Source organism: Stenotrophomonas sp. LM091 (assembly GCF_001806305.1).
Taxonomy (GTDB): Bacteria; Pseudomonadota; Gammaproteobacteria; order Xanthomonadales; family Xanthomonadaceae; genus Stenotrophomonas; species Stenotrophomonas bentonitica_A.
Genome location: NZ_CP017483.1, coordinates 1,490,333 through 1,548,003 on the forward strand (window position 1 = coordinate 1,490,333; position 57,671 = coordinate 1,548,003).

48 protein-coding genes (2 of these 48 running past the window's edge) are annotated in these 57,671 nt (G+C 67.6%); 21 read left to right on the top strand and 27 right to left on the bottom strand.

What is annotated here, in order from left to right; all coding sequences use genetic code 11:
• Positions 1–1,403, bottom strand: the 5' portion of a protein-coding gene (locus tag BIZ42_RS06515) for an MFS transporter (RefSeq protein WP_156785805.1). The gene continues 112 nt to the left of window position 1, outside the view; the window shows 1,403 of its 1,515 coding nt (coding positions 1–1,403); its start codon is at positions 1,401–1,403; its stop codon lies beyond the left edge, outside the window.
• A 207-nt stretch (positions 1,404–1,610) separates the two neighbouring features.
• On the bottom strand, positions 1,611–2,525 hold the full coding sequence (locus tag BIZ42_RS06520) for a LysR family transcriptional regulator (protein WP_046273490.1): 915 nt from the start codon (positions 2,523–2,525) through the stop codon (positions 1,611–1,613).
• 148 nt (positions 2,526–2,673) lie between these two features.
• On the opposite strand from BIZ42_RS06520, the gene BIZ42_RS06525 reads away from it, so the two are divergent.
• Positions 2,674–3,120: a universal stress protein gene (locus BIZ42_RS06525; protein WP_070425921.1), complete on the top strand. Its 447-nt coding sequence runs from the start codon at positions 2,674–2,676 to the stop codon at positions 3,118–3,120.
• A 120-nt stretch (positions 3,121–3,240) separates the two neighbouring features.
• Here BIZ42_RS06525 and fghA read toward each other — a convergent pair whose 3' ends face one another.
• The 5 genes from fghA to BIZ42_RS06550 all read right to left on the bottom strand — a co-directional run bounded on the left by fghA (position 3,241) and on the right by BIZ42_RS06550 (position 7,050).
• Entirely contained in the window at positions 3,241–4,071 is an 831-nt protein-coding gene (gene fghA / locus BIZ42_RS06530; protein ID WP_070425922.1) for an S-formylglutathione hydrolase, read from the bottom strand.
• 48 nt (positions 4,072–4,119) lie between these two features.
• Positions 4,120–5,229, bottom strand: a complete 1,110-nt coding sequence (locus BIZ42_RS06535; protein ID WP_019183748.1) for an S-(hydroxymethyl)glutathione dehydrogenase/class III alcohol dehydrogenase — start codon at positions 5,227–5,229, stop codon at positions 4,120–4,122.
• A 55-nt stretch (positions 5,230–5,284) separates the two neighbouring features.
• Positions 5,285–5,560, bottom strand: a complete 276-nt coding sequence (locus BIZ42_RS06540; protein ID WP_019183747.1) for a metal/formaldehyde-sensitive transcriptional repressor — start codon at positions 5,558–5,560, stop codon at positions 5,285–5,287.
• 85 nt (positions 5,561–5,645) lie between these two features.
• Complete coding sequence (locus BIZ42_RS06545; protein ID WP_156785699.1) at positions 5,646–6,062, bottom strand: hypothetical protein; 417 nt, start codon at positions 6,060–6,062, stop codon at positions 5,646–5,648.
• Between the two features lie 103 nt (positions 6,063–6,165).
• Positions 6,166–7,050 (bottom strand): LysR family transcriptional regulator, encoded by an 885-nt coding sequence (locus BIZ42_RS06550; protein ID WP_019183745.1) that lies wholly within the window; start codon positions 7,048–7,050, stop codon positions 6,166–6,168.
• 106 nt (positions 7,051–7,156) lie between these two features.
• Between BIZ42_RS06550 and BIZ42_RS06555 the strand changes: the two genes are divergently transcribed.
• A complete protein-coding gene (locus BIZ42_RS06555; RefSeq protein ID WP_019183744.1) occupies positions 7,157–8,215 on the top strand; it encodes an NAD(P)-dependent alcohol dehydrogenase in 1,059 nt (352 codons plus the stop codon).
• A gap of 63 nt (positions 8,216–8,278) precedes the next feature.
• On the opposite strand, the gene BIZ42_RS06560 is transcribed toward BIZ42_RS06555, so the two are convergent.
• Complete coding sequence (locus BIZ42_RS06560; RefSeq protein ID WP_046273486.1) at positions 8,279–9,643, bottom strand: glutamate--cysteine ligase; 1,365 nt, start codon at positions 9,641–9,643, stop codon at positions 8,279–8,281.
• A 207-nt stretch (positions 9,644–9,850) separates the two neighbouring features.
• Here BIZ42_RS06560 and BIZ42_RS06565 point away from each other — a divergent pair, with 207 nt between their 5' ends.
• The 3 genes from BIZ42_RS06565 to BIZ42_RS06575 all read left to right on the top strand — a co-directional run bounded on the left by BIZ42_RS06565 (position 9,851) and on the right by BIZ42_RS06575 (position 12,459).
• Positions 9,851–10,549: a VIT family protein gene (locus BIZ42_RS06565; RefSeq protein ID WP_070425924.1), complete on the top strand. Its 699-nt coding sequence runs from the start codon at positions 9,851–9,853 to the stop codon at positions 10,547–10,549.
• Between the two features lie 3 nt (positions 10,550–10,552).
• Positions 10,553–11,386 carry a helix-turn-helix transcriptional regulator gene (locus BIZ42_RS06570; protein ID WP_019183741.1) on the top strand — a complete coding sequence of 278 codons (834 nt, stop codon included), beginning with the start codon at positions 10,553–10,555 and terminating at the stop codon, positions 11,384–11,386.
• A 95-nt stretch (positions 11,387–11,481) separates the two neighbouring features.
• Positions 11,482–12,459, top strand: coding sequence for an MBL fold metallo-hydrolase (locus tag BIZ42_RS06575; RefSeq protein WP_070425925.1), 978 nt, complete (start codon positions 11,482–11,484; stop codon positions 12,457–12,459).
• Positions 12,460–12,614: 155 nt separating this feature from the next.
• Here BIZ42_RS06575 and yihA read toward each other — a convergent pair whose 3' ends face one another.
• Positions 12,615–13,238: a ribosome biogenesis GTP-binding protein YihA/YsxC gene (yihA, locus tag BIZ42_RS06580; protein WP_019183739.1), complete on the bottom strand. Its 624-nt coding sequence runs from the start codon at positions 13,236–13,238 to the stop codon at positions 12,615–12,617.
• Between the two features lie 155 nt (positions 13,239–13,393).
• On the opposite strand from yihA, the gene BIZ42_RS06585 reads away from it, so the two are divergent.
• From BIZ42_RS06585 to betA, 7 genes are all read left to right on the top strand, one after another.
• Positions 13,394–14,191, top strand: coding sequence for a c-type cytochrome (locus tag BIZ42_RS06585; RefSeq protein ID WP_070425926.1), 798 nt, complete (start codon positions 13,394–13,396; stop codon positions 14,189–14,191).
• A gap of 129 nt (positions 14,192–14,320) precedes the next feature.
• On the top strand, positions 14,321–14,965 hold the full coding sequence (locus tag BIZ42_RS06590) for a thiol:disulfide interchange protein DsbA/DsbL (protein WP_019183737.1): 645 nt from the start codon (positions 14,321–14,323) through the stop codon (positions 14,963–14,965).
• Between the two features lie 122 nt (positions 14,966–15,087).
• Complete coding sequence (locus BIZ42_RS06595) at positions 15,088–15,915, top strand: thiol:disulfide interchange protein DsbA/DsbL (RefSeq protein ID WP_070425927.1); 828 nt, start codon at positions 15,088–15,090, stop codon at positions 15,913–15,915.
• A 50-nt stretch (positions 15,916–15,965) separates the two neighbouring features.
• Positions 15,966–16,703: an endonuclease/exonuclease/phosphatase family protein gene (locus BIZ42_RS06600; protein WP_172838073.1), complete on the top strand. Its 738-nt coding sequence runs from the start codon at positions 15,966–15,968 to the stop codon at positions 16,701–16,703.
• Positions 16,704–16,825: 122 nt separating this feature from the next.
• Positions 16,826–18,805: a choline BCCT transporter BetT gene (betT, locus tag BIZ42_RS06605; RefSeq protein WP_019183734.1), complete on the top strand. Its 1,980-nt coding sequence runs from the start codon at positions 16,826–16,828 to the stop codon at positions 18,803–18,805.
• Positions 18,806–18,839: 34 nt separating this feature from the next.
• Positions 18,840–20,312 (top strand): betaine-aldehyde dehydrogenase, encoded by a 1,473-nt coding sequence (gene betB, locus BIZ42_RS06610; RefSeq protein WP_070425929.1) that lies wholly within the window; start codon positions 18,840–18,842, stop codon positions 20,310–20,312.
• A gap of 25 nt (positions 20,313–20,337) precedes the next feature.
• Complete coding sequence (gene betA / locus BIZ42_RS06615) at positions 20,338–22,008, top strand: choline dehydrogenase (RefSeq protein WP_019183732.1); 1,671 nt, start codon at positions 20,338–20,340, stop codon at positions 22,006–22,008.
• 82 nt (positions 22,009–22,090) lie between these two features.
• Here betA and BIZ42_RS06620 read toward each other — a convergent pair whose 3' ends face one another.
• Positions 22,091–22,969 (bottom strand): EamA family transporter, encoded by an 879-nt coding sequence (locus BIZ42_RS06620; RefSeq protein WP_070427468.1) that lies wholly within the window; start codon positions 22,967–22,969, stop codon positions 22,091–22,093.
• A 72-nt stretch (positions 22,970–23,041) separates the two neighbouring features.
• Here BIZ42_RS06620 and BIZ42_RS06625 point away from each other — a divergent pair, with 72 nt between their 5' ends.
• Positions 23,042–23,521, top strand: a complete 480-nt coding sequence (locus BIZ42_RS06625) for an Lrp/AsnC family transcriptional regulator (RefSeq protein ID WP_070425930.1) — start codon at positions 23,042–23,044, stop codon at positions 23,519–23,521.
• Positions 23,522–23,527: 6 nt separating this feature from the next.
• Here BIZ42_RS06625 and BIZ42_RS06630 read toward each other — a convergent pair whose 3' ends face one another.
• The 3 genes from BIZ42_RS06630 to BIZ42_RS06640 all read right to left on the bottom strand — a co-directional run bounded on the left by BIZ42_RS06630 (position 23,528) and on the right by BIZ42_RS06640 (position 26,034).
• Positions 23,528–24,565: an alpha/beta fold hydrolase gene (locus BIZ42_RS06630; RefSeq protein WP_237393588.1), complete on the bottom strand. Its 1,038-nt coding sequence runs from the start codon at positions 24,563–24,565 to the stop codon at positions 23,528–23,530.
• Positions 24,566–24,606: 41 nt separating this feature from the next.
• Positions 24,607–25,458, bottom strand: a complete 852-nt coding sequence (locus tag BIZ42_RS06635) for an AraC family transcriptional regulator (RefSeq protein WP_070425932.1) — start codon at positions 25,456–25,458, stop codon at positions 24,607–24,609.
• Between the two features lie 96 nt (positions 25,459–25,554).
• Positions 25,555–26,034 (bottom strand): VOC family protein, encoded by a 480-nt coding sequence (locus tag BIZ42_RS06640; protein WP_070425933.1) that lies wholly within the window; start codon positions 26,032–26,034, stop codon positions 25,555–25,557.
• Between the two features lie 374 nt (positions 26,035–26,408).
• On the opposite strand from BIZ42_RS06640, the gene fhuE reads away from it, so the two are divergent.
• Positions 26,409–28,595, top strand: a complete 2,187-nt coding sequence (fhuE, locus tag BIZ42_RS06645; protein WP_070425934.1) for a ferric-rhodotorulic acid/ferric-coprogen receptor FhuE — start codon at positions 26,409–26,411, stop codon at positions 28,593–28,595.
• Between the two features lie 359 nt (positions 28,596–28,954).
• On the opposite strand, the gene BIZ42_RS06650 is transcribed toward fhuE, so the two are convergent.
• From BIZ42_RS06650 to BIZ42_RS06660, 3 genes are all read right to left on the bottom strand, one after another.
• Positions 28,955–29,581 carry a LysE family translocator gene (locus BIZ42_RS06650; RefSeq protein WP_070425935.1) on the bottom strand — a complete coding sequence of 209 codons (627 nt, stop codon included), beginning with the start codon at positions 29,579–29,581 and terminating at the stop codon, positions 28,955–28,957.
• A gap of 214 nt (positions 29,582–29,795) precedes the next feature.
• On the bottom strand, positions 29,796–32,669 hold the full coding sequence (locus BIZ42_RS06655) for a TonB-dependent receptor (protein ID WP_070425936.1): 2,874 nt from the start codon (positions 32,667–32,669) through the stop codon (positions 29,796–29,798).
• Between the two features lie 112 nt (positions 32,670–32,781).
• Positions 32,782–33,018, bottom strand: coding sequence for a hypothetical protein (locus BIZ42_RS06660; RefSeq protein WP_156785700.1), 237 nt, complete (start codon positions 33,016–33,018; stop codon positions 32,782–32,784).
• A 66-nt stretch (positions 33,019–33,084) separates the two neighbouring features.
• On the opposite strand from BIZ42_RS06660, the gene BIZ42_RS06665 reads away from it, so the two are divergent.
• Together BIZ42_RS06665 and BIZ42_RS06670 are read left to right on the top strand one after the other, a co-directional pair.
• Complete coding sequence (locus BIZ42_RS06665) at positions 33,085–35,061, top strand: transglycosylase SLT domain-containing protein (RefSeq protein ID WP_070425938.1); 1,977 nt, start codon at positions 33,085–33,087, stop codon at positions 35,059–35,061.
• A 59-nt stretch (positions 35,062–35,120) separates the two neighbouring features.
• Positions 35,121–36,341 carry a multifunctional CCA addition/repair protein gene (locus tag BIZ42_RS06670; protein WP_070425939.1) on the top strand — a complete coding sequence of 407 codons (1,221 nt, stop codon included), beginning with the start codon at positions 35,121–35,123 and terminating at the stop codon, positions 36,339–36,341.
• A 55-nt stretch (positions 36,342–36,396) separates the two neighbouring features.
• Here BIZ42_RS06670 and BIZ42_RS06675 read toward each other — a convergent pair whose 3' ends face one another.
• From BIZ42_RS06675 to BIZ42_RS06705, 7 genes are all read right to left on the bottom strand, one after another.
• Positions 36,397–37,440, bottom strand: a complete 1,044-nt coding sequence (locus BIZ42_RS06675; protein ID WP_070425940.1) for a S41 family peptidase — start codon at positions 37,438–37,440, stop codon at positions 36,397–36,399.
• A gap of 159 nt (positions 37,441–37,599) precedes the next feature.
• Positions 37,600–40,431, bottom strand: a complete 2,832-nt coding sequence (locus tag BIZ42_RS06680) for an autotransporter domain-containing protein (protein ID WP_237393567.1) — start codon at positions 40,429–40,431, stop codon at positions 37,600–37,602.
• Between the two features lie 279 nt (positions 40,432–40,710).
• Complete coding sequence (locus tag BIZ42_RS06685) at positions 40,711–41,778, bottom strand: heparan-alpha-glucosaminide N-acetyltransferase domain-containing protein (RefSeq protein ID WP_070425942.1); 1,068 nt, start codon at positions 41,776–41,778, stop codon at positions 40,711–40,713.
• Positions 41,775–42,923, bottom strand: coding sequence for an N-acetylglucosamine-6-phosphate deacetylase (nagA, locus tag BIZ42_RS06690; RefSeq protein WP_046274269.1), 1,149 nt, complete (start codon positions 42,921–42,923; stop codon positions 41,775–41,777). Before nagA ends, BIZ42_RS06685 begins: the two co-directional genes overlap by 4 nt.
• Complete coding sequence (locus BIZ42_RS06695; RefSeq protein ID WP_070425943.1) at positions 42,923–43,951, bottom strand: SIS domain-containing protein; 1,029 nt, start codon at positions 43,949–43,951, stop codon at positions 42,923–42,925. Before BIZ42_RS06695 ends, nagA begins: the two co-directional genes overlap by 1 nt.
• Before the next feature lie 6 nt (positions 43,952–43,957).
• Positions 43,958–45,025, bottom strand: a complete 1,068-nt coding sequence (locus BIZ42_RS06700; RefSeq protein WP_019186013.1) for a LacI family DNA-binding transcriptional regulator — start codon at positions 45,023–45,025, stop codon at positions 43,958–43,960.
• Positions 45,026–45,067: 42 nt separating this feature from the next.
• The gene (locus tag BIZ42_RS06705; RefSeq protein ID WP_019186014.1) at positions 45,068–46,360 is read right to left on the bottom strand and encodes a sugar MFS transporter; all 1,293 of its coding nucleotides are present in this window, start codon (positions 46,358–46,360) and stop codon (positions 45,068–45,070) included.
• A gap of 414 nt (positions 46,361–46,774) precedes the next feature.
• On the opposite strand from BIZ42_RS06705, the gene BIZ42_RS06710 reads away from it, so the two are divergent.
• The 3 genes from BIZ42_RS06710 to BIZ42_RS06720 all read left to right on the top strand — a co-directional run bounded on the left by BIZ42_RS06710 (position 46,775) and on the right by BIZ42_RS06720 (position 53,037).
• A complete protein-coding gene (locus BIZ42_RS06710) occupies positions 46,775–47,746 on the top strand; it encodes a glucokinase family protein (RefSeq protein WP_019186015.1) in 972 nt (323 codons plus the stop codon).
• Between the two features lie 155 nt (positions 47,747–47,901).
• The gene (locus BIZ42_RS06715; RefSeq protein ID WP_070425944.1) at positions 47,902–50,607 is read left to right on the top strand and encodes a TonB-dependent receptor; all 2,706 of its coding nucleotides are present in this window, start codon (positions 47,902–47,904) and stop codon (positions 50,605–50,607) included.
• 93 nt (positions 50,608–50,700) lie between these two features.
• Entirely contained in the window at positions 50,701–53,037 is a 2,337-nt protein-coding gene (locus BIZ42_RS06720) for a family 20 glycosylhydrolase (RefSeq protein ID WP_070425945.1), read from the top strand.
• A gap of 138 nt (positions 53,038–53,175) precedes the next feature.
• Here BIZ42_RS06720 and BIZ42_RS06725 read toward each other — a convergent pair whose 3' ends face one another.
• On the bottom strand, positions 53,176–53,565 hold the full coding sequence (locus tag BIZ42_RS06725) for a hypothetical protein (RefSeq protein WP_070425946.1): 390 nt from the start codon (positions 53,563–53,565) through the stop codon (positions 53,176–53,178).
• 1 nt (position 53,566) lies between these two features.
• A complete protein-coding gene (locus tag BIZ42_RS06730) occupies positions 53,567–54,751 on the bottom strand; it encodes a class I SAM-dependent methyltransferase (protein WP_070427469.1) in 1,185 nt (394 codons plus the stop codon).
• Between the two features lie 56 nt (positions 54,752–54,807).
• On the opposite strand from BIZ42_RS06730, the gene BIZ42_RS06735 reads away from it, so the two are divergent.
• The gene (locus tag BIZ42_RS06735) at positions 54,808–55,545 is read left to right on the top strand and encodes a pteridine reductase (protein WP_019186020.1); all 738 of its coding nucleotides are present in this window, start codon (positions 54,808–54,810) and stop codon (positions 55,543–55,545) included.
• Positions 55,546–55,576: 31 nt separating this feature from the next.
• Here BIZ42_RS06735 and folK read toward each other — a convergent pair whose 3' ends face one another.
• A complete protein-coding gene (gene folK, locus BIZ42_RS06740; RefSeq protein ID WP_070425947.1) occupies positions 55,577–56,068 on the bottom strand; it encodes a 2-amino-4-hydroxy-6-hydroxymethyldihydropteridine diphosphokinase in 492 nt (163 codons plus the stop codon).
• A gap of 84 nt (positions 56,069–56,152) precedes the next feature.
• On the opposite strand from folK, the gene BIZ42_RS06745 reads away from it, so the two are divergent.
• Positions 56,153–56,887 (top strand): 20S proteasome subunits A/B, encoded by a 735-nt coding sequence (locus tag BIZ42_RS06745; protein ID WP_046274261.1) that lies wholly within the window; start codon positions 56,153–56,155, stop codon positions 56,885–56,887.
• Here the strand turns inward: BIZ42_RS06745 and BIZ42_RS06750 are convergent, their stop codons facing one another.
• On the bottom strand, positions 56,888–57,671 hold the 3' portion of the coding sequence (locus BIZ42_RS06750; protein ID WP_019186023.1) for an ATP-binding protein. The gene runs 731 nt beyond the window's last position; 784 of the gene's 1,515 nt are visible here — the last part of the coding sequence; the start codon falls outside the window, past its right edge — the gene reads right to left on this strand; the stop codon is at positions 56,888–56,890.

Here is a 57,671-nt window from a genome sequence, read left to right on the forward strand (position 1 = left end):
ACCACCTGCGCGTGCAGGCGAGCACCCAGCCCTGGCGCGGTGCTGGCGTCGAGCCAGGGCGCGTTGCCGATCCGGTCGACCAGCGCGGTCGAATGCAGGTGGCTGCGCACGGTGGTGACCGCCTCGAGTACGCCACCGGCAAGCACCGCGGCAAACCCTTTGACCGTGTTGAACCACGCCGAGGCGAACGGGCCATCGGTCGGCGCCAGGCTGCCGGTGGCCAGCAGCAGCAACGGCAGCACCGCCATCGGCTGGGCGATGATCTGGATCACCTGCAGCCATGCGAAGTTGTCGCGGTGCCACTCGGTGGTCAGCTGCGCACCGAGGCCGCAGGCCAGTGCCAGCAGGCCCAGGCCGATCGCCTGCACCCAGCGGCTGTCCACCCGGCGCTGGTTGAGCAGGGTGGCCACCAGCGGCAATGCAATCAGCTGCGGCAGCGCGACCCACAGCAGCATCGGCGCGGTCTGCAGCGGTCGGTACCCCTGCACTTTGGCAAGGAAGCTGGAGGGAATCATGATCACCGCCAGCAGCACGAACAGCACGCCACCCAGCGTGATCAGGGCGTAGCTCAGATTGCGGTTGGCCAGCAACTGCAGCTTGAAGAACGGCAGCGGGTGCGACCATTCGTTGTAGAGGAACAACGCCAGCAGTGCGCTGCCGCCACCGAGCAGCAGGCAGATCAACGGCGAGGCGAACCACTCCAGGCGCGGGCCCTGCACCAGCCCGATCACCAGCATCACAAGCGCCGGAAACCCGAGTGCCAGGCCGACACCGTTGAACTGCGCGAACCGTTCAAGACGCAGTGGATCCTGTGGCAGCCCCCAGGCCACCATGCCCAGCGCGGCTAGGCACCACGGCACGATCTGCCAGAACGCCCACTGCCAGCCCACGTACTCCACCCACAGGGCCGCCATCGGCGTGCCCAGGCTCGGCCCGAAGGTCGCGGTCAGTGCGTAACCGGCCAGGCCGTACAACTTGATGCCCGGCGGCAGGAAACGCAGCGCCACGCTCATCAGCAGCGGCGGCAGCGCCCCACCGGCCAGGCCCTGCAGCGCACGCAGGATCAGGAACGAGGGCAGGTCCGGCGCGAACGGGCACACCACGCCCAGCACCATGAAGGCGCCGATCATCACCATCGCAAAGCGGCGCAGCGAGAAGGTCACCGCACACCACGGTGCGAACGCCATCGCACTGACCGACATCGCCGTGTACAGCGCGATGATCCAGCTGCCGTCATCGACGCTGAAGCCCATCGCACCCCGGATGTCGGCCAGCGCTACCTTGGTGACGTTTTCGTTGATGCCCGAGATCAGCACGGCCAACAACACACCGCACAGGCCGACCACCAGGCGCAGGCCGAACGCCGTCTGCGCCGGCGGTGCAGCCGGTGCAGCAGGCGCCATCGGCAGCGGCGCGGGCACGGCAGTCATCGTGCACCGCCGGCGGGCGGATGGGGCAGTGGGAACAACAGGGACATGGGGCCACTCCACGACGGGGAGCGGCAGTCTAGGCAGGGCCGATGTTGCGAAAAATGCTGCGTCGGCCATCGCTGGCGTGCGTCACGCGCACGCCTCGCCGGTCGCCTTGCGGGTGGACCTGGCCGTTGCCGGTCAGGCCTGCGTGGGCTCCGCGTCGCACATCGCCTTGATGCTGCGGCGCAGCCAGCGATGCGCCAGGTCGCTGTCCAGGCGGGGATGCCATGCCTGCACGACAATCGCGCTACGCACCGGAATAGGCAGCTCGAACAGGCGCAGCGGAACCCCGAGGCGTTCCAGCCGGGCCAGCATCACGCTGGGCATCTGCGGCAGGATCAGGTCCGAATCGGCTGCGGCGAAGATCGCCGAGTGGAAGGTCGGCATGATCTGCGCGACCCGCCGGCTAAGGCCCAGCGCCTCCAGATCCTCATCGATCGGGCCATACCAACGGCCACGACGCGATACCGCAATGTGGTCGAAGGCCACGAAGCGCTCGGCGGTGATCTCCCCGGCGAAGATCGGGTGGGCCTCGTGCGCGGCACCGAAGAACGAGGTGCTGAACAGGTTCTGCACCTTGGTATCGGCACTGAGTTTGCCGGCGGCGCTGATGTGCAGATCGATCCGGCCCTGCTCCATTGCGTCGTCATCGCCATCGCCTTCGGGGACGAAGCGCAGCACCGAACACGGCGCCTGCGCCTTGAACAGTTCGCGCATCCGCCCACCGTAGGTGCCGACGAACACATCATTGGCGCGAATGCTGAAGGTGCGTTCCAGCGTCATCATGTCGACCTCGCGGCCGGCGTTGAACACCAGGTGTGCCTGCTCGATCACCCCGCGCACCTGCTCGCGCAGCTGCAGCGCGCGCGGGGTCGGGGCCAGGCCGCGGCCGGCACGGACCAGCACCGGATCGCCGAGCGCCTCGCGGATGCGGCCCAGGGTGCGGCTCATCGCCGGGGCACTGAGGTTCATCCGCCGCGCCGCACCCACGACGCTGCCCTCCTCGATCAGGGCATCCAGGGCGATGAGCAGGTTCAGATCGGGCATGGTCACGGCAGTATCACCTTCAACGTGTGGCGGTGACTTTACTGCAATCCAAAACCCCTATTCGTGCGTTGCACGCACTACTCGCCTGCGGCACACGGCATGGGTCCAGTGCGGGCAGTAGGCGACCCTAGCGGCCCCTCTTCCGAGAATGCCGATGTTCACCAAGATCCTCGTTGCCCTGGATGGCGGCCCCCAGCATGCGCAGGTACTGGAGCTGGCGGCCTCATTGGCCGGCCCTGCCTCGCGCCTGCACCTGTTGTGCGTGCTGGGCCCGGCCTTCGCGCTGGCCGACGACGCGCCCCGTGCCGAGCACGCCGAGTATCCGGCCGCCGACGCCCAGGTCCACCAGGCCGAACAGCTCCTTGCCACCGCGCTGGGCCGCCTGCGCGAGCGCGGCATCGATGGCCTCGGGCATCACCCGGCCGGCGAACCGGCGCAGGTGATCTGCGACCATGCCCGCCAGCACGGCTGCGACCTGATCGTCATCGGCCACCGCCACCTGTCGCGGCTGGAGCGCCTGCTGGACCGCTCGGTCGGGCAATGGACGGTGGACCATGCGCCCTGCCCGGTGCTGGTGGAAGTGCGCGGCGGCGAGGCCTGAGCGGGGCACGCCGAGTGAGGTGCCAGGCCCAGGCGCGCACTCCCGGGCCGTGCCGGGCCCCTTGCCCGGCCCGGTTCGGCGCGCGTTGCCGCCGCCCAGCGGCGGGTCCACCGCTGTGCCTCAGGCGTACAGCGCCTTGGCGTGGTGCGCGATGTGCTCGCCGATGAAGCTGCTGATGAAGTAGTAGCTGTGGTCGTAACCGGGCTGCAGGCGCAACGTCAGCGGATGACCGGTGGCGGTGCAGGCGGCCTGCAGCCATTGCGGCTGCAGCTGGTTGTCGAGGAACTCATCGCCACCGCCCTGGTCGACCAGCAATGGCAGGCGCTCGGTGGCTGTGGCCACCAGTTCGCTGGCATCCCAGGCCGCCCAGCTGGCGCGGTCCTCGCCCAGGTAGGCCGTGAACGCTTTCTGGCCCCACGGCACGCGCGTCGGCGCGACGATCGGCGAAAACGCCGACACGCTCTTGTAGCGACCCGGGTTCTTCAATGCGATCACCAGCGCACCGTGGCCCCCCATCGAGTGGCCGCTGATGCTGCGCGCGCCAGTGGTCGGGAAATGCGCGTCGATCAGGGCCGGCAGTTCCTCCACCACGTAGTCGTACATGCGGTAGTGCGCCGCCCACGGCTGCTCGGTGGCGTTCAGATAGAAACCAGCGCCCTTGCCCAGGTCGTAGCCTTCGGCATCGGCGACGTCATCGCCGCGCGGGCTGGTGTCCGGCGCGACCAGGATCACGCCGTGCTCGGCGGCATAGCGCTGCGCGCCGGCCTTGGTGATGAAATTCTGTTCGTTGCAGGTCAGCCCGCTCAGCCAGTACAGCACCGGCAGCTTCTGCGTGGCCGCCTGCGGCGGCAGGTAGACGGCGACATTCATCTCGCAGCCCAGCACCTGCGAGGCATGGCGGTACACGTCCTGCCAACCGCCGGACGCGGCGCGGTGTTCGATGCGTTCCATGGGGATTCTCCGTAGGGGCGGCGCGGATCGCGCGCCGCCCGTGGTAGCTCAGAAATGCACGACCGAGCGGATCGACTTGCCTTCGTGCATCAGGTCGAACGCATCGTTGATCTCGTCCAGGCCCATCGTGTGGGTCACGAACGGCGCCAGTTCGATATCGCCCTTCATGGCGTCTTCGACCATGCCCGGCAGCTGGCTGCGGCCCTTGACGCCACCGAAGGCGGTGCCCTTCCACGAGCGGCCGGTGACGAGCTGGAACGGACGGGTCGAGATTTCCTGGCCCGAGCCGGCCACACCGATCACCACCGACTGGCCCCAGCCACGGTGCGCGCATTCCAGCGCCGCGCGCATCACGTTGACGTTGCCGATGCATTCAAAGGTATGGTCCACGCCCCACGTGGTCATCTCCACGATGACCTGCTGGATCGGCTTGTCATGGTCCTTCGGGTTGATGCAATCGGTCGCGCCGAACTGCTTGGCCAGTTCGAACTTGGAGGGGTTGGTATCGATCGCGAAGATGCGGCCGGCCTTGGCCTGGCGCGCGCCCTGGATCACCGCCAGGCCGATGCCGCCCAGCCCGAACACCGCCACCGAATCGCCTTCCTGCACCTTGGCGGTGTTGTGCACCGCGCCGATGCCGGTGGTCACGCCGCAGCCGAGCAGGCAGACGTGTTCCGGGTTGGCTTCCGGATTGATCTTGGCCAGCGAGACTTCGGCCACCACGGTGTACTCACTGAAGGTGGAGCAGCCCATGTAGTGGTAGATCGGCTCGCCGTTGTAGCTGAAGCGGGTAGTGCCATCGGGCATCACGCCCTTGCCCTGGGTGGCGCGCACGGCCACGCACAGGTTGGTCTTTCCGCTCTGGCAGAACAGGCACTCACCACACTCGGCGGTGTACAGCGGGATCACGTGGTCACCCGGCTTGACGCTGGTGACGCCCTCGCCCACTTCCACCACGATGCCCGCGCCTTCATGGCCGAGCACCGCCGGGAACAGACCTTCCGGATCATCGCCGGACAGCGTGAACGCATCGGTGTGGCAGACACCGGTGTGGGTGATCTTGACCAGCACTTCGCCCTTCTGCGGCGGCGCGACATCGATCTCGACGATCTTCAACGGTTCGCCAGCGGCGAAGGCAACGGCAGCACGGGATTTCATGGGAAGCACTCCAAGGCAGGGAACAAAGATGGGCAGTACGCGGGCACCCGCGCACTCATTTCAGATAGGAACGGATCAGCATGCTCATCTCGCGCACGCGCTCATCGCGCTGCGCATCGGATTGGGCCGGTTGCCCGAACTCTTCGCGCAGATGCGCCTCCATCACTTCGGACATCAGCCCGTTGACGGCACCACGGATCGCGGCGATCTGCTGCAGCACCGGCCCGCACTCGGCCCCGGCTTCCAGCGCGCGGTCGAGTGCATCGCACTGGCCGCGGATTCGACGGACCCGGGCGAGAACGCGCTTTTTTTCCTGCGGTGAATGGGGCATGGAGGCAAGGCCGGTTAACTATACTGGGGGTGAGTATACAGCATCCACGGAATTCCCTTCGCGGTGGGTTCGGCAGCAGGGCTGATCAGGGCTGATGACCCGAGGGTCGGCGGCGGCGTACCAGATAGATGCGACCGGCAACCAACACCGCAAACGCCACTACCGCCGTCCGAACGAGCGGATCAGGCGAGATGGTCGGCTGGGGCCAGAACGCGAGCCAGCCCGCGAGCACTGCGAAACTGACCAACGCCAGCAGCGCGAGCGCCCTTGCTAAACGCGGGAAGAATGGCAGGGCCAGCAACGGCGCCGCGACAAGCAGCAGCCCTGCCCCGCCACACGCCAGTGCTGCGCGACCCTGCGTAACATTTCCCGTCGTTGCGATCGTCAGGATCAGCACCGCGTACAGCGCAAGGACGCCACCGCCGACCATCGCCAGAATGTTCACGAATCGCCGGTTACGCATCCATTTCACCGTTGATGAGGACAGGCCGTGGGTCTGCACTACTCGACGCCAGATACGTCCCAGCAGATGCGAGGTGCATGCGCAGAATGCAGGATCTGCCTTTGAAGAACGAGCATCCAGGGCAGATGCCGCCCGCGCCCCGCTACCCCCGCAGCAGATCAATGAACGCCCGCAGCGCAGACGACATCTGCCGCTGCCGTGGGTAATACACCGCAAAGCCTGCGAACGGCTCGCTCCAGTCCTCCAGCACGGCAACCAGCCGGCCATCGTCCAGGTACGGGCGTGCGGAATCTTCCAGCACGTAGGCCAGCCCCAACCCGTCCACCACCGCCTGCAGGATCGTGTTCTGATCACCCAACGTGAGGCGCCCGGGCACGTCGATCTCCAGTGCCTGGCCATCGCGTTCGAACTGCCACTTGTAGAGATGGCCGCTGGCGAAGCGGAACCGCACACACTCGTGCCGATGCAGATCACGGGGGTGCTGCGGTATCTCCCGCCCCGCCAGATAGGAGGGCGCACCCACGATCAGGCCGCGCAGCGCCGGCCCCAGTGGCACGGCCACCATGTCTTCCGGCACCGATTCGTGCAGGCGCACGCCAGCGTCGTAACCGCCGGCGACGATATCCACCAGGCCATCGTCCTGGGCCAACTCCAAACGCACATCCGGGTGCGCAAGCAGGAACTTCGCCAGGCGTGGGCCGAGCTGGGTCTGGACGGCGGCGCGGGTGGCGTTGATGCGCAGCAGGCCGGCCGGTGCCGCGCGGAAGTGGTTCATCTCTTCCAATGCGTCATGCACCTGCCCCAGCGCGGGCTGCAGGCGCTCGAGCAGGCGCTGGCCGGCTTCGGTGAGGGCGACGCTGCGGGTCGTGCGATGGAACAGACCCACGCCCAGGCGTTCTTCCAGCGCGCGGATCGCGTAGCTGACCGCCGAGGTGGACAGCGCCAGCTCCGCCCCGGCCTTGCGGAAGCTGCGGTGGCGGGCCACGGCGGCGAAGGCGGCGAGGTGGGTCAGGTTGTCAGTGGCCATGATTATCCCGTTTCACTTGATGAATCATGCCGATATCCTGACTTTTTGTGCACGGGATCGGGGCGTATTGTAAAGCGCCTTTCTACAAACCTGCCAAGGATTCCCCATGTCCCTCGCCCATGGTTATGCGGTGCACGACCAGACCGCGCCGCTGGTGCCGTTCTCCTTCGAACGTCGCCCGGCCGGTCCCGATGACGTCCGCATCGAGATTCTCTTCAGCGGCATCTGCCACTCCGACCTGCACCAGGCCCGCGACGATTGGGGTGGTTCCAAGTTCCCGATGGTGCCCGGCCACGAGATCATCGGCCGCGTGACCGAGGTCGGTGCCAACGTCACCCGCTTCAAGGTCGGTGACTTCGCCGGCGTCGGCTGCATGGTCGATTCCTGCCGCCACTGCGCCGCCTGCGACGAAGATCTGGAGCAGTACTGCGAGAAGGGCGCCACCTTCACCTACAACAGCACCGAGCGCGAGAGCGGCCAGCCGACCTTCGGCGGATATTCGGACCACATCGTGGTCGAGCAGCGCTTCGTGGTGAAGGTGTCCGAGACGCTCGACCTCAAGGCCGCCGCACCGCTGCTGTGCGCCGGCATCACCACCTACTCCCCGCTGCGCCACTGGAAGGTCGGCCCCGGCCAGAAGGTCGGCGTCATCGGCCTGGGCGGCCTGGGCCACATGGGCGTGAAGTTCGCCAAGGCGATGGGCGCCACCGTGGTGATGATCACCACCACTCCGGAGAAGGGTGCCGATGCCAAGCGCCTCGGCGCCGATGAAGTACTGGTCTCGCGTGATCCGGCGCAGATGAAGGCCCACGCCGGCAGCTTCGATTTCCTGCTCAACACCATCCCGGTCAGCCACGACACCAACCCGTACATGGGCCTGCTCAAGCGCGATGCGACGATGTGCCTGGTCGGCGTGTTGACCGAGCTGGATCCGCCGCTGATGGGCGCTGCGATGATGTTCGGCCGCAAGCACATCACCGGCTCGGCGATCGGCGGCATGGCCGAAACGCAGGAGATGATGGACTTCTGTGCCGAGCACAACATCGTCAGCGATGTGGAAGTGATCGACATCAAGACCGTCAACGAGGCCTGGGAGCGCATGGCGAAGAACGACGTTCGCTACCGCTTCGTGATCGACATGGGCACGCTGGAAAAGGCCGCCTGATCTTTACGCACAGGCATGAAAAAACCCCGGCAATGCCGGGGTTTTTTGTTGATCGATGCGAACTCAGTACGCAAATTCCTTGAACACCGGATCGATGTTGCCGCCCCACTCGCCGTGGAAGAGCGCCAGCTTGCGGTCGGCCGGAGTCAACCCGGAATCGACGATCTCCTGCAGCACTTCCAGGAACTTGCTTTCGTCCTGGCCATCGGCGTTGCGCGCAGCGCGGCGCTTGAGGCCGGCCACGGCGATCTTCAGGGCCTCGCGCGACAGGTCCAGCACGGTGCCGTTGCGGAACGGCAGCTTCAGCCCATGGCGCGGCACGCCATCACGCAGGACGTTGCGTTCGACCAGGCTGAAATCACGCACCAGATCCCAGGCGGCATCCAGCGCGGCGTCGTCGTACAGCAGGCCCACCCAGAACGCGGGCAGCGCGCACAGGCGGCTCCACGGGCCGGCATCGGCGCCGCGCATTTCCAGGTACTTCTTCAACCGCACCTCGGGGAAGGCGGTGGTCATGTGGTCGGACCAGTCGCGCAGCGTGGGCAGCTGGCCCGGCAGCACCGGCAGCTTGCCGACCATGAAATCGCGGAAGCTCTGGCCGCTGGCATCGTGGTACCTGCCATCGCGGTAGGAGAAGTACATCGGCACATCAAGCAGATAATCCACGTAACGCTCGTAACCGAAGCCGTCTTCGAATACGAAGTCGAGCATGCCGGTGCGATCGTTGTCGGTGTCGGTCCAGATGTGCGAGCGGTAGCTCTGGTAGCCGTTCGGCGCGCCTTCGGTGAACGGCGAATCGGCGAACAGCGCGGTGGCGATCGGCTGCAGCGCCAGCGACACCCGGAACTTCTTCACCATGTCCGCTTCGGTGGCGTAGTCCAGGTTGACCTGCACCGTGCAGGTGCGGGTCATCATGTCCAGGCCGAGCGTGCCCACCTTGGGCATGTACTCGCGCATGATCTTGTAGCGCCCCTTGGGCATCCACGGCATCTCATCGCGCGTCCACTTCGGCTGGAAGCCCATGCCGAGGAAGCCCAGCTGCAGTTCGCCGGCGACCTGCGCCACCTCGTTGAGGTGGGTGCCGGTTTCCACGCAGGTCTGGTGGATGGTTTCCAGCGCCGCGCCGGAGAGCTCCAGCTGGCCCGCCGGTTCCAGCGTCACCGAGGCGTTGTCGCGCAGCAGTGCGATGGTGCGTCCGTCTTCCTGCACCGGGTCCCAGCCGAAGCGGGTCAGGCCGTTGAGCAGCGCTTCGATGCCGCGGTCGCCGTCGAAGGTGGGCGGGCGCAGATCGTCCAGGCGGAAGCCGAACTTCTCGTGCTCGGTGCCGATGCGCCACTGCGCCTGGGGCTTTTCGCCGGAGGCCAACGTGGCGACCAGTTCATTACGGTCGGTGATCGGCGTCTCGGCGACGTGGCTGGGGCTCGACAAGGGGAGGCTCGCAGAATTCTGGTCAGGGCGGGGATGTGGGGTTCGCGCCCCCGCATCGCAAGGGCGCACTATATCGTGGCGTCCCCTGCCGTCGTGTCACCGTGACGGTTTTCAGCATCCTACTGGCATGGGCTTGACGCTGCGTCGCCCCCGCCGCGGCTGCGAGTCATTCCGCCGCGGGCCGTCGCGACCCCCTAAACTGATCCAATGAGTCGATCCCGACATCCGGAAGTCCATCGCTCCGACCGCGTCGGCTGGCTGCGTGCCGCCGTGCTTGGCGCCAATGACGGCATCGTCTCGGTGGCCGGGCTGGTGGTCGGCATCGCGGCCAGTGGTGCCACGGCGTCGACCATCCTGGCCACCGGCATCGCCGGGACCGTGGCCGGTGCGATGTCGATGGCGGCTGGCGAGTATGTTTCGGTGCAGTCGCAGGCCGATACCGAGCTGGCCGACCTGGCGGTGGAAAAGCGCGAGCTGCACGAAGACCCGCACAGCGAGCTGGAAGAGCTGGCGGCCATCTACCGGCAGCGTGGGCTGAGCCCCGCGCTGGCGCACGAGGTAGCCACCCAGCTGACGGCGCACGACGCGCTGGGCGCCCACGCCCGCGATGAGCTGGGCATCACCGAAGAGCTGCGCGCGCGCCCGATGCAGGCAGCGATGGCCTCGGCCGGCGCCTTCGTCAGCGGCGCGGCGTTGCCGGTGCTGACCGCCCTGCTCGCCCCGCATGCCTACGTCGGCCAGGCAACCACCATGGTGACGCTGCTGGGGCTGTGCCTGACCGGCACGCTGGCCGCGCACGCCGGCGGTGCCCCGCGCCTGCGCGGTGCGTTGCGCGTGACGTTCTGGGGCGCCATTGCGATGGCTGCGGCGGCGCTGGTCGGACACCTGTTCAACGTGGCAGGCTGAGCCATGTCCATCCCGATCGACACCACCGCTTCGCTGCTGGCGAGACTGGCCAGCCTGGCCGACTGCCAGCGCGCCGATGGCTACGCCTGCATCACCGCACGCCGCGAGCATGGCGCCTCCTCGGTGGACATCCCGCAGCCACAGTTCGCCATCCTCCTGCAGGGACGCAAGCAGGTTCGCACCGCGCAGCAATCCCTGGAATTCGCCCCGGGCGATCTATTCCTGATCACCCGTCGCTGCCGCATCGATGTGGTCAACATTCCCGATCCGCACAGCGGCCTGTACCTCAGCGCGATCGTGCCGCTGTGCGCCGAAGCGCTCACGGCCGCCCGGGCGCTGTGGAACGAGCCCCTGCCCGACGCCGGCGACGCGCTGGCACGGCTGCCGCTGGCCGAGCATGGCGCGACGCTGCTGCAATGGCGGCAGGCGCTGGAGCAGGGCCACTACACCGAAGCGCGGTTGGCGCTGGCCGGGCTGGCCGTGGCGTTCTGCCGGCGCGGACATGGCAGCCTGCTGATTCCACCCGAGCCCAGCGTGGCTGATCGCATCCGCGATCTGATCGCGGCCCAGCCCGAGCGCGACTGGCAGTCACGCGATTTCGAAGCGCAGCTCGGGCTCAGCGGTGCGACCCTGCGGCGGCGCTTGGCCAGCGAGCAGTCCAGCGTGCGCGAGCTGATCACCGACGCGCGGCTGGCGCATGCCATGAGCCTGCTCTACACCACCCGGTTGCCGCTGAAAACGGTGGCCGCGCGCGTGGGCTACCGCTCGCTGGGCAGCTTCAACAAGCGCTTCGCCGAACGTTACGGGTTGGAACCGGCGGCGATCGGCAACAGCTGAGGCGAGCGGATCGCGCGGCATTCTGAGCGGAACGCAGCAGGCGGCACGCGCAGCATGGAGACACCGCGGCACTGCCGCTCCGTTCGGATCCTGACATGTCGTTTCCCCGCATTCGCACGCTCGCCACGGCGCTGCTGCTGGCCGTTGCCGCCAGCCCGGCACTGGCCACCACCACACACACCCCGCGCGGGCAGGTGCCCGGCGTCTACCACCAGCAGATCGGCACGTTGCAGGTCACTGCCCTGTTCGACGGCACGGTCGCACTGGGCCGACAGGAACTCGTCGGGATCGCTCCCGGCGCGGTCACCCGCCTGCTCGATCACCGCTACGTGCCCGAGGATGGCAAAGGCCTGCAGACCGCGGTCAACGCCTACCTGGTGCAGCAGGACGATCACCTGACGTTGGTCGATACCGGCACCGCGCAGTGCTTCGGCCCCGGGCTGGGCCAGGTGCTGGGCAACCTGCGCAAGGCCGGCTATGACCCGGCCGAGGTGGATGATGTCGTGCTCACCCACGCCCACCCCGACCACCTGTGTGGCCTGCTGGATGCGCAGGACACGCTGGCCTACCCGAATGCCACGGTGTGGCTGTCCGCCGCCGATGCGGCGTTCTGGCTGGATCCGGCCAGTGAAGCCACCGCGCCGCAGGGCGTCCGGTTTGCCTTCGCATTGGCACGCAAGGCGGTGGCACCGTATGAAGCGAGCGGGAAATTGAAGCGCTTTGCCCCTGGCGACACGTTGCCGACCGGGATCACCGCATTGGACAGCCACGGCCACACGGTCGGGCATGTGTCTTACCGGATCGATGGTGGCGCCGGCCAGCAGCTGCTGGTGTGGGGCGACATCGTGCATTTCCATGCCGTGCAGTTCGCCCAGCCGCAGGCCTCCTATGAAGCCGACAGCGACCGCACGGCTGCTATCGCCAGTCGGCGCCGGATGATGGCGCAGGCTGCGGATCAGGGCTGGTGGGTGGCCGGCGCGCACCTGCCGTTCCCAGGGCTGGGCCATGTCCGGCGCGAAGGAGAGGCGTTCGCCTGGGTGCCGGGCGAATTCGCGCCGTTACCGGCGAAATGAGGGGACACGACCGCGCCGTACACGGGGCGTCAGACGCGTTCGGGTAGTGCCGGCCACTGGCCGGCTCCCGATACATCTGATGGAGAAAGAGCAGCCGGCCAGCGGCCGGCACTACCCGGCGCCGCGCGGCCCGTTGGACCGCGGCAACGCCCGGATCAGGCCGCTTCGGGCGCCGGCTTGTTCAGGCCCAGCCAGCCGCCGATGATCCCGCGGGCTTCATCCACGCCCTGGCGGGCGGGGCCGGAGAAGGTCTGCACGCTGACGGTGTCGCCGAACGAGGAATGCAGTTCCTTGCGCACCTTCTGCAGGGCGATGCCCTGCTGGCCACGGCCAAGCTTGTCGGCCTTGGTCAGCAGCGCGTGCGCGGGCAGGCCGCGCTGCACGGCATAGGCCAGCATCTGGCGATCGTAGTCCTTCAGCGGGTGACGGATGTCCATCACCACCACCAGGCCACGCAGGGCCTCGCGGGTGCGGAAGTACTGGTCGATGAAGGCCTGCCAGTGCGCCTGCAGGTCCAGCGGGACCTTGGCGTAGCCGTAACCGGGCAGATCGACCAGCTTGGCCTCCGGGGTGACCTCGAAGAACACCAGCTGCTGGGTGCGGCCGGGGGTCTTGGAGACCCGGGCCAGGCTGTTCTGGCGGGTGAGGGCGTTGAGGGCACTGGATTTGCCGGCGTTGGAGCGACCGGCAAAGGCGACTTCCGCGCCCACGTCTTCCGGCAATTGCCGGGTGTTGTGGGCCGAAAGCAGGTATTGGGCGCGTTCGAGGAGCAATGACATGGGCATAGGATCGCATGTCCGGGGCTGCTCCGCGCTGTCTGCCCCCGGTTTTGCTGCACCCTGCGTTGACCGTGGCGTGAAACGGCGTTGATAATCGGGCGATCCCCGTGGTTGCGGTCCCGCAACCGCCAGGCCGGTCCACACGGAGCTTCCGCATGCGCCATGCTCGCGTTCTTGCCGTTTCCGCACTTGCTGTCTCGCTGCTCGCCGCCGTTGCCGTTGCCCAGACCTCGATCACCCCGTTGCCGGACAACGGGCCGATCAAGACCGCCTCGCTGGAGGTCGATTTCAGCAAAACCACCTGGGGCGATTCCAAGGCCGGGCAGACCAAGGCCGCGGCCTGCGCAGCCTGCCACTCGGCCGATGGCAACTCCACGGTGGAGATGTACCCGAGCATCGCCGGCCAGAGCGAGCGCTACAGCGCCCAGCAGATGGCCCTGATCGCCAATGGCCAGCGCACCTCCGGCGCCTCGGCGGCCATGGTGCCGTTCGTGCAGGACCTTACCCCGCAGGACATGCGCGACATCGGCGCCTATTTCGCCACGCAGAAGGCCACGGCCGGCATCGCCGACGATGGCGCGGTCACCGAAGGCCCGTATGCCGGCAAGAAATTCTATGAGATCGGCCAGCAGCTGTATCGCGGCGGCGATGCCGAGCGTGGCATCCCGGCCTGCATGGCCTGCCATGGCCCCACCGGCGCCGGCAACCCGGGCCCGGCCTACCCGCATATCAGTGGCCAGCACGCGGCCTATGTCGCGCGTCGCCTGCAGGAGTACCAGGCCGGGACCACCCAGGAGACCGACAAGGCCCACTTCCAGATCATGGCCACGATCGCCAAGTCGTTGACCGAGCAGGAAATCCAGGCCTTGGCCAGTTACCTGCAGGGCCTGCACAACCGCGCCGATGACGTGGCCGCGGCAACGCCGGTCGCGGGGGGCGCGCAGGCACCCTGACCACCGCCCACACCGCAGCGCATCCCCTTGGTCGGATGACAGATGCGGCCGCCTTGGCTGGCGGGGTATGTTCACTGCCACGCCGGCGACTGGGCCGGCGTCGTTTTTTCTGTATGGAGATGGATGTAGATGACGTTGATGCCCCGCCTGATGCTGTTGCTGCTGGCCCTGAGCCCGTTGAGCACCCTCGCTGCCCCCCCGGCCCCGCTGGTGGAGGGCAAGGATTACGACCGCATCGCCGACGCCGGACCGTTCGCGCCGCTGGCCGGCAAGATCGAAGTCGTGGAGATGTTCGGCTACACCTGCCCGCACTGCGCGCATTTCGAGCCGCAGTTGGAAGCCTGGGCCGCCAAGCTGCCCAAGGACGTCCGTTTCACCCCGGTGCCGGCCGCCTTCGGCGGTGTGTGGGATTCGTTTGCCCGCGCCTACTACGCTGCCGATCAGCTGGGCGTGGCCAAGCGCAGCCACCGCGCGATGTTCGATGCCCTGCATGAGAAGGGCTCGCTGCCGATGCAGAACGTCTCGCCGGACGAACTGGCCGCGTTCTACCAGGGCTTCGGCGTGGCGCCGCCGCAGTACATCGCCGCGCTCAGGAGCGATGCGGTGGATGCCAAGGTCAAGGCCGCCCGCGCCTTCGCCCTGCGCACCAAGGTGCCGGGTACGCCGACGCTGATCGTCAACGGCGTGTACCTGGTCAAAGGCGACTCGTTCGAGTCCATGCTGCGCAATGCAGATGCCCTGATCGCCCGCGCGCGCAGCGGCAAGGCGCTCTGACAGCGCTCGCTGAACCATCACGCACCGTGCACGCGGGACGCTCGTTTCCGCGTGTCATCATGCTTCCCTGGCCGACGCTCCCAGCGTCGGCCCCAACATGCTCATCCGCTGGAGATGCTTCGATGAAGACCCGTTTCGCCATTACGCTCATGGCCCTGCTGCCGATCCTGGCCGCCTGCAAGGCCCAGGACGGTACCGCCAACACCACCGCCCCGGCCGAACCGGCCGCCCCGAGCAGCACCCCGGCTACCGAAACGGCCACGCCGACCGAGCAGGCCCCGGCCGCCAGCGGTGAAACCGCCGCCGCCGAGACCGCCGCTGCCGAAGCCACCACCCCGGCGCCCGCCCCGGCCTCCTCGCGCCCGACCGGCCCGGAACCGGTCGCCGGCACCGACTACGTGGTGATCGAAAACGGCCAGCCCTTCCAGCCGGCCACCGGCAAGATCGAAGTCGCCGAGATCTTCGGTTACGTGTGCCCGGCCTGCGCCGCGTTCCAGCCGCTGATCGGACCGTGGAAGGCCGGCCTGCCGAGCGACGTCAGCTTCGTCTACGTGCCGGCCATGTTCGGCGGTACGTGGGATGACTACGGCCGTGCGTTCTATGCCGCGCAGGCCATGGGCCTGCAGGAAAAGACCCACGAAGCCATGTACGCGGCGATCCACGCCGAGCAGAGCCTGAAGGGCGAGCGCGGCCGTGATTCGGTCGAAGACATCGCCAACTTCTACGGCAAGCACGGCGCCGACCCGAAGCAGTTCGCCGCGATGATGGGCAGCTTCGCCATCAACGCCAAGACCAACTCGGCCAAGCAGTTCGCCCAGCGCAGCAAGATCAGCGGCACCCCGTCGGTGATCGTCAATGGCAAGTACCTGGTCAAGGGCAAGGGCTTCCCGGACATGCTGCGCATCGCCGATCACCTGATCGCGCGCGAACGCGCGGCCAAGGCCAACTGATCCTGCGATAGCCAACCGTCGTGACCTCCCCCCACACGCGGACCCTGCGCCTGCTGACGGCCAACATCCAGGCCGGTTCGAGCACCCGCCGTTACAGTGATTACGTGACCCGCAGCTGGTCGCACGCACTGCCGGCCGGGCGCAAGCGAACCAGCCTGGATGCCATCGCGCAGATGGCCCGCGAACACGACATCGTCGGCCTGCAGGAGGCCGACCCCGGCAGTCTGCGCTCGGGCTTCACCAACCAGACCCACTATCTGGCCGAGCGTGCCGGCTTCAATTACTGGAGCCACCAGCCCAACCGCCGCATGGGCGGGGTGGCCTCCAGCGCCAACGGCCTGCTCAGCAAGCTGGAGCCGGTCGAGGTGCAGGACCACGCCCTGCCCGGCCGGATCGGTGGGCGCGGCGTGTTGCTGGCCAAGTTCGGTGAAGGCAGCCAGGGCCTGGCGGTGGCGGTGGCGCATCTGTCCCTGGGGACCAATTCGCGAATGTCGCAATTGGCCTTCATTGCCGATCTGCTGTCCGACCACCCCAACGCCGTGCTGATGGGCGATTTCAACTGCCTGGCCGAGCGACCGGAAATGCAGGTGCTGTACCAGAAGACGACGCTGCAGCCGCCGGGCTGCGTGGTGCCGACCTTCCCCAGCTGGCGCCCGGACCGGGCGATCGACCACATCCTGCTCAGCGACGGCCTGCAGCAACGCAGTGCCGAAGCCGTGCCGGCCGCGTTCTCCGATCACCTCGCGCTGGCGATGTCGATCGATGTACCGAGCAGCGCGCTGCGCTGACCCCCTGGTCACCCGCCGCCCTTGCGCGGCGGGCATCGTGAGCGTGTAAACAGGCCGTCCACAGCGCCTGTGCGATAAATCCCGCCGTCTGCCGCTCCGGCACCGGGAGTATCCCCCACCCCATGAGTACCGTGGAGCCGCCTCTGTCCGAGGTGCGCACGCTTCGACCCGTGTTCCTGCTTGCCGCCACGATCGTGGCGGCATTCGCCATTCTGGTCACCGTGTTTCCCATCGATGCCGGCGTGATGCTGCTCGATGCCCAGACCTGGGCCTCGCGCAATGTCGGCTGGTATTACCTGTTGGCGATGACCGTGTACCTGGTGTTCGTGGTCGGCGTGGCGTTGTCCGGCTATGGCAGCGTCAAGCTGGGCGCGGACCATGACGAACCGGAGTTCAGCTATCTGTCCTGGGCCGGCATGCTGTTCGCCGCCGGCATCAGCATCACCCTGTTCTTCTTCTGCGTCTCCGAGCCGCTCACCCATTACCTGCTGCCGCCGCAGGGCGGCACCGGCAGTGGCGAGGCCAGCGCGCGCCAGGCGATGCAGCTGCTGTTCCTGCACTGGGGCCTGCATGGCTGGGGCGTGTTCGCGCTGGCGGCGATGGCGCTGGCCTACTTCGCCTACCGCCACAACCTGCCGCTGGCACTGCGCTCGGCGCTGTATCCGCTGATCGGCAAGCGCATCAACGGGCCGATCGGCTACACCGTGGATGCGCTGGGGATCGTGGCCACCGTATTCGGCCTCGGCGCGGACATGGGCTTTGGCGTGCTGCATCTCAACGCGGGCTTGAACACCCTGTTCCCGGTGCCGCATGCGGCCTGGGTGCAGGTCGGGCTGATCGTCCTGATGATGGGCGCGGCCATCACGGTGGCCGTCTCCGGGGTGGAGAAAGGCGTGCGCTGGATGTCCAACATCAACATGCTGCTGGCGATCTCGCTGCTGCTGTTCATGCTGTTCGCCGGACCCACCCAGTACCTGCTCAACGCCTTCATCCAGAACATGGGCGACTACCTGGGCAACGTGGTCGGCAAGAGTTTCGATGTGTACGCCTACGGCGGGCGCCCGGACTGGCTGGGCAACTGGACGGTGTTCTACTGGGCCTGGTGGATCGGCTGGGCGCCGTTCGTGGGATTGTTCATCGCGCGCATCTCGCGCGGGCGCACCATCCGTGAGTTCGTGCTGGGCGTGCTGCTGATCCCGCTGGGGTTCACCCTGGCCTGGCTGTCGATCTTCGGCAACAGCGCGCTGGACCAGATCCTGCACCATGACCAGGTGCACCTGGCGCAGATGGCGGTGGAGAACCCACCGACCGTGCTGTACGCGCTGCTGGAAAGCTACCCGTGGAGCCGCGCCGTCATCGCCGTCACGGTGATCGTCAGCTTCATCTTCTTCGTCACCTCGGCCGATTCCGGCACGGTCGTGCTGTCCACGCTGTCCTCGCAGGGCGGCAATCCCGAAGACGACGGCCCGCGCTGGCTGCGCGTGTTCTGGGGCGTGATGACCGGTCTGGTCACCGCCGGGCTGCTGCTGGCCGGCAGCATGGACGCGCTCAAATCCGCCGTGGTGCTGGCTTCGCTGCCGTTCTCGGTGGTGCTGCTGCTGATGCTGTGGGGGCTGACCCGTGCGCTGGGCGAGGAGTCGCAGCGCAAGAAGGCCTCGCAGTACTCCCCGATCCCGTTGATCGGGCAATCGCGGCATCAGCGCGGCTGGCGCCAGCGCATCACCCAGGCGGTGCATTTCCCGGTACGCGACGAGGTGTACCGGTTCATGGATACCGATGTGAAGCCGGCGATCGAAGCGGTTGCCGCGCAGCTGCTCGAACAGGGCCTGGACGTGCAGACGAAGTTCGAGCCAGGCCACATGGAACTGCTGGTGGACCATGGCGAACAGCAGGTGTTCACCTACCAGGTGATCATGCGCGGCTACCTCACGCCTTCGTTCGCCGCGCAGCGCTTCCGCAACCAGCGTTACTACCGCGCCGAAGTGCACCTCTATGAAGGTGGACAGGACTACGAGCTGTTCGGCTACAGCCGCCAGCAGATCATCAACGACATCATCGATCAGTACGAGCGTCACCTGCAGTTCCTGCATCTCACGCGTTGACGCACTGATCTCCCGCTGCAAAGGAGTCATCGACATGCCTACCCTCCCCGACCAGCTGCTGTACATCGGCGGCCGCTACGTCCCCTCCCGGGGCAGCAAGACCTTCGAGGTCATCAACCCGGCCAATGGCGAGCTGCTCGCCAACGTCCACAGCGCCAACAGCGACGATCTCGACGCTGCCGTGGAGAGCGCCCAGGCCGGCCAGAAAGTGTGGGCCGCGCTGACCACGGTGGAGCGCTCACGCGTCCTGCTGCGTGCGGTGGCGCTGCTGCGCGAGCGCAACGATGCGCTGGCCGAGCTGGAATCGCGCAACACCGGCAAGGCCCTGAGCGAGACGCTCAGCGTGGACGTGGTCACCGGCGCGGACGTGCTGGAGTACTACGCCGGCGTCATGCACGCGCTGGAAGGCAGCCAGGTGCCGCTGCGCGAGAGCAGCTTCTTCTACACCCGCCAGGAGCCGCTGGGCGTGGTCGGTGCGATCGGCGCCTGGAACTATCCGATCCAGATCGCACTGTGGAAGGCCGCCCCCGCGCTGGCCGCCGGCAACGCCATGATCTTCAAGCCCAGCGAAGTCACGCCGTTGACCGCGCTGAAGCTGGCAGAGATCTTCACCGAGGCCGGCCTGCCCGACGGCGTGTTCAACGTGTTGCCGGGCGATGGCGCCGGCGTCGGCTCGGCGCTGACCGAGCATCCCCTGATCGAGAAGATCTCCTTCACCGGCGGCACCGCCACCGGCCGCAAGGTCATGGCCAGTGCCTCCAGCTCCACGCTCAAGGACGTCACCATGGAGCTGGGGGGCAAGTCGCCGCTGATCATCTGCGCCGACGCCGATCTGGACCTGGCCGCCGACGTGGCGATGATGGCCAACTTCTACAGCTCCGGCCAGGTGTGCACCAACGGCACCCGCGTGTTCGTGCCGCGCAGCACCCTGGCCGCGTTCGAAGCCAAGCTGTTGGAACGGGTCAAGCGCATCCGCATCGGCGACCCACTGGCCAAGGACACCAACTTCGGCCCGCTGGTCAGCGCCGCGCACATGCAGCGCGTGCTTGAGCACATCGCCAGCGGCAAGGCCGAGGGTGCACGGCTGGTCTGCGGCGGCGAACGGCTGACCGACGGCGCGCTGGGCAAGGGCTGCTATGTGGCACCGACGATCTTCAGCGATTGCCGCGATGACATGCGCATCGTGCGCGAAGAGATTTTCGGACCGGTGATGAGCCTGTTGGCGTACGACGACGAAGACGAGGCCGTGCGCCGCGCCAACGACACCGATTACGGTTTGGCCGCCGGTGTGGTGACGCCGGATCTGGCCCGTGCGCATCGGGTGATCCATCAGCTCGAGGCCGGCATCTGCTGGGTCAACAGCTGGGGCGAATCGCCTGCACAGATGCCGGTGGGCGGCTACAAGCAGTCCGGTGTCGGCCGCGAAAACGGGCTGGCCACGCTGCGTGCCTACACCCGCACCAAATCCATCCAGATCGAACTGGACCGCTACGCGTCGGTGTTCTGAACCGGCCTTACCAGGAGACACCGCGATGAAGCGCGAGTACGACTACATCATCATCGGCGCCGGGTCGGCCGGCAACACGCTGGCCGCGCGCCTGACCGAAGACGCCGGCGTCAGCGTGCTGCTGCTGGAAGCCGGTGGGCCGGATTACCGGATGGATTTCCGCACCCAGATGCCGGCCGCACTGGCTTATCCGCTGCAGGGCCGGCGCTACAACTGGGCGTATGAAACCGAGCCGGAACCCTACATGGACAACCGGCGCATGGAGTGCGGCCGCGGCAAGGGCCTGGGCGGTTCCTCGCTGATCAACGGCATGTGCTACATCCGCGGCAACGCGATGGACTTCGACCAGTGGGCCAGCTTCGACGGCCTGGAAGACTGGAGCTACCACGACGTGCTGCCCTACTTCCGCAAGGCGGAAACGCGCGACATCGGCGCCAACGATTATCACGGCGGCGACGGCCCGGTCAGCGTGGCCACGCCGAAGAACGGCAACAACGTGCTGTTCCACGCGATGGTCGAGGCCGGGGTGCAGGCGGGCTACCCGCGCACCGACGACCTCAACGGCTACCAGCAGGAAGGCTTCGGCCCGATGGACCGTACCGTGACCCCGCGCGGGCGCCGCTCAAGTACCGCACGCGGTTACCTGGACATGGCCAAGGACCGCGAGGGGCTGGAGATCGTGGTGCATGCCACCACCGACCGCATCCTGTTCGCCGGCAAGCGCGCGGTCGGTGTGCGCTACCTGGCCGGCAACAGCGCCGAGCCGATCGACGCCACCGCCCGCCGCGAGGTGCTGCTGTGCGCCGGTGCGATCGCCTCGCCGCAGATCCTGCAGCGCTCCGGCGTGGGCGCACCGGCGTTGCTGGCCGCCCTCGGCGTACCGCTGGTGCACGACCTGCCCGGCGTGGGCGAGAACCTGCAGGATCACCTCGAGGTGTACATGCAGTACGCCTGCAAGAAGCCGGTCTCGCTGTACCCGGCTTTGCAGTGGTGGAACCAGCCGGCGATCGGTGCGGAGTGGTTGTTCGCCGGCACCGGGATCGGTGCCAGCAACCAGTTCGAAGCCGGCGGCTTCATCCGTACCCGGGAGGAGTTCGACTGGCCGAACATCCAGTACCACTTCCTGCCGGTGGCGATCAATTACAACGGCACCAACGCGGTCAAGGAGCACGGCTTCCAGGCGCACGTCGGTTCGATGCGCACGCCCAGCCGCGGCCGCGTGCATGCGAAGTCGCTGGACCCGCGCGAGCACCCTTCCATCCTGTTCAACTACCAGTCCACCGACCAGGACTGGCAGGAGTTCCGCGACGCGATCCGCATCACCCGCGAGATCATCGCCCAGCCCGCGCTGGACGAATACCGTGGCCGCGAGATCAGCCCGAGCGCCGCGTGCCAGACCGATGCGGAACTCGACGCGTTCGTGCGCGCGCATGCCGAAACCGCCTACCACCCCTCCTGTTCGTGCGCGATGGGCACCGATGCGATGAGCGTGGTCGATGGCCAGGGCCGCGTGCATGGCATGGAAAGCCTGCGCGTGGTGGATGCTTCGATCATGCCGCGCATCATCACCGGCAACCTCAACGCCACCACGATCATGATCGCCGAGAAGATCGCCGACCGGATCCGCGGGCGTGCCCCGCTGCCGCGCAGCACCGCGGCGTATTACGTCGCCGGGGATGCACCGGCACGGCGCTGAGGGCGCGGCGATCCATGGGTAGCGCCGACCGTTGGTCGGCGCGCGATTCCCGGCAATGCCGGCACTACACCATCGCGCGCGATTAGGCCGGCGCACCGGGCAACGGCACCACCGCCCGTTTCGCGGTCAACGTACTGCCCACCGACGCCACCACCGTGCAGCCGATCGCCGCCCATTGCAGCGGGGTCAGATGTTCGGCCAGCAGCCCCATCGCCAGCAGCGCGGCGACCGCCGGTTCCATGCTGATCAGGATGCCGAAGGTCTCTTTCGGCAGCCGCTTGAGCGCCATCATCTCCAGCGACATCGGGATCGCGCTGGAGACGATCGCCACTCCCAGGCCGAACAGCAGGATCCTCGGCTCCAGCAGCGCCATGCCCGCGTGCGCCATGCCGACCGGCACCACCACCAGCGCGGCCGCGCACAGCCCCAGCGAGACCGTATGCCCGGCCGGCAGATGCCCGGCGCGCTTGCCGAAGATGATGTACAGCGCCCAGCACACTGCCGCGCCCAGCGCGAACATCACCCCCACCGGGTCCAGCGGCTCGCCATGGCCCAGCGGCAGCAGCAGCAACAGACCGACCAGCGCGCAGCCGACCCACACAAAATCGACCGGCCGCCGCGACGACCACATCGCCACCGCCAGCGGCCCGCAGAATTCGATCGCCACGGCGATACCGAACGGGATCGTGCGCAGCGCCATGTAGAACAGCAGGTTCATCACCCCCAGCGTGATGCCATAGCGGAAGATCGCCCCCGCATCCGCTCGCGAGGTGGTCCAGCGCCACGGCCGGAACACCATCAGCAGCACCAGCGCTGAAAAGCCCACGCGCAACGCGCTGGTGCCCTGCGCGCCGATCAGCGGAAACAGCTGTTTGGCATACGAGGTGCCCACGGCCAGCGAGGTGACCGAGCCGAGCACGGCCAGGGCGGGAAAGAAGCTGGAGAGGCGGGAAGTCGACATCCGCACAGGATATTGCGCAACGACCGAAGGAGATGCTCAATTGCGGGGACCTTCCTGCATGTTTCACTCGCCATGTCCGCCACGCTTTACCTCCCCGACAGCTTCGACCGCGCGATCCTGGCGATCCTGCAGCGCGACAACGCCACCCCGCAGCGCGAGATTGCCGAGGCGGTCAGCCTGTCCGCCCCGGCCGTTCAACGGCGGATCAAGCGTCTGGAAGACACGGGCGTGATCCGCGCCAACGTCGCCGTGCTGGACCAGGCACGGCTGGGACGGCCACTGACGATCATGGTCGAGGTCCGGGTCGCCAGCGAGCAGCCGCACCGGGTCGCGCCGTTCCGCCGGCGCGTGCAGGAAGACCCGGCCGTGCAGCAGTGCTACGCGATTACCGGCGACGCCGATTTCCTGTTGATCCTCACCGCCGCCTCGATGGAGGAATACGAGGCGATCAGCGAGCGGCTGTTCGGCAACGACGACAACATCGAGCGTTTCCGCACCGCGGTGGCGCTGAGCACGCTCAAGCGCGGGCTGGACGTTCCTCTCGCGCAGTAATCCGCATCAGCGCGTGGCCGACAACGCCGCGTCGAACAGCGCTTTCGCTTCCGTGATCGCAGCGCCGTGCGTGGCCTGCTGGTCTGCCGCCACCTGGCACAGTGCACCGATGCGCTTGCGGCCCAGCGCGGTACAGCTGGACAGGAAGTCGTAGTGGCCGACGGCCGGCAGGGTGGTCAACGTCGCCTTGGGCAGGGCCGCCGCCGCGATGTCGCTGTTGGTGGCCGGCGAGGCCACCGTGTCGGCCGCACCAACGATGATCGATACCGGCTGCGCCACCTTCTCCAGCGCCTCCGGCGCGAAGGCCTGGATCATGGCCGGCGCGATCAGGAAGACGGCGCGCACCCCGGCAATGGCGCGGTCGTCACCGGCCTGTGCGACCCACGGTGCAAGTGCCGGCGTCTGCGCGGCGGTCATGCGCTGCGCCAGGGTCAGTGTCGGGTTCTCCGCCTGCGGGACGCAGACTCCATCCGCGGGATGCGCGCGGCAGAACGCCAGCAGGCGCTGCAGTTGCGGGCCGGCCCCGGCCGCGACCAGGGCCGTGAACCCGCCTGCCGAGTAGCCCGCCACACCCAGCCGCGTGGCATCCATCGCCTCGGCCAGCACGGGATCGGCCTGCACCGCGGCCAGCGCCGCCGCCAGATCGTCCGCGCGGCTCCACATCAGGATGCTGCCGGCCTCGGTCATCGGGTCCACACCGTTGTTGCCCGGGTGATCCACCGCGATGACCACGTACCCGGCCCGCGCCATGGCGATGCCGAACCAGCCCATCATCCGCGCACTGCCGCCATTGCCATGCGAGAGCAGCAGTACCGGCCAGTGTCCCTCCGCGATGGCCGCATCGGCGGCGGCGGTGCCGACCTCGAACAGCGGCGCACCGGGTGGCCCGATCGTCAGCGCAGCTTCCCGTGCGCCGGCCTGGGCCGGATACCACACGGTGTACCGCACGCTGTCGCGGTGCCCGGCATCGCGCACGGCGGCACTGGGTGCGTGCGCAACGCCGTGCCGCTCGCCAACGGGCGGCACCGCCCCAACGGCAAACATCGGCAGGCACAGCGCGAGCAGCGCAGCACAACAACGGGCGGTCATTCGCATGGGTCAGTCTCCTTGAGGTGCAGCATGTCGGTCAGCGGCAGCCAGATCTCCACCCCACCGTGGCCGCTGCGGTCATCGAAGCGCGCATCGTAGCGCTCCAGGTCCGGCGCATCGGCCAGGGTCAGGCCGGAGGCCGGCAGATAGTCGTTCAACAACCAGAGCCAGGTGGAGCGGATCGCCGAGATGTGCCCGGCATGCCACGCCACCAGATACTCGCGCGGCGGGATCGTGATCGCCTGCCAGCCTGGCGGTACGGGCGCGGAGGCACTGATCTCCACGCCGGCGATGTAATCAAAGCCTCCCTCGGCATCACTGTTGCCGCACACGCCATAGGCGATCTCCGCGCCGAGGCCATGCGCCTCCTCCAGGCGCTGCCATTGCGAGGGAATCGAGGCGACGCTCGCAGACGTGTGGCGCGCACCGATCCCGGCCACGCGCAGGCCGCCGCGGTGCTCGCGCCGGGGTTCGATCGTGCAGGGCGTCGAGGTGTCGATGAGTTTCAGCGCCTCGACCAGCACCACCCCCGCCAGCCCCCGCTCGCGCACCTGCTCGGGCGATCGCCCGAACTGCTCGGTGAACGCGCGGGTGAATGCGGCGTGCGAGGCGTAGCCGGCGGACAGTGCGACACCGAGAATGTCACCGGCGCCGCCCGCCAGTTGGCGCGCGGCCTCGGTCAGCCGGCGGCCGCGCAGATAACGCACCACCGAGGTACCGGTGCTGAGCTGGAACAGCCGCGAGAGATGGAACGGCGAGAGCCCCACCACGCCGGCGATATCGGCCAGCGACGGATTGCCGGCGAAGTGGCTTTCGATGTACCAGAGCGCCCTGCGTGCCGCACCCATACCGCCAGATCCATGCCGAAGAACGGGTGCGCAGCGTAACCCAGCCTGCAGCACGTCATTTGATCGTTCTTGCTGTCCGCGGTCGCGCCCGGCGCCTCAGCCCTTCACCGCCGCTTCGATGGCCGCCACGTCTATCCTGCGCATGGTCATCATCGCCTCGAACGCGCGCCGTGCGACCGCGGGATCGGTACTGGTCACCGCCTCGGTCAGCACCCGGGGGGTGATCTGCCAGGACAGGCCCCACTTGTCGCGACACCAGCCGCAGGCGCTTTCCTCGCCCCCATTGCCGACGATCGCATTCCACAGCCGGTCCGTTTCGGCCTGGTCTTCGGTGGCGATCTGGAAGGAAAACGCTTCGCTGTGCTTGAACGCGGGGCCGCCATTGAGCCCGATGCAGTCAATGCCGGCCACGGTGAAGTCCACCGTCAGCACATCGCCCTGCTTGCCCGAGGGGAAGTCACCCGGGGCATGGTGGACGGCGCGTACCGCACTGTCCGGGAAGGTGGCGGCATAGAAGGTTGCCGCGTCCAGTGCGGTGCCATTGAACCAGAGGCAGACCGTGTTTTTGCTGGCCATGAGCGTCTCCTGCAAGGGATGGATAGCGCCTGCTAACGGTAGGCACGGAGGTGTTAAGCCTGCGCGCGGGCATCGCGAGGGTGGCCGGCACGCCGCCGTGCGGCCACGCGCCGTCAGGTACTGAAGCTGAATACGCAGTTGCCTTGCGCGGCATGGGGTACGGCCCGGACGCCTCGCAGGATGCGGTTGATGATGCGAATCATTGCCATTACCATAGTGTGATCCGGGTCGCGCAAGGGATGCGCACTCGTGAACAGTTATCGAGCCCGCGCCGGGTCACCGCCCCCGCCAGCCGCTTCCTGCCCCCACCCCCGCTCCGCCGCAGGCCACCCAGGACGCCGGCCATGCCCGTTGCCGCCCTTCTGGAAACGCCGATGACCCGCTCCGCCCACGTGCTGTCCCGCCCGTCGATGCTCCGTCGCCCGCTGCCGCAGGCATTGATGCTGGCGTTGTGCACCCTCGCCGCCGCCCCCGCATTCGCGCAGGACGCCGCCCCCGACGCCACCACCCTGGACAAGATCGTGGTCAAGGGCGAGCGCGCCGAAGGCTATTCGGTCCGCAAGACCTCGGCCGGTACCCGCTTCGATCTGGCCCCGCGCGAGATCCCGCAGTCGGTGAGCATCATCAGCCACCAGCGCATCGAGGATCAGAACCTGGATGACATCATCGACGTGCTGGGCAACACCACCGGCATCAGCAGCACCCAGTCCGATACCGAACGCACCGAGTTCTACGCGCGCGGCTTCTACATCGACAGCTATCAGTTCGACGGCCTGCCGACCCAGATGGTGCAGAACTGGAGCTACGGCGATTCCGGCCTGGACCTGGCCCTGTATGACCGCGTGGAGGTAGTGCGTGGCGCCACCGGCCTGCTCAGCGGCGCCGGCAACCCGTCCGCCTCGGTGAACCTGATCCGCAAGCATGCCGACAGTGCCGAACTGACCGGCAGCGTGTCGGTGAACGTGGGCAGCTGGGGCCGCACCCGCAGCACGGTGGATGTGACCACCCCGCTGAACGCCAGCGGCTCGGTGCGCGCGCGCGTGATCGGCAGCTACCTGGATACCGAATCACAGATGGACCGCTACGACCAGCACAAGACGCTGGGCTATGCGGTGATCGACGCCGACCTGACCCCGGACACGCAGCTGAGCGTGGGCTACGACTACCAGCAGAAGCGCGCCAACGGCGCGACCTGGGGTGGTTTCCCGATGCTGTTCTCCGATGGCACCTCCACCGGTTACGACGAATCGTTCAACCCGAACCCCGGCTGGACGTATTGGGATACCACCAGCAAGCGGGCCTTCGCCACTCTCGAACACGGGTTTGCCAGCGGCTGGAAGTTCAAAGTCGGCGCTACACATGACGAAACCAAGGCCGATGACAAGCTGTTCTACACCGCCTACAACAACTGGATGACTGGCGCGTCCTACTTTGACAAAGAAACCGGCGCTGGTATCACGCCTTCTGCAGGCTTCTACAACACGGAGCGCAAAGTCAGTGCGGTCGATGGCTTCATCGACGGTCCATTTCAGCTGTTTGGCCGCGAGCATCAGTTCATGGCCGGCTTGAGCTACAACAAGCGGGAGTACTCCAACAAAGGCGATTACCAGCCGGATTTCTTCAGTGATCCGATTGCGCCATACCTACCGCTGCCCAACTATCTCGGCTGGAACGGCAATTTCCCTGAACCAGAATGGCGTGCAATGAAGCTGCAGAGCCGTGGCACGATCACTCAGAAGGCAGGTTACGCGGCGACCCGCCTTTCGCTGGCCGATCCGTTGAAGCTGATCCTCGGTGCCCGTTACACCGACTGGAAGAGCGAAGGCGAAGGCGCCGACCGTTCGCATAAGGTCACCACCCCGTATGCCGGCCTGGTGTTCGACCTCAACGACACGTACTCCACCTACGCCAGTTACACCGAGATCTTCCAGCCGCAGACACTGCGCACCAAGCCGGGCAACTATCTGGACCCGGTCGACGGCAAGAGCTACGAAGTGGGCGTCAAGGGGGCGTGGTTCGACAACCGCCTGAACGCATCGCTGGCTGTGTTCCGCATTGAGCAGGACAACGTCGGCCAGCCCACGATGGACAAGGTCGACGGCAATGAACTCGAAACGGCCTACATCGCCGCACGCGGCACGGTGAGCCGTGGGTTCGAGTTCGAGCTCAACGGCGAACTGGCGCCAGGCTGGAACGCGACCTTCGGTGCCTCGCGCTACGTGGCCAAGGACATCAACGATGCGGACATCAACACCAACCTGCCGCAGACCACCATCAAGCTGTTCACCAGCTACACCCCGAAGTCGCTGAGCGCGCTGACGGTCGGTGGCGGTGCCAACTGGCAGAACGGCATCTACTATCCGGTGCCGGCCTATGGCCGTATCGAGCAGGGTGGCTATGCGCTGGTCAGCGCGTTCGTGCGCTACCGCATCTCGCCGGAGTTCAGCGTGCAGGCCAACCTCAACAACCTGCTGGACAAGACGTACTTCTCGCAGATCAACGGCTACGGCGCGTACGGTGACGGCCGCAATGGCTCGATCACCTTCAACTGGTCGTTCTGACCGGTCTTTGATCGTATCGCTTCAACAAGGGAGAGCCGGGCATTGCCCGGCTCTCTGCGTTCTGCACGATGGGCAACGGCCGCGCGGCGCCGCGTGGCCGGGCCCCGGTAGTGCCGGTCGCTGGCCGGCAGCCTCATGAACGATGACGGTCCTGCCTGGTTGCCGGCCAGCGGCCGGCAGCCTCATGAACGGTGACGGTCCTGCCTGGTTGCCGGCCAGCGGCCGGCAGCCTCATGAACGGTGACGGTCCTGCCTGGTTGCCGGCCAGCGGCCGGCAGCCTCATGAACGGTGACGGTCCTGCCTGGTTGCCGGCCAGCGGCCGGCACTACCTCAACGCCGCGCACGCAGCGCCAGACCATCACGGCCTGGCGCGCAATAGCGCCAGTCCAAATCCGATGAAGATCGTGCCGACCACGCGGTCGAACACCTTGCGCAGCCCCGGCTTGGCCAGATAGCCGGCCAGCCCGCGGCCACCGGCGGCATACACCGTGTACCAGAACATCTCCATCACCGCGAAGGTCGCCACCAGGATCACGAACTGCGGCAGCTGCGGCTGGGTCAGATCGACGAACTGCGGCAGGAACGCCGAGGCGAACAGCAGCAGCTTGGGGTTGCTGATCCCGATGATGAAGCCGTCGCGGAACAATACGGTACGCGAGCTCGGGACCAGCGCTGTAGTACTGCCGACGTCGATCGGCGCATCGCCACCGCGCCATGCCTTGATCCCCAGGTACACCAGATACGCCACACCGGCGTAGCGCAGCACATCGAACACCATCGGCGACGCCTTGAGCACCGCACCCAGCCCGGCGGCGGAGATCGCCAGGGCCAGCACCAGCGCGGTGAGGCAGCCGGCCATCGCCGCGATGCTGCGCCGGAAGCCGACGCGCACGCTGCGGGTCATCACGTGCAGCATGTTCGGGCCGGGCGTGCCGCACAGGACGAACACGGTGACGGCGAAGATCCACCAGGTATGCAGGTTCATGGCAATGCAGTTCAGGAGAGGTCGTGCCGGCCGCTGGCCGGCTCCCCATGATGCCTGACGCAGACAGCACCGGCATGCCAGGCACGCGCGATGGCCGGTGTGCACAACGCATCTGTCCGTCCCCGCACGCAGCGGGGCCTGACCGGCGCGGCTGCAGGCCGCCACCGGGGCGCCTCACAGCGCCCCGGTGTGTCACCTCCTCATCAGCCTGCGATCAGAACCGCAGGTCCGCGCGCAGGTACCAGTAGCGCCCGCGCGGGATGTCGTAGGTCGAGGCGTCATACCCGTTGAGCGAGCACGACAGGCAGATCGGCGGATCCTTGTCGAACACGTTGTTCAGGCCGGCGCTGAGCTGCAGCCCCTTCATCCAGTCGAACCGGTAGCCCACCTGCATGTCGTGGAAGGTGGTCGCGGCCAGTTCGTTGGTGCCCTCGGCCTGGTTGCCGCAGATCGGGAAGGCGGCCACGTCGCCGCACTCTTCGGTGAGCTTGGAGATGTGGCGCACTGTCCAGGAGGCATTCCAGTTGGACAGGTTCCAGCTGAGCGTGGCATTGCTGGTCCACTCCGGAATCGAGCTGTCGGCCACCTCCACGCCGGGCCCCTGCGGCTGCTTCTGGCCCGCTGCACCAAGGGCCTCATAGCGGCCGACGAAGGTGTTCTGCCAGCCCAGCTTGAACTGGCCGATCTCCGTCTGCGGCAGGGTCCAGAACAGATCCACGTCCCAGCCATCGGTCTTGATCGACCCCAGGTTGGTCAGCCGGTTGTTGAAGCCGCTGACCGCACCGGTGCCGGCACGGGTGATGCCGTCGCAGTACAGCGGGTCCAGCGTATCCACGCACAGGTCGAGCTGGGTCTGCGCGTTGATGGCCTGGATCGCACCTTCGATGTGGTGGCGGTAGAACGTCACCTCCACGTCGAATCGCTCCGACCAGGACGCACTGCTGCCGAACCACGGGCTCCACACGAAGCCGGCGCTGAAGCTGCGCGAGCGCTCCGGATCCAGCTCTGCGTTGCCGCCGGTGGTGACCGAGATCTGCGAGTTGGCCTGCTGGAAACCGTCCGGCACGCCCAGCGCGGCGCAGTTGGCGGCGCTGCCGCGCGGCGGCGTATCGCCGAGCCCGACCGAGCAGGGATCGAACAGCTGCAGGTCGGCGCGCGCGGCCGAGCCGTACAGCTCGCCGATGGAGGGTGCGCGGAAGCCTTCGGCGTAGCTGGTGCGCAGCACGAAGTCATTGGTCACCTGCCAGCGCAGGCCGTACTTGGGGGTGAACTCGCCGCCAAAGGTGGAGTAGTCCGAGTAGCGACCGGCCAGGCTCAGGTCGAGCTTCTCGCCGAGCGCGCTCTTGGCGAAGATCGGCACGCTCAGCTCCAGGTAGGCCTCGTTGACATCGTAGGAACCGGCGGTGGGCAACGACGGCACGCCGTTGTAGTGGCCGATAACGGTCAGCGGATCCGGATCGTAGCGGCCCTCGTACTTGCGGTATTCATAGCCGGTGGCGAAGGAGACCGGGCCGGCCGGCAGGGTGAACAGTTCGCTGCTCAGGTTGGCGGTGAACAGGCTCAACTCGTTCTGGCTGCGGTCGCGCACCACCGGCTGGATCCAGCGCAGCATCTCCGGGGTGATCGAGCCGACGCCACCGAAGATGTTCAACGGTACGCAGCCGGGCGTGGCCGCACACAACGCGGGATCACCCAGCGCCATGTTGACCTTGTAGATGTCGTAGCTGCCGTAGTTGGTCTGCTCGGCCTTGTTCTTGCTGTACATGCCGTTGAGGTCCCAGAACCAGCTGCGGTCGGCGGCCTGGAACTGGCCGACCAGGCCGGTGGCGAAGTACTGGGTATTGACCTCCTGCTCGAACACGCGCGCGCCGCCTTCGACCGGGCGACGGCCGATCAGGCTCATGTTGCCCGAGGCGACCAGATCGAAGCCGAACGGGTTGTAGGGATTCAGCCCGGAGACGACGATGTTGTCCGCCAGCGGATTACCGGTGGCGCCATCGGGCCCGAAGAACAGCGGCTCCGGTGCGGCCTGGTTGGTGGACTCGCGACGGTTGCCAAGCGCCTTGATGTACCACTGGATGTCATCGGTGAGGTCGAAGCGGAACTGGCCGAAGATGCCCTTCCGCTCGGACGGGGTGAGCACCATGTTGTACTCGGCGAAATTGAAGCGGTCGGCCGAGGTGAAGCAGTGGTAGTCATCGCTGCGGGTGCAGCCGGCGCTGCCGTCGTAACGCGGGCTGCTTACGCCGGTATTGGGCACGATGTCCTGCTTCGCACCGGTGTTGGGGTCGACGAAAGAGAAGCGTCCCTGCGGAATGCCACCGCTGCCGAAGGCCAGCCCGGTGCCGGGAATCGGGAAGCGCGACTGCTCGCGATCGCGCGCATACACCGGGTCCTGCTTGGTCCAGCTCGCCCCCAGGAACAGGGTGTAGCGGTCGCCGCTGGTGCCCCAGGCCAGGTCCACGCCCTTCTGGGTGCCATCGCCCTTGGTGTACTCGCCGTAATTCATCGTGACCTGCGCGCCGTCGAATTCTCGGCGGGTGATGATGTTGACCACACCGGCGATGGCGTCGGAGCCGTACAGCGACGACGCGCCGTCTTCGAGTACTTCGATGCGCTCGACGATGGCCAGCGGGATGGTGTTCAGATCGGTCGCCGCGCCCACGCCGGAGGCGGACGATTCGTTGACCCAGCGGATGCCATCGACCAGTACCAGCACCCGCTTGGCGCCCAGGTGACGCAGATCGACCTGGGCCGAGCCCGCACCCACACCGCTGCCATCGGGGGGGAAGCCGAAGTTGCCTGACGAGTTGAATTTCGCATTGAGCGCCGAACCGGAGCCGGTCAGCTGCTGCAGCACCTCGCCGATGGAGGTCAGGCCGGTACGTTCGATCTCGGTGCGGGTCAGGGTCTGGATCGGCACCTGCCCTTCCACTTCGGCCCGCTTGATGCGGCTGCCGGTCACTTCCACCCGGTCCAGATCGGTCGTGCTGCGTGGCGCGTCCTGCGCGCTGGCCAGGGCGGGTGCAGCCAGCAGCAGGCACAGCGATACGGCAACCGCCAATGGGCGGTGATGCAGGTTGTTCATTCGCTCTCTCTCCAAAGGAATGGTGGGCGGGGCTGCCGCGTCCCCCTGCATGGCGGCAGTGTCTCCTTTGTAAACAACCTGTAAATGTGAAGGAGTGACGCGCACCTCGCTTTCACACCGAATCGACAAAGCCGACTACGAAGCGGATGCCTTCCCATGAGGCCCACGCCGCGCTCCACATCGAGGAACGCGCCTGTTTTTCCAAGGCGTTGGACGCCGGCAAGGCGTCATCACACTGCGGGTGGAGGTAGGCGATCTGCGCCACGCCGGCGTCGGTCGCGGCCGCTGGAATTCTGGCCATGACGACACGATGCGCGTCGGGATCGGCCGCCATGCGCAGCATCGGCATGGATTCGTTCATCCTCGAGTCGGCTTGCCATCACCGTGTTTCACCCGCCCCCGTTATGCTTTCGGCATGACTCGACTTCCCCTGTATTTCTTCAGCGCGACCGTCCTGCTGGCCTGCTCCGGGGTCAGCCCGGTGGCCGATGCCCAGAACCTGGACGCACAACGCGCGCAGCTCAAAGCCGTCATCGACAATGCCGAGCGTGGCCAGTTCGACCCGGCCCAGGCGGCGGCACTGAGCAGGCACCCGCTGTATGGCTGGGTGGAATTCGCCAACCTGCGGCGCAACATCGACACCGTCAGCAATACGCAGGCCCAGGACTTCCTGAAGCGCTACAACGGCCAGGCAGTGGCCACCAGCTTCCGCAGCGTATGGCTGCCGGCGGTGGCGCGGCGCCAGGACTGGCCGACGCTGCTGGCCAACTGGACCGACACCTCCAACGTCGGGCTGCGCTGCGCGCAGCTCAACGCACGGCAGGCCACCGGCAAGGCCGACGCGCAGTGGGTCACCGAAGCACAGGCGATCTGGCGCAGCACCGGCAAGTCGTTGCCTGATGCCTGCGACCCGGTGTTCGCGGTCCTGGATGCCAAGGGCGGCATGAACGCCGAACTGCGCTGGGCACGCATCGACGCCGCTGCCGACGAGCAGCAGCCGGCGGTGATGCGCAGCGCCGCGCGCGGGTTGCCGGCCGCCGACCTCGCGCTGGCCAACACCTATGCCGCCTTCGTCGACAAACCCAACGCCAGCGCCTTGAACTGGCCGCGCAACGAGCGCAGCCGCCGCATCGCCACTGACGGCCTGGCCAAGCTGGCCAAGGCCGACCCGGGCGCGACCGAGCAGCAGCTGCCGCAGTACGCCGACGCCCTGCAGTTGAGCGCCGCCCAGCGCGCGCAGGTGCTGTATCAGATCGCGCTGTGGACGGTGGCTTCCTACGGTCCCGAATCCGCCCGCCGCCTCAATGCAGTGCCCGAGTCCGCCTACGACGAACGCCTGCACGAGTGGCGCGCGCGTGAGGCGCTGTCGCGCGGCGACTGGCCGGCGGCGCTGACCGCCATCCGCAAGATGGGCCCCACCCAGCGGGCCGACTCGCGCTGGCGCTATTTCGAAGCGCGCATGCTGGACAAGACCGGCAAGCGCAGCGAGGCGCAGGCCGCCTTCCGTGAGGCAGCCCGCGCGGCCACCTTCCATGGCTTCCTGGCGGCCGACCAGCTCGGCCAGAACTACACGCTGTGCCCGTGGGAACCCAATGACAGTGCCCAGGCGCAGGCGGCAGTCGCCCGTGACCCGGCGATCGTGCGGGCCATGGAACTGTTCAAGATCGAGCGTGCCGGCTGGGCCGTGGCCGAGTGGAACGACGCGCTGAGCCGCTACGACAACACGCAGCGTCGCCTGGCCGTGGAAGTGGCGCGCGACAACGGCTGGTTCGACCGTGCGGTGTTCTCGCTCGGCAAGACCCCGGACGAGCAGCGCCTGTATTCGCTGCGCTTCCCGCTGCACCACGATGACAGCATCCGCCGCGAATCGGCGCGCAACGCGATCGACCCGGCCTGGGTGGCCGCGGAGATCCGCGCCGAGAGCATTTTCAACCCGAAGGCGCGCTCGCCCGCCAACGCGATGGGCCTGATGCAGGTGCTGCCGGCGACCGGCGCGGCCGTGGCCAAGTCGATCGGCCTGACCAACTACGGGGGTGCCGCCAGCCTCTACGATCCGGACACCAACATCGCCATCGGCACCGCCTACCTGCGCCAGCTGATGAACAAGTACGAGGGCCTGCCCTACGTCACCATCGCCGCCTACAACGCCGGCCCGACCCCGACCGCCCGCTGGCAGTCGCAGCGCCCGGGGTTCGATCCGGACATCTGGATCGAGACCATCAGCTACAAGGAAACCCGCGAGTATGTCGCGCGCATCCTGGCCTTCAGCGTGATCTACGACTGGCGCTTGAACGGCGATGCGCTGCCGGTGACCGACCGCATGAACGGCCGCCTGCAGGTCAAGCGCAAGACCTTCGCCTGCGCGGCAAATGCCGACAAGGGTGGCGACTGACCGGCACCGGTATGCCAACCGGTTGGCGTGGCCTTGGTCCACTGCGGCATCATGGGCACATGAAAATCTATCTGGTTGGCGGCGCCGTGCGCGACCGCCTCTTGCAGCGTTCCCCCGGCGACCGCGACTGGGTTGTCGTCGGGGCCACCCAGGCGCAGATGGAAGCGCAGGGCTACAAGGCCGTGGGCCGCGATTTCCCCGTGTTCCTGCATCCGGACAGCGGTGAGGAATACGCACTGGCCCGCACCGAGCGCAAATCCGGACGCGGCTACCGCGGTTTCGTGGTCGATGCGGACCCGTCGGTGACGCTGGAAGAAGACCTGCAGCGCCGCGACTTCACCATCAACGCCATCGCCTGCGATGAGGCCACCGGCACGTTGGTGGATCCCTATGGCGGCGTGCGCGATATCGAGCAACGCGTGCTGCGCCACGTCGGCCCGGCCTTCATCGAAGATCCGCTGCGCGTGCTGCGTGCGGCCCGCTTCATGGCGCGCTTCGCCCCGCTCGGCTTCACCGTGGCCGAGGAGACGATGGCCCTGATGCAGCAGATCGCCGCCAGCGGTGAGCTTGAGGCACTGGTGCCCGAACGTGTCTGGCAGGAGCTGCGACGCGCCCTCGCCTCCGCGCGGCCGTCCGCCTTCCTGCGCACGCTGCATGATGCCCATGCACTGGGCCCGATCCTGCCCGAGCTGGAAGCACTGTATGGGGTGCCGCAGCGCGCGGAGTTCCACCCCGAAGTGGATACCGGCGTGCACCAGGAAATGGTCAGCGACATGGCCGCGCAGCTGGCACCGGGCGATGACCTGATCGGCTTCGCCGCGCTGACCCACGACCTCGGCAAGGGCCTGACCCCGCCAGAGGAATGGCCGCGCCACATCATGCATGAGCAGCGCGGGGTGGCCCCGCTGCGTGCGCTGGCCGAACGCTTGAAGGTGCCGGTCGATCACCGCCAGTTGGCCGAAGCGGTCTGCCGCGATCATCTCAACGTGCACCGCATCGACGAACTGCGCGATGCCACCGTGCTGGAACTGCTGGCCCGCTGCGACGGCTTCCGCCGCCCGGAGCGGATCGCGCAGATCGCGCTGTGCTGCGAGGCCGACAAGCGTGGCCGGCTGGGCTTCGAGGACAGCGACTACCCGCAGGGTGAAACGCTCCAGCGGCTGCATCGCGCTGCGCTGGCGGTGCAGGCACGCGATCTGGACCTGACTCACCTCAAGGGCCCCGCGGTGGGGGAGCAGCTGGCCAAGGCACGCACGCAGGCGATTGCCGCGCTGCGCTGAACGTGTGTGCCCGTGCCGGCCCGCACAGTGTCGGGCCGGTCCGGAACACCCGCGGTCAGCGGGTATCGGCGATCGCAGCAGCCTGGTTGCAGGCCGGCTGCGCAAGCAGCCATTCGCGCGCCATCGCTGCCGCCTCCTGCCCTGCGCCCACCATGACGTCCGGCTGCAGGCGGTGGCCGTCGCCTACGCCGTTGCGGTCGGCGATCACGCTGGTGGTCAACAACAGCAGACTGCCATCGGGCAGACGCTGGGGGATATTGGCGGTGGAATAACCGGAAGTGGGCTGGCCGAAGCTGCGCGAGGCGGGCCGGCCGCGGAACGCCAGTACCGATGCCTCACCGGAACTGGCAGTACGCGGCCCCATCAGGACGGCCACCGGCGCGCCCGGGTTGCGCAGCGTGTACTGGGTGTGGCGCGATCCGACCACCGACCTGCTGTCCAGCCAGACCGCACCCTCGCGATACGCCCACGGCTGGCGTTTGTCGGCCAGGAGGAACATCCCCACCGGATCCGCCGTCTTCGCATCGCCCAGCAATGGGGCCATCCCCAGCAGCATGGGCCACATGTTGCCGCCAGTGTTGCTGCGCAGGTCGACCACCCAGCCACAACGGTCGCCATCGTCCTGCTCCCGGATGCGCGTCTGCAGCGCAATGGCAGCCTGCTTGCGGGCTTCGTATTGCACGTCCTTGGGCTGGGAGGAATCGTCCATGTAGGCGCCCACCTTGATCCACCCCAGCCGCGCTGTCGGTCCGCTGCGGGCGTCATCTGTCTGCGGGGTCGCAGCACCCATCGCGGTTTGAGTCGCCTGTGCGCGCTGCGCCTGCGCGCGCTGCTGGTTGGCCGATATCCACCGCCCGTGCCCACCGCTGCTGCGTCGGATCACATCGTCCAGCACCCGTCGCGTCTGCGCCGGGTCGCGCGCGGCCGCCAGCTCCGCGCGGGCCTTGGGCCACTCCACGCGGTCGCGATACAGCGACTGTTGCTGCAGCAGGTCCAGGATCCGCGCCTGCGCCTCGGCGCTGGGGACGTCCTGTGCGTTTGCAGTGCCACTTGCCGCTACCAAGGCCACCATCAACCACCCGCAACGTCCTGCGATCATCGCGCTACATCCCTGTAGTGAAGAGGCTGCAGCTTACCGCTGCACCCGCCAGCCGGAACAGTGCGCCGTTCGCATAACCCGCGATGCCTCGCGCTACAACGCGGTCGGCAGCGCCGGTTGCGCCCGGCGTGCCCCCGCGGATCCCTGCTGGCTGTCGCCCTACCAGTCCAACCGCAACCCGATATTGCCTTCGATCACCTTGCGCTCCTTCTGCGCACTGCTTTCCAGGTCGCGCGTGTAATCGGCCACCGCAAACGCGCTGACGATGCTGTTGAAGCGTGCCACGACGCCCACGCCCATTTCCAGCGCGCGTGAATCCTGCTGGTTGAGGATGCGGTTGGTATCGAAATCGATGCGGTCTTCCCCGTCCAGGGTCTGCCAGTAGTTGAGCTTGACGTAAGGCTGCCAGCCGTTACCGGCGATGTCGTAGTCGGCGGCCAGGCGCAGGCCCACGCGTCCGGTCCAGGCGTTGTCGTTGTTGAAGCGCAGCGAGGACACCGCGTCGCCGGCGTCGTCGACCGAGGTGCGCTGCCAGATCACCTGCAGCTGTGGCTCCAGCCACCACGCACTCTGCCCGAACCGCAGCAGCGGCTTGCCTACTTCCAGCGAAGCGGTGGTGCCATCGCCGCGCACGTCGATGCCCAGCCCGCGCGAGGAGGTGGCGTCGCCGTCGTAGCGGCTCTGCATCACCACCGCGTCCAGGTAGCCGCCGGCACTGCCGGCGCGGGTCCAGTACACACCCACGTGCTTGTCATCCAGCCGGGTGCGGCCTACCGCCACGTTTTCCCAGCCGATCGCAAACCCGTTCACGTTGCCCTGTGCGCGGGTGCGGCCGACAAACACGCCGAACTGGTCGCGGTGCTCCTCTGCCACGTTGGCGTACAGGTCCAGGCCGGCCTGGATGCCCTGGATGTCGCCGTCGAAGCCCGGTTGCGCGTCGCCTTCCCAGTGCTGGTCGTGGCTCTGCCCGACCATCCGCGCCCATGCCGCGCGCACGCCGCCCTGCCCGGCCAACAGCCGCTGCTCGCCCTGGCGTTCGTGGAAGGTGCCCAGGCTGGCCAGGCTGGTTTCGCGCAGCAGCGGCGGCACCACGGAATACAGGCCGGTCTCGAAGCGGTACAGCGGAATGATGTCGCCCTGCGCCGGGCGCGCACCGGGCGTGGGCGGCACCGCCAGCGGCCCGGGCACCGCCGCCACGTCGGTGGGCACCGGCGGCGGGGTATCGATGGTGGGCGGCGCCACGTCGGCCGGATCGGCCGGCTCCGGCGGTGGCGCCGGCTCGGGCGCGGCCGGGTTGGGATCATCCGGCGGATTGACGTCCGGCGGCGGGGGCGGCGCCGGTGGCAGCTCCGCCGGCGGGGTCCCGGCGCCCTCCGGCGGCGGGGGCGGCGGCGTGGTGATTCCACCCGGCGGCGGTGTGGGCGCCGGGGTCACGCTGGCCACCAGGGTCGAGCGCAGATACCAGTTCTCGCTGGTGCCGCCGCTGACGCCGCCCTTGAACAGGAAATACTCGTAGGCACCAACAGCGACCGGGTTGTACAACGCGAACGCGGTGGGCGCGGTCGTCGCACCGTTGATCGCCTGCACCACCAGGATGCCATCGGCCACCGTGGACGCGCCGGTGCCGCCGGCGTTGAGGATGCCCACGCCGGTGGTGCCAGTGGCGCTGCCGGTGGAGATCACCAGTTTGTCCGACAGCGAACTGTCGTCGCCCAGCACCGTGTTGAGGTACAACGCGCCACCGTTGCCGACATAGTTGCCCACCACGGTGAAAGTATCGCCGACGCCGCCCCCATTGCTGAGATCGATGCGGCCGGCATTGGTGAGCGTGGCCAGCTGCCCGGCCACGAACGGGGCGAGGACGCCGTTGCTGCCGCCCCCGAACACCGCGCTGGTGGCATCGATGTCCAGGCTGCCCGTGCCGCTGCCGCTGTCGCCCAGCACCCACGTGCCATCGAACGTCAGCTGGGTATCGTCGCGCAGCGCCACCTGTTCCCAGTTGGTGAAGCGCGCCACGCCACTGGTCTTGACGTTGTCCAGGCCGAGCACATCGTTGCCCAGCCCGCCATCGAAAGACGGCAGCGCGCCCAGGTGGGCGTTGTTGAGGTTGCTCAGCTGCGCGACATCATCGCCTTCGCCGAAGTCGATCGCCCCGTGCACCACGCCGCCGCCGTTCCACGTCAGGCTGTCGTTGCCGAAGCTCAGGCGGATCTCGCCGCGCACGGTGCCGCCGGTGATGGTGATCGCATCGTCGCCACCGCTGACGCTGATGTTGCCGCCGATGTATCCGTCCGACAGCACGATGGTGTCGCGGCCGAAACCGGTGACCAGGTTGCCGTCGATGGTGCCACCGGACATCAGGAAGGTGTTGTCGTCCAGCTTCATGTTGACCCGGCCGATGCGGCCGCCGGTCATCTCGGCGTAGTCGCCATCGTCGAATGCACCGACGATGCGCCCGCCGGTCATGCGGAAGCGATCCAGCGCGTCGCCCTGCAGCAGCGCGCCGATGCTGCCGCCGGTCATCAGGAAGGTGTCGATGCCCGAGCCCTGCTGCACCGTGCCGGTGACGCTGCCGCCGCTGATCTCCAGGCTGTCCTCGCCATCGCCCTGGTCGACGCTGTCGATCACGCCGTCGCGGATCACCAGCGCGTCGTTGCCCGCGCCCTGCAGCACGCCGCCCTGGATGCTGCCGCCAAGCATGTCGATGCGGTCGTTGCCCGCACCGGACACGACGCCGCCGGTACTGCCGCTGATCGTGCCGCGGTTGACCAGGTAAGTGGCGCCGTTGAGCTGCAGGGCGCGGCCCGCGTTGGCGATGATGCTGCCTGTGTTGTTGATGACGTGCCCGCTGCCGGCCTGCACGGTGATCGCGTTGCCGCTGGCGACCGCGAGCTGCGCGTTGGCCAGCACGTTGATGGTGGCGTTGGACGCACCGGCAGCGGTGACGATCGCGACCGGGTCCGGATTGGGCGCTGCGGCCGAGCAGGTCACCGTCTGGTCCTGGCCGGGAGCGGGGTTGTCGCACCCCGCCCAGGCTGGCGCGGCACCGGCCATCAGGACCGTGCCCAGTGCCCCTCCACAGCCTCGGCGCAACCACTGAGAAATACGGACGGCCAGCACAGTGCGTGACGGCGAAGCGGGCATGGGGCGCATACACCTTTCCTGTTCAACAAGAGGGGAGTAAGGCAACGGCCCAGTGCTTCTACGCAGACCGGCGACCGTACTCTTACTGCTGCAACGTGATGGCCGGGTAAAAGGTGAGCGTCGGCGCTAGATTTTCAGGTAGATGCGGCGGCTGTCCAATGCCCACACCACGAACCACCACACCGTCACGAACAACAGCGCGCACAGCAGCGAGGCCAGCGCGGGTGCGGCCGGCAGCAGCGCCGAAATGCCCTGGTACAACCACGCCCATGCCCCGCTGGCGATCAGCAGCAGGGCCATCACCGAGGACCCGACGTAGGCGGCGATGGCGTTGACACCAAAGCGCCGGCCCAGTGCCGGCAGGCCGGCACGATCGACCAGTTGATGCGCCAGCAGCAATGCCGCCACCGACAGCCCACCGCTCCACAGCACGAAGCTGGGGGTCCACAACTGCTTGTTCAACGGCAGCAACGGGGTGCAGAGCAGGCCCAGCAGCAGGCAGGCCAGCGCCAGGCCGCCCAGCGCGCGCAGCCTGCCGGCGCGCAGCCAGCCCCCCGCGATCAACCCCAGCAAGGTGGTGGCGATCGCCCCTGCGCTGCTGAGCAGCCCCTCGGGATCATGGCCCAGGCCGGTCAGCGGGTCGTACCGGTACAGGAACGGTGCGAACAGCACGGTATCCAGGCGACTGGCCGGGTTCTGCCACGGGGCCAGCGACCCGGCCCCCAGCAGGACCAGTGCATAGCCCGCCAACACGCCCAGCAGCACCATCCACTGCGTGCGTGCGCGGGTGCCGATGGCCAGCACGCCGACCACGGCCACGCACAGGGCGATCCGCTGCAGCACACCCCACAGGCGATACGCCGGCAGCTCGAACAGCCACCACGCCAGCAGGTGCAGCAACGCCCCGGCGATCAGGATGCGCAGCGCGCGCTGCAGCACGCCACGCACCAGCGCCGGGCGCGCGGCCGGGTTGGTCGCGCGTGGCGCCAGGCTGAAGGCCATCGAGACGCCGGCGATGAACAGGAACAACGGGAAGATCAGGTCGGTCGGGGTGAAGCCATGCCACTGCGCATGCAGCAGCGGCGCGTAGACGTGGCTCCAGTCACCGGGGTTGTTGACCAGCAGCATCGCTGCGACGGTCAGGCCGCGCAGCGCGTCGATCGAGCCCATCCGTCCCGGCGGCGCGGCACTCATGCGTCTTCGCGCTGCCCGGCGATCCAGGTGCTGCGCACCTGCAGGGCATCATCGAGCAGGACCAGGTCGGCGTGATGACCCTCGGCGATGTGCCCGTAGCGGTCATCCAGATTCAGGAACTGCGCGGGATAGGTCGAGGCCATGCGCGCGGCTTCCGCCAGCGACACGCCCAGCAACTGCACGCTGTTGCGCACCGCCGTGGCCATGTCCAGCGCCGAGCCGGCCAGCGAGCCGGCCGCATTGCGCACCACGCCGTCGATGGCGGTGATGACCTCGCCATACAGTTCGTAGCTCGGGTCTTCCGCACCCACCGGCGGCATCGCATCGGTGACCAGCATGACCTTGCCGCGGGGCTTGGTCGCCAGCGCCACGCGCAGGCTGGCCGGGTGCACGTGCACGCCGTCGGCGATGATGCCGACCCAGCTGTCGCGATCTTCCAGTGCCGCACCCACCGCGCCCGGCTCGCGACCGGTCAGCGGTGACATCGCGTTGTACAGATGGGTGAACCCACGGATGCCGGCCTCCAGGCCCGCACGCGCTTCTTCGTAACTGGCCGCGGTGTGGCCGGCCGCCACGACCACGCCACGCTCGACCAGCGCGCGGATGCTCTCCAGCGGCACGCGCTCGGGTGCCAGCGTCAGCAGGGTGACGCCGTTGTCCAGCGAGGCGGCCAGCGCGATCTCCGCAGCATCGGGCACGCGGAACTTGTTCGCATCGTGCGTGCCCTTGCGGGCCGGCGCGATGTACGGGCCTTCCAGATGGATACCGAGCACGCCCGGTACGCCTTCGCTGATGGCCTGGCGGGTCGCGGCGATCGCCGCACGCATCACCTGCACATCGTCGCTGATCAGGGTCGGCAGCAGGCCGGTGGTGCCGAAACGGCGGTGCGCCTGGGCCAGCGTGCGCAACGTGGCGACATCGGGGCTGTTGTTGAACAGCACGCCGCCGCCGCCGTTGACCTGGGCATCGATGAAGCCTGGCAGCAGCCAGCCACCGCCCAGGTCCACCTGCTCGTCGGCCTGGCCGAGCATCGGGGCGGCATCGGATACCAGTGCGGTGATCCTGCCACTTTCGATCACCACGGCCAGGTCGTCGCGGAAGTCGTCGCCGGCCAGGATGCGGGCGTTGCGCAGGACAGTTTTCATCAGACGGTTTCCGTCACCTTGTTCAGATGCGGCGGCAGGTCGGGGTTGTGGCCGCGGCGCAGCGCCAGCGCGTTGATCGCGCGGTAAAAGCTCTGGATGGTCAGCAGTGGCGCGCACGCCGGGTGCGGGGCGACCGGCAGCGGCAGATCGCCGCCGACATCGGCCAGCCACACCTGCGCATCGCGCGCAGCGAACTCGCTCAGCACCGCGCGGGTACCGGCGCCGGTTTCATCCGGCTGGGCAAAGGCCAGCACCGGGAAGCCCGGGCCGACCAGCGCCATCGGCCCGTGCTTGACCTCGGCCGAGCTGTAGGCCTCGGCGTGCAGGCCGCAGGTTTCCTTGAACTTCAGCGCTGCTTCCTGCGCGGCGGCCAGGCCCAGGCCACGCCCCAGCACGAACAGATTGTGGGCCGGCACCAGGCCCTCGGTCAGCGACGACCAATCGGTGTTCCAGGCCTCGCGCAGGGCATCGGGCAGCGCACGCAGCGAAGCGATCAAGCCCACGTCCTGGGTCCAGTACGCGACCAGTTGCAGAATGGCCGACAGCGAGGCCAGGTAGCTCTTGGTCGCTGCCACGCTGCGCTCGGCACCGGCGCCCAGCGGGATCACCGTCTCGGCCAGCTGCGCCAGCGGCGAATCTTCGACATTGACCAGTGCCACCACGCGCGCGCCGGCCGCACGTGCGGCTTCGGCATTGCGCAGCAGGTCCGGGCTCTTGCCCGACTGCGAAATCACGATGTACAGCGCGCCGCGCAGCTTCAATGGCGCTTCGTAGACCGAACCGACCGACGGCGACGCCGAAGCGGTCACCAGCCCGAGGCGCGTTTCCAGCAGGTACTTGGCGTAGGTGGCGGCGTGGTCGGAGCTGCCACGTGCGCAGGTCACCACGAACGGCGGCGGCGCCGCGCGCAGGCTGGCGGCCAGCGTCTCCACGGCCACCTGGTTGCGTGCGAACTGCGCGGCGATCACATCGGCAGCCTCGGCGGCTTCGCGGTACATCAGGGTGTCGTGGGGAGCAGGCAGGGACATGGGGACTCAGGTCGTTTCAGGAGAGGGAAGCCGTGCGCCCTGCGGGCGCATCGGCGCGGTGGAGCCGCGCACCACCAGCTGCGGCACGAAGCCCTGGTTCTGCAGCTGCAGTGGCGCGTCGTCGTAGGCATCGCTGCGCAGCTGCGCGATCAGCAGGCGCGCGGCATGCCGGGCGATGTCTTCGGTGGCCTGCTTGGCGGTGGTCAGCGGCGGCCAGGACTGGCGAGAGAACGGACTGTCCTCGAAGCCGGCGATGGACAGGTCGTAGGGCACGTTCATGCCGGTGGACTTGGCGGCGGCCAGCACGCCGGCGGCGATTTCATCGTTGGAGCCGAAGATGGCGGTGGGCGGTTCGCGCAGCGCCAGCAGGCGGCGCGCCCCACGGAAGCCATCATCGAAGGTGTAATCGCCCTGCACCACCAGGTGCTTGTCGATGGTCATGCCGTAATCGCGCAGCGCCGCTTCATAGCCGGCATAGCGCTCGCCACTGGAGCGGTGCGAAGTGCCGCCCCAGAGGAAACCGATGCGCTGGTGACCGAGCTGGATCAGGTGCTCGGTGATTTCATAGGCGGCCTCGCGGTCGTCAACGAACACGCAGGCACCATCTTCGGGATCGGCGGTGGCGGCGATGATGCGCACCAGCTTGATCCCGCGCGCGGTGAGCGCAGCCACCAGATCCTTGCGCTCGGACATCGGCGCGGTCAGCACCAGCCCGGCAAGGCGCGAGCGCTGCACCCAGTCGGCCAGCTCTTCGGCCAGCATCGGGGAGCTGGAGTCGCAGGGGTGGATCTGCAGCCCGAACCCGGTTTCACGGCACGCGGCGAGCACGCCGTTCTGTACGCCGATGATGTGGTACGGGTTGGGGTTGTCGTAGACCAGCCCGACCACCAGCGTAGTGCCGGTGCGCAGGTTGCGCGCGGCCGGATCGGGCTCGTAATCCAGCTCGGCGATCGCGCGCAGCACCCGGGCGCGGGTGGCCTGCATCACCGAGGGCTCGTTGTTGATCACCCGCGAGACCGTCTTCAGCGATACCTTGGCCCGTTCGGCGACATCCTTGATGGTCGCTCTGCGCATCGTTTTTTCCTGGCTGACCGGTTGAGCGTCCATGATCGCCGATCACTGCCCGTCGCGGGACAGCCCGACGCGGTGGCCGCGCATCGAATAGAACAGGATGTACAGGTAGCAGGGCACCATCAGGCCGGCGAATACCCACTGGAAGTCGAAGTGCTGCTTGAGCACGGCAAACAGCTGGGGAATGATCGCGCCACCGGCGATGGCCATCACCAGCAGGGCCGAGCCGGTCTCGGTGAAACGGCCCAGGCCGCGGATCGCCAGCGGGAAGATGGCCGGCCACATCATCGCGTTGGCAAAGCCCAGGGCCGCCACGAAGCCCACCGACACGTAGCCGTGGGTGAACAGCGCGCCGATGCAGAACACCACGCCGAGCACGGCGGAAATGCTCAGGTAGCGCGACTGCGAAACCAGGTGCGGAATCAGCGCCAGGCCGGCCAGATAACCGATGAGCATCGCGCCCAGGGTGATCGAGGTGAACATCTTGGTCTGGTCCAGCGGCAGGTCGAAGCCATGGCCGTAAGTGCCGATCGCATCGCCAGCCATCACTTCCACGCCGACATAGACGAACAGGCACAGCACGCCCAGCCACAGGTGCGGGAACTGGAAGATGCTGGTGCGCTCGGCCACCCCCGGCGCGCGGGCCGGCGTGGCGTTGGCTTCGGAGGTCTTCAATTCGGGCAGCGGCGAGAACAGCACGCCCACCGCCAGCACCACCAGCAGCCCGGCCATGGCCATGTACGGCAGCTGGATCTTGGCGGCGAAGTCGTTGAGCAGGACGGTCTTGGCCGCTGCGTCGGCGACCTTCACCTGGGCATCCAGATCGCCGATGCCGTGCAGCACCAGCGTACCGATCAGCACCGGCGCGAGCATGCCGGCGATCTTGTTGCAGATACCCATCAGCGCGATGCGCCGGGCCGCGGTCTCGATCGGGCCAAGGATGCTGATGTACGGATTGACCGCCGTCTGCAGCAGGGCCAGGCCACTGCCGATGACGAACAGGCCGCTGAGTGCGCCTGGATACCAGCGCTGCTGCGCGAAGTGGGCGAACACCACCGCGCCGGCCGCCATCACCAGCAGGCTCAGGCTCAGGCCCTTCTTCATGCCGGTGCGCTTGAGGATCCACGAGGCCGGCAGCGCCAGGAAGAAGTACGACAGGTAGAAGACCATCAGCACCAGGAAGGCGCCGACCTCGTCCAGCTCGAAGGCCAGCTTGACGAAGGTGATCAAGGGCCCGTTGAGCCAGGTGAAGAAGCCGATCAGGAAGAACAGCACGCCGATGATCAGGATCGAGGTAAGCACGCTCGAACGCGCGGAGGCAGCAGGCACGGCAGACATCAAGGAGGCTCCTGCATCGACGGCACCGGAGCGGCGTCGGAAGAGTGGCTGGGAACAACGTTGTCACATTTATTCGTTGCCGCCGCCGGGTTTGTCAACAACTGGTTCACGCCGGGACCGCGCATTTTCTTTTGCTGCACCTGCGCAATCTGGCGGCAGCGCTGGCCATTACCGGAGCCGAGGCCCTATTCACGGCAGTTTGCGAAAACATGACGGCAGCGTGATGAAAACGTTTTCCCGCGCAAACCCGCGTTGCGGCGCAGCATCGAAAGTGTGAGGTTATCGTTGACATCGTTGTCAGAACGATTACAGACTCCGCCTCAATCGCCGGGTCAGCCCTGGCCACGCCCAACCGATGGAGTCCGTGTGACCATAGCCGCCCACGCTGTTCCGGCCCATGCCCCGCCCGCCGCGATGCCACCGTTCCTGGCCGCCGACGTGGGTGGCACGCATGTGCGGGTTGGCCGGGTCCAGGCCAGTGCCGATCCGGCCCATCCGGTCCAGCTGCTGGACTACCGCAAATTCCGCAATGCCGATTACGCCGGCCTCAGCGCGATCCTGTCCGACTTCCTGGCCGATGGCCCGCGTCCGTCCCATTGCGTGGTCGCCACCGCCGGCTATGCCCGCGAAGACGGCACGGTGATCACCGCCAACCTGCCCTGGCCACTGTCGGCACGTCAGATCGAACGTGATGTCGGCCTGGACCAGGTCTATATCGTCAACGACTTCGAGGCCGTGGCCTACGCCGCCGCGCAGGTCGATGCCAGCGGCGTGCTGCAGCTGACCGGCCCGGCCACCGCACCGCGCGGCCCGACCCTGGTGGTCGGCCCCGGTACCGGCCTCGGCGCGGCCGTGTGGATCCCGACCGCCCACGGCGCCGTGGTCCTGGCGACCGAAGCCGGCCAGCCGACCCTGGCCACCACCACCGAACTGGAGATGGCGATCGTGCGGCAGATGCTGCGCGATCGCTCGCACGTCTCGGTCGAGCAGGCGCTGTCCGGCCCCGGCCTGATGAACCTGTACCGCGCGCTGTGCGCATTGAACGGCCAGACCCCCGCGCTGACCACCCCGGATGCGATCACCGCTGCTGCGATGGCCGACCAGGATCCGCTCGCACGGCAGAGCCTGGATGTGTTCTGCGGCCTGCTCGGCAGCACGATCGGCGACATGGCGCTGCAGTACGGCGTCACCGGCGGTGTCTACCTGGCCGGCGGCATCCTGCCGCAGATCCGCGACTTCCTGTTGAACAGCACCTTCGTCGAGCGGTACCTCAACAAGGGGCCGATGCGCGAGGCGCTGGAACGTATTCCCGTGAAGGTGGTCGAGCACGGGCAGCTGGGCGTCATCGGCGCCGCCAGCTGGTACCTCGGCCGCTCGGAAACCTGACCTGCCACGGCGCCGGAATCGGCGCCGCGGACACCGCACCACGCAGTACGTAGCACCCAAGGCGCACCCGGACAACAGGCGCGCGGCACAGTCGTACCAGACGCAAGCAAACCGACGCCGTCGCCGGCGACCATCGAGTGATGAGGAGAGACATCATGAACACCCGCAAGACCCTGCTTTCCGCAGCCATCGTCAGCTGCCTGGCCTTCAGCGCCCACGCGCAGCAAGCCGCCCCCACCGCCACCGATCTGGACACCGTGCAGGTCACCGGCATCCGTGGCTCGATGGAAAAGTCGCTGGATACCAAGCGCGATGCCAATGCGCGCCTGGAAGTGGTCACCGCCGAAGACGTGGGCAAGCTGCCCGCACACAACGTCGCCGACACCCTGCAGCGCCTGCCCGGTGTGAACATCAGCTCGTCCAGCGCCGACGAAGGCGGCTTCGATGAAGCCGACCGTGTCAGCCTGCGCGGCACCAGCCCGAGCCTGACCCAGACCCTCATCAACGGCCACAGCGTCGGCTCGGCCGACTGGTTCGTGCTCAGCCAGGGCAACAACGTCGGCCGCAGCGTGAGCTATTCGTTGCTGCCGTCCGAGCTGGTCAGCTCGGTGGAAGTAAACAAGTCCTCGCAGGCCAAGCTGCAGGACGGCGGTACCACCGGCACCGTCAACATCATCACTCGCACCCCGCTGCAGTTCGCCAAGCAGTTCACGGCCGAGGCATCGGTGGGCGCCGTGCGTTCGGACCAGGCCGACTCGACCGATCCGCAGTACTCGGCGCTGTTCAACTACAAGAATGACGCCAACACGTTCGGTGTGCTGGTGCAGGGCTTCTACCAGGAGCGCGAACTGCGCCGTGAAGCGCAGGAAATCCCCGGCGGCTTCTTCGCACTCAAGGCAACCGATCCGGTCGTGGCCGGCATCCCCGACCCGGCCAATCCGGGCCAGTTCCTGCAGGCGCCGCGCCCGGACCTGGAAGGCCTGTCCATTCCCGGCCTGCTGGGTTCGACCCTGTTCGAGCAGACCCGCAAGCGCAAGGGTGGCATGGTCACCCTGCAGTGGAAGCCGATCGACACGCTGACCCTGGGCCTGAGCGGCTTCACCTCCGAACTGGAAGCGAACAACTACAACCGCAACTTCATGATGTTCGGCAGCGGCTTCGGCCGGAGCCAGGCCCCCGATCCGGGTTACACCGTGGTCGATGGCGTGATCACCAACGCGACGTACACCGGCGTTCCCGGTACGAACTACGGCGTGTACGACATGATCTACCGCGAGGCCACCGCCAAGAGCAGCTACGTCACCTTCGACGCGGACTGGCAGATCAACGACAACCTGAACGCAAAGTTCCAGGCCGGCACCACCAAGGGCACCGGCGAAACCCCGCGCCAGTTCATCGCCGAAGTCACCGTCGGCCAGGGTGGCGGCGCGTCCTACGCCAGCCACGGCGCCGGCTCCCCGGTCGACTGGAACATCGGCGGCGACCTGAGCGAAGCAGGCGTTACCAGCTTCGGCACCTGGGGCAACCAGCTGGTCAAGGCCGAAGACAAGGAAGACTGGGCGTCGGTGGATTTCAATCAGTACTTCAGCGACGGTGGCGCGCTGAGCTCGATCGACTTCGGCCTGCGTTTCGCCGACCACGAACGTGAGGCCCTGTCGCCGGAAGGCGCCTCCCCGGGCGACATCTGGTCGGCGCTGCGCGGCAGCGCCACCGGGCAGTACCCGGGCAACTTCGCCAGCGGCGTGGGCGGCACCTTCCCGCGCAACATCTGGTATTACACCCCGGATGCGCTGAAGAACGCCATCATCAACAACTCGACCTGGCTGGCCGGCAATGACGGTCCCGACGGCCGCCACAACTACGGTGCCGAGTGGAAGGTGAAGGAAAAGAACTTCGCCGGTTACGTGCAGGCCAACTTCGCCGGTGACTGGTGGAGCGGCAACCTCGGCCTGCGCTACGTCAACATCAAGCAGGACATCGATACCTACCTGGCCGTCAGCGACCCGGCCCGCGCCGACGTGCGCAGCCTGTTCGGCATGTGGCAGCGCCAGGCCTTCGAGAACAAGCACGACCGCGTGCTGCCCAGCGCCAACATCAAGTTCGACCTGGACGACGACCTCGTGCTGCGCGTGGCCGCATCGCAGACCCAGACGCTGCCGGACTACTCGGCACTGGGTGCGTCCTCGTGGGGTTCGGATCTGAACAAGACCGGCGGTGGCGGCAACCCCGACCTGAAGCCGACCCTGTCCAGCAACCTGGACGCCAACCTGGAGTGGTACTTCATGCCGCGCGGCCTGGTGTCGGTGGGCGCGTACCATATGCGCCTGAAGGACTACATCGCCTTCGACGTGGTCCAGCGCCAGCTGTTCAGCGAACTGACCAACCGGCTTGAAACCTACGACATCTCCACCCCGATCAATGCCGACGGGCAGGTCACCGGCGTGGAAGTGGCTTACGAGCAGCCGATCGGCGAGTACTTCGGCGTCAATGCCAACTACACCTACGCCAACGGCAAGACCGACCACACCTGGGCCGATGGCACCAACAACCTGCTGGGCACGTCGAAGAACACCTACAACGTGGGTGCCTACTTCGAGAACGAGCGCTTCGGCGCCCGCGTCAGCTACACCCGCCGCTCTTCGTTCCTGATCAGCCTGTCCGGTACCAACCCGTACTACCAGGATGACTTCGGCACGCTGTCGGCGTCGCTCAGCTACAAGGCGACGGACTGGCTGAGCATCAGCCTGGATGGCCTGAACCTCAACAACCCGACCTACAAGTACTACCAGAGCGCGTTGATTCCGACCTCGTTCTACTCCAACGGCCGCCAGTACTATCTGAACTTCCGCTTCAAGTACTGATCGCCGCGGTAACACGCTGCACACCTGAAACGGGCCCGGATTTCCGGGCCCGTTTCGCAGGTGGAACCCGATTCGCTACAAAGGAATGACCCGATGCACACCCGCACCCGTCGTACCTCGCTGTCGCTGCTGTCCTTCGCACTGGCACTTTCCCTCGCCCCGCTGGCCCAGGCCACCGACGCACAGGCACCGAACGGCCCGCAGGCCCTGCCCGGCTCGCTGATGCTGATTCCCGCACCGGCCAGGGTCGACCGCCTCGACGGCGCCGGCTATACGGTGAGCGCGGCCACCCCGGTGCATGCGCAGGGCCAGGCCGCCGGCCGCGTTGCTGCCCAGTTCGCCACCCTGCTGCGCAACAGCGGTGGCCCGGCGGTGACGGTCAGCGAAGGACGCGGCAAGGACGGCATCCGCTTCGTACTCGACGCCACGCTCAAGACCGGCGCCGAGGGCTACCAGCTGCGTTCGGACGCGCGCGGCGCAACGGTGCAGGCCGCAACCGAAGCCGGACTGTTCTACGGTGCGGCCACGCTCTCGCAGCTGCTCACCGGTGGCAGCCAGGGGCAACTCCCGGCGCTGCGCATCGACGATGCCCCCCGTTTCAGCTGGCGCGGCCTGATGCTCGATTCGGCCCGCCATTTCCAGAGCCTGGATGAGATCAAGCAGGTCCTCGATGCGATGGCCGAGCAGAAGCTCAACACCTTCCATTGGCATCTCACCGATGACCAGGGCTGGCGCATGGAGATCAAGCGCTACCCGAAGCTGACCGGGGTCGGCAGCTGCCGCATTCCGGCCGGCGATGGCGGCCGCGATCCGGTCACCGGCGCCGAGCGCCCGTACTGCGGCTTCTACACGCAGGCGCAGATCCGCGAGGTGATCGCGTATGCGGCTGAGCGCCACATCCAGGTCATTCCGGAGATCGACGTCCCGGGCCACGCGACCGCGGCAATCGCGGCCTATCCGGAGCTTGGCACCCTCGACACGCCGCTCAGGCCGTTGAGCGAATGGGGCGTGTTCCCGAACCTGTTCAACACCGAAGACAGTACCTTCGCGTTTCTCGAGAACGTGCTGGAAGAGGTCATCGCGCTGTTCCCGGCCAAGTACGTTCACGTGGGCGGCGACGAAGCGGTCAAGGACCAGTGGGAAGCCTCCGCGCGGGTGCAGGCGCGCATGCGCGAGCTGGGCGCCGGTGATGAGATGGAAATGCAGAGCCACATCATCAAACGCCTGGAGACCTTCCTGGAAAAGCACGACAGGCGGCTGATCGGTTGGGACGAGATCCTTGAGGGCGGTTTGCCGCCGGAGGCCACGGTGATGTCCTGGCGCGGCACCGAAGGCGGCCTCAAGGCGGCCAGCGAGGGCCATGACGTGGTGATGTCGCCGGTGACGGACATGTACATGGATTACCTGCAGACCAACTCGCCGAACGAGCCGCCGGGCCGCCCGGCGACGATTCCGCTGGCGCGCGTGTACGGCTTCGAGCCGGTGCCCGATGCACTGGCCAAGGACAAGCAGCACCACATCCTCGGCCTGCAGGCCAACATGTTCACCGAGCACACCCGCAGCTACGCCCGCCTGCAGCACAACCTGTTCCCGCGCCTGGCCGCCGTGGCCGAGACCGGCTGGTCGCCGCGCGAACGACGCGACTACGCCGATTTCCTGGCGCGCCTGCCGGCGCAGCTGCAGCGATACCAGGCCATGGGCATTGCGTACGCACAGACCCCGTTCCAGGTGGAGCTGGACAGCCGCGATGACCGTCGCGCCGGCACCGCGACGCTGGCCCTGCGCAGCCCCCTCGGCTACGACATCCACTACAGCGTGGACGGCAGCGCGGTCACCGCCCGCTCACCGCGCTACACCGCCCCGCTGCAGCAGCCGCTGCCGGTGGCGCTGCAGGCGGCCACGTTCTTCAATGGCCAGGCACTGGCCAAGGCGGCCAGCCGCTTCGACATCACCGCTACCTCGCTGCTGTCGCGCACCGACGAGCAGCTCGCGCAGTGCCCGGGCGAAGGCCAGCTGCTGCTGCGCCTGGAAGACGACGGCCCGGCCGAGGGCGAGCGGGCGATCTTCAACGTGGACATCTTCAACCCGTGCTGGCTGTGGAAGGATGCAGACGTGGACGGCATCGCCAAGCTGCGCGTGCGTGCCGGACAGATTCCGTACTACTTCCAGCTGGCCCACGATGAGCCGAACCGGCGCTTCGCGCCCAAGCGCAGCGCACACGGGGAGATGGACATCCTCGGCGGGCAGTGCGATGGCAAGCCGCTGGCCAGCGTGACGCTGCCGGCCGCCCCGGGCGCCGATGGCTTCATCACCCTGGAGGCTGCATTGCCGCGGTCGCTGAAGGGCACGCAGAACCTGTGCGTGCGCTTCACCGGCGATACCCGGCCGACGATGTGGGTGCTGGATGAGATGACCTTGTTGCCGCGGTGACGCCGCAGCCGCAGGCGGGACGGAAGAGGTCGTGCCGGCCGCTGGCCGGCACCTCATGAATCCGGCATTCGCCAGGTTGCCGGCCAGCGGCCGGCACTACCCGTCATGCGTCGCCCGGGCGGCAGTACCGGTGCCGCATTACCCGCGCAGGCGTACCAGCAGGTCGCGCAACGGGGTCAACACGATCGCCGTGCCGGCCAGCACGCCAACGCTGTTGGCGAGCGCGTCCATCGGGTCGGCCATGCGGTTGACGGTCAAGGCGCCCTGCGCGAATTCGATGCCAATACCCAGCGCGACCAGGCCGACCGCGGCCCAGATCAGGGCCGCGCGTCGCTGGTAGATCTGCACTGCCGACGAGGCCAGCAGGAAGTACGCGAGGAAGTGTTCGATCTTGTCGCTGTTCTCCGGCAACGTGAGCGGCGGCGGCGGGATCAGGCAGACCACGATCGTGCCCAACACCGCCCCCCACCACAGCGCCAGCCAGAACCGCGGCCAGCGCAGCGGCTTCAACAGGTTCGTGGCCACCACGTTACAGGCGCCAGGTCAGATCGCCGAGCGCGAACGCCGGTTCGAAATCGACATCGCGCTGGAAGCCCATGACCTGGAAGCGCTCGCCCATCCCGGTCGGCAACGTCAGCTTTTTCACCTGGTCGCGCAGCCGCACACGGCCGATCTCGTCGGTGCGCGCATCGGCTTTTTCCAACAGCGCATCCAGCCCGTTGCCGAGCAGGAAACTGGCCTGGGTGCAGTAACCGGCCAGCTCGAAACCGGCGCCCGTACCGGCTTCGGCCAGCGCGGTGAAGTCCACCGAGGCGGTGAGGTCCTGCAGGCCCGGCCAGCGATACAGGTCGTTGTGCACGTGGTGGCGGTAGAACGCGCGCACGGTGCCGTCGTCGCGGTCGTCCTGGTAATACTCGTTGCGCGGGTAGCCGTAATCGACGAACAGCATCGCGCCGCGCTTCAAGCCGCCGGCAATGGCCTGGATCCAGTACGGCAGTTGCGGCAGCAGTTCGGAACGGTAGCCGTCGGCGAAGGGCTTTTCCCGGTAATGCTCGACGTGGCGGACGGCGGCACTGAGCATCGCATCGGCCGGCTGCGCGCCACGCACGAAGGCGCCGTCGGCATCCAGTTCGACGGTCTCTTCATAGACCATGCCGTCGCGCGCCAGGAAGCGCGGCGTCGGCAGCGCATCGATCACTTCGTTGGCGAAGACCATGCCGTCCCAGTCATCATCGAACGGGCCGTTCAGCCATTCCACCAGAGCGAACACCGGTGGAATCAACGCCTTTTCCAGGCGCTCGCGCTGGCGCTGCCGCAGGTCCGCGCTGGGTTCCAGGATCGCGTAGCGCTCGGGCAGCGCGTCCAGTTCCAGCATGCGCTTGAGCATCACTTCGGCAAAGGCGCCGCTGCCGCCACCGACCTCCATGAAGCGCGCCTGCGGCCCGAGCTGCTGCATCACCGGGGCGATCGCATTGGCCAGCGTGGCGGCGAACAGCGCGCCGATTTCCGGCGAGGTGGTGAAATCGCCGGCGGCCCCGAACTTGCTGGCACCGGCGCTGTAGTAGCCCCAACCGGGCGCGTACAGGCTCAGCTCCATGAAGCGGGAGAACGGCATCGCGCCGCCGTTGGCAAGGATTTCAGCGCGCAGCGCCGCAGCCAGCTCGTCGCTGTGGGCCAGGGCGTCGGTTTCGGGGAGGGGCAGTGGGGAATGCATGGCGCGGGCGATTGCGGTGACAATGCACAGCATAGCCTGAGCAGGGAGTACCCCCGATGACCGATACCGCGCCCGTGGCGCTGATCACCGGCAGCGCGCGCCGGATCGGCGCGGCCATCGCCCGCCAGTTCCACGCCTGTGGCTGGTCGGTGGTGCTGCACGCCCACACCTCCACCACCGAGCTGCAGCAGATGGCCTTCGACATGGACATGCTGCGCCCGGGCAGCGTGCTGGCGCTGCAGGCCGACCTGCGCGATGCCGAGGCCCTGCCCGATCTGATCGACCAGACCGTGGCCCAGTTCGGCCGGCTGGACACGCTGGTCAACAATGCCTCCAACTTCTACCCCACCCTGCTTGGCCAGATCACCGCCGCCCAGTGGGATGACCTGTTCGCGGTCAATGCGCGTGCCCCGCTGCTGCTGGCCCAGGCCGCCGCGCCGCACCTGCGCCGCCAGCAGGGCAGCATCGTCAACCTGACCGATCTGCATGGCACCCAGCCGATGCGCGACCACCCGGTGTACGCGGCCGCCAAGGCAGCGCTGGAAATGGTGACCCGCTCGCTGGCGCTGGAACTGGCGCCCAAGGTACGGGTCAACGCGGTCGCGCCCGGGGCGATCCTGTGGCCGGAACAGGGCAAGGATGATTTCGCCCAGCAGGCGTTGCTGGCGCGTACCCCGCTGGCCCGCACCGGCACCGTGGAGGAGATCGCCGAGGCGGTGTACTGGCTGGCCACGGATGCGGCGTTCGTGACCGGGCACACCCTGCGCGTGGATGGCGGGCGCACCTTGTCCTGAACACCCGTTGGACCGCCCCGGTAGTGCATGATTACGCGGGCAGCAGGTCCATCGTGTCGAACGGCTCGCCGAACTGCCGGTGGGCACGCCACAGCGCCTCCAGGCTCAACCCGCTGACCGGATCGCGGAACGCCGGGGCGATGTCGGCCAGCGGCTTGAGCACGAAAGCATGCTTGAGTTCGGGGCGCGGAATGCGCAGATGGCCGGGGCCCTCCACGATCAGGTCGCCGTAGAACACCACATCGATGTCCAGGGTGCGGTCGCTGAAGCGCGGGCCGCTGCGGTCGCGCCCGTGGGCGTCTTCCAGCGCATGCAGCCAATCATCCAGCGTCTGCAATGGCAGGTCGGTTTCGATCGCCACCGCATTGTTGAGGAAATCCGGACCATCGAAGCCCACCGCGGCGGTGCGGTAGGCCGGTGAGACCGCGATCGTGCCGAAGCGCGCGCGCAGGGCCTCCACCGCGGCGTGAAGGTGCTGTTGCGGCTGCAGGTTGCTGCCCAGGCTCAGGAGCGCAGTGGTCATGGTATTCAGCGTACGTGGGGCGATTCCACACCGGGCCAACAGGGCCAGCGCATAGAATCGGGGTGCACATCATAGGACACCGACATGACCTATTGCGTCGGCATCGAGGTGGACGAAGGCCTGGTCTTCGCCGCCGATACCCGTACCAACGCGTCGCTGGACGACGTGCGCGTGCACCGCAAGCTGCACGAATTCGAGTTCCCCGGGGAGGCGGCCTTCGTGATCATGGCCGCCGGCAACCTGGCGACCACCCAGCTGCTGATCTCGCGGCTGCGCCGTGACGTGGAAGAGCAGCGGCCGGAAAACCTGCGCGCCTACCGGCATCTGTTCGAAGTGGCCGAGTACGTGGGCCGGGTCCTGCTCGACAGCCAGGTCAAATCCAGCACGCATGAGGCGGGCCAGGACGGCATTGTGACCCAGGCGACGCTGATCCTCGGTGGCCAGATCGGCGGCGAGCACCCCGGGCTGTACATGATCTATCCGCTCGGCAACGCCATCGCGGCCTCGCCGGAAACCCCGTTCCTGCAGATCGGCGAATCCAAGTACGGCAAGCCGATCCTGGACAGGATCCTGCGGCCTCAGACCCGCCTGGAAGATGCCGCGCGCACCGCCATCGTCTCGCTGGACTCCACGATCCGGTCCAATCTCTCGGTGGGCTTGCCGGTGGATCTGGTGCTGATCCGCAAGGATGACCTGCGCATCACCCAGCGCATGCGCCTGGCCGGCGACAGCCCGCTGTATGCCGAGATCCACGGCAACTGGTCGTACAAACTCGAACAGGCCGTGGCCAGCCTCCCACGCTTTCCGTGGGAAGGCTGATCAGGCGGTTTCCAGCGCCTCGGCCACTGAACGGAATACCTGCTGCATTTCCAGCGGCTTGCGCAGTACGTGCACGTTGATGCCGGGCGGGAACACCGCCAGCGGCACGGTCACATCGGCTTCCTCCAGCACCAGCGCCGGGCCGCGATAGCCCAGCGTGGCCATCTCGCCCAGCAGGTGGCTGGCCGAGAGCAGCTTGGAGCCGGCATCGGCGATCACCAGCGCGGGCATGCTTTCCTGCTGCATCCAGCGCAGCGCGGCCGCGCCATCGGAGGCCAGCTGCAGGTGGTAACCCTGGCTGGAGAGCGCGTTGCCCAGCAGCGACAGGCGCGTCGCCTCACCATCCACGACCAGGATCGACTGGCCGGCACCGGCGGCGATCGGCCCATCCACGGCGTCGGCGGTGTCGGTGATCTCGCGCATGGGCAGCAGCAGATCGAAGCGCGTGCCCACACCGGGCTGGCTGTCGACGTGGATGCTGCCGTGCGCGCCCTCGATGATGCGCTTGCACGAGATCAGGCCCAGGCCGGTGCCGGTCGCCTTGGTGGTGAAGAAGGGATTGAACAGGTGCGAGAGCGTGTCCGCATCCATGCCGATGCCCTCGTCGGTCACCGAGATGCGCAGCCAGTCGTCGCCATGGGTATCGGCCGCAGGGGCGGCACGCAGGGTCAGACGGCCGCCATTGGGCATGGCCTGGATGGCATTCAGGGACAGGTTGAGCAGTACCTGCTGCAACTCGGTGTAGTTGGCGTCCACCGCCAGGCCGTCGGCCACCTCCAGGTGC

Excerpts from the sequence above, each read along its gene's own strand:
- BIZ42_RS06550 (WP_019183745.1), bottom strand. The coding sequence starts at position 7,050 with ATGGCCACTGACAACCTGACCCACCTCGCCGCCTTCGCCGCCGTGGCC.
- BIZ42_RS06635 (WP_070425932.1), bottom strand. The coding sequence starts at position 25,458 with ATGGGTGCGGCACGCAGGGCGCTCTGGTACATCGAAAGCCACTTCGCC.
- BIZ42_RS06720 (WP_070425945.1), top strand. The coding sequence starts at position 50,701 with ATGCACACCCGCACCCGTCGTACCTCGCTGTCGCTGCTGTCCTTCGCA.
- betA (WP_019183732.1), top strand. The coding sequence starts at position 20,338 with ATGAAGCGCGAGTACGACTACATCATCATCGGCGCCGGGTCGGCCGGC.
- fhuE (WP_070425934.1), top strand. The coding sequence starts at position 26,409 with ATGACCCGCTCCGCCCACGTGCTGTCCCGCCCGTCGATGCTCCGTCGC.
- BIZ42_RS06705 (WP_019186014.1), bottom strand. The coding sequence starts at position 46,360 with ATGTCTGCCGTGCCTGCTGCCTCCGCGCGTTCGAGCGTGCTTACCTCG.
- BIZ42_RS06660 (WP_156785700.1), bottom strand. The coding sequence starts at position 33,018 with ATGCCGATGCTGCGCATGGCGGCCGATCCCGACGCGCATCGTGTCGTC.
- BIZ42_RS06670 (WP_070425939.1), top strand. The coding sequence starts at position 35,121 with ATGAAAATCTATCTGGTTGGCGGCGCCGTGCGCGACCGCCTCTTGCAG.
- BIZ42_RS06525 (WP_070425921.1), top strand. The coding sequence starts at position 2,674 with ATGTTCACCAAGATCCTCGTTGCCCTGGATGGCGGCCCCCAGCATGCG.
- BIZ42_RS06665 (WP_070425938.1), top strand. The coding sequence starts at position 33,085 with ATGACTCGACTTCCCCTGTATTTCTTCAGCGCGACCGTCCTGCTGGCC.
- BIZ42_RS06620 (WP_070427468.1), bottom strand. The coding sequence starts at position 22,969 with ATGTCGACTTCCCGCCTCTCCAGCTTCTTTCCCGCCCTGGCCGTGCTC.
- yihA (WP_019183739.1), bottom strand. The coding sequence starts at position 13,238 with ATGTCATTGCTCCTCGAACGCGCCCAATACCTGCTTTCGGCCCACAAC.
- BIZ42_RS06540 (WP_019183747.1), bottom strand. The coding sequence starts at position 5,560 with ATGCCCCATTCACCGCAGGAAAAAAAGCGCGTTCTCGCCCGGGTCCGT.
- BIZ42_RS06695 (WP_070425943.1), bottom strand. The coding sequence starts at position 43,951 with ATGTCCCTGCCTGCTCCCCACGACACCCTGATGTACCGCGAAGCCGCC.
- BIZ42_RS06565 (WP_070425924.1), top strand. The coding sequence starts at position 9,851 with ATGAGTCGATCCCGACATCCGGAAGTCCATCGCTCCGACCGCGTCGGC.
- BIZ42_RS06675 (WP_070425940.1), bottom strand. The coding sequence starts at position 37,440 with ATGATCGCAGGACGTTGCGGGTGGTTGATGGTGGCCTTGGTAGCGGCA.
- BIZ42_RS06555 (WP_019183744.1), top strand. The coding sequence starts at position 7,157 with ATGTCCCTCGCCCATGGTTATGCGGTGCACGACCAGACCGCGCCGCTG.
- BIZ42_RS06650 (WP_070425935.1), bottom strand. The coding sequence starts at position 29,581 with ATGAACCTGCATACCTGGTGGATCTTCGCCGTCACCGTGTTCGTCCTG.
- BIZ42_RS06685 (WP_070425942.1), bottom strand. The coding sequence starts at position 41,778 with ATGAGTGCCGCGCCGCCGGGACGGATGGGCTCGATCGACGCGCTGCGC.
- betT (WP_019183734.1), top strand. The coding sequence starts at position 16,826 with ATGAGTACCGTGGAGCCGCCTCTGTCCGAGGTGCGCACGCTTCGACCC.
- folK (WP_070425947.1), bottom strand. The coding sequence starts at position 56,068 with ATGACCACTGCGCTCCTGAGCCTGGGCAGCAACCTGCAGCCGCAACAG.
- BIZ42_RS06630 (WP_237393588.1), bottom strand. The coding sequence starts at position 24,565 with ATGTTTGCCGTTGGGGCGGTGCCGCCCGTTGGCGAGCGGCACGGCGTT.
- BIZ42_RS06575 (WP_070425925.1), top strand. The coding sequence starts at position 11,482 with ATGTCGTTTCCCCGCATTCGCACGCTCGCCACGGCGCTGCTGCTGGCC.
- betB (WP_070425929.1), top strand. The coding sequence starts at position 18,840 with ATGCCTACCCTCCCCGACCAGCTGCTGTACATCGGCGGCCGCTACGTC.
- BIZ42_RS06595 (WP_070425927.1), top strand. The coding sequence starts at position 15,088 with ATGAAGACCCGTTTCGCCATTACGCTCATGGCCCTGCTGCCGATCCTG.
- BIZ42_RS06590 (WP_019183737.1), top strand. The coding sequence starts at position 14,321 with ATGACGTTGATGCCCCGCCTGATGCTGTTGCTGCTGGCCCTGAGCCCG.
- fghA (WP_070425922.1), bottom strand. The coding sequence starts at position 4,071 with ATGGAACGCATCGAACACCGCGCCGCGTCCGGCGGTTGGCAGGACGTG.
- BIZ42_RS06655 (WP_070425936.1), bottom strand. The coding sequence starts at position 32,669 with ATGAACAACCTGCATCACCGCCCATTGGCGGTTGCCGTATCGCTGTGC.
- BIZ42_RS06715 (WP_070425944.1), top strand. The coding sequence starts at position 47,902 with ATGAACACCCGCAAGACCCTGCTTTCCGCAGCCATCGTCAGCTGCCTG.
- BIZ42_RS06640 (WP_070425933.1), bottom strand. The coding sequence starts at position 26,034 with ATGGCCAGCAAAAACACGGTCTGCCTCTGGTTCAATGGCACCGCACTG.
- BIZ42_RS06625 (WP_070425930.1), top strand. The coding sequence starts at position 23,042 with ATGTCCGCCACGCTTTACCTCCCCGACAGCTTCGACCGCGCGATCCTG.
- BIZ42_RS06730 (WP_070427469.1), bottom strand. The coding sequence starts at position 54,751 with ATGCATTCCCCACTGCCCCTCCCCGAAACCGACGCCCTGGCCCACAGC.
- BIZ42_RS06585 (WP_070425926.1), top strand. The coding sequence starts at position 13,394 with ATGCGCCATGCTCGCGTTCTTGCCGTTTCCGCACTTGCTGTCTCGCTG.
- BIZ42_RS06535 (WP_019183748.1), bottom strand. The coding sequence starts at position 5,229 with ATGAAATCCCGTGCTGCCGTTGCCTTCGCCGCTGGCGAACCGTTGAAG.
- BIZ42_RS06570 (WP_019183741.1), top strand. The coding sequence starts at position 10,553 with ATGTCCATCCCGATCGACACCACCGCTTCGCTGCTGGCGAGACTGGCC.
- nagA (WP_046274269.1), bottom strand. The coding sequence starts at position 42,923 with ATGAAAACTGTCCTGCGCAACGCCCGCATCCTGGCCGGCGACGACTTC.
- BIZ42_RS06735 (WP_019186020.1), top strand. The coding sequence starts at position 54,808 with ATGACCGATACCGCGCCCGTGGCGCTGATCACCGGCAGCGCGCGCCGG.
- BIZ42_RS06700 (WP_019186013.1), bottom strand. The coding sequence starts at position 45,025 with ATGCGCAGAGCGACCATCAAGGATGTCGCCGAACGGGCCAAGGTATCG.
- BIZ42_RS06710 (WP_019186015.1), top strand. The coding sequence starts at position 46,775 with ATGCCACCGTTCCTGGCCGCCGACGTGGGTGGCACGCATGTGCGGGTT.
- BIZ42_RS06745 (WP_046274261.1), top strand. The coding sequence starts at position 56,153 with ATGACCTATTGCGTCGGCATCGAGGTGGACGAAGGCCTGGTCTTCGCC.